The following is a 56,620-nucleotide window of genomic DNA, read 5'->3' as shown; positions in this document are numbered from 1 at the left end:
ATTTCTTGTTTTCATGGACCGTTTCGAGGGGAGTCGATAAAATGCCCGTTCGGTCAAAACCTTTGGCGAATCGGAAACAACTGACCTCCAACCGAGAAGGAACAACGCATGCATACCTACATGCCTCCCGAATGGCGGCAAGGTGACCACCTGGAAGCCCTCTATTGCGAATTCCGCGCCAAGACCACGGGCCAGCACAGCCCGGCGCTACAGCGCCTGATCAATTGGCTGCGCAGTGAGCCCATGGAGGGGAAGCTCGCGGTGCTTTGCACCGCGCCTCACAAGGAGTGGGTGCTCGTGCGAATGAATGGTCGCGGGCTGCCGATTTCCCGGTTGGGTGAAACGTTCTCCGACATCGACCAAGCCGAGCGCGCCATCTTCCGGCACCGCGTACGGACACGGCTCGGCTACACGATCCGTGCCGAATAGCTCGTGCACGTTGCGTTCCACTCCATCCCCGGCGAAAACCCCATGCTCAAAATCACTGCGTACGTCGATCAAGTCAGCGTCTGCCCAGGCGAAACGGTGCAGCTCATGGTCAATTGCGAATACCCCAGCTACACGGTGGAAACCGTCAAGGTGGTGCATGGCGACACCAGCCCTGCCGCACCGACCTTGAAGATCCTGCCAACCGACGGCATCCGGCGGGAGCTGCCAGGCCGAGCGCAGCGCATTCTTGCGGGCTCGTTCGGCCTGATCGACAGCGCGCCGGCCTGGTCCCCAGGCTGGTCGCTGACATTCCAGGCATTCATCTGCCCGACCACCCCCCTGAAGGGAAGGCAGACGGTCATTTCCAGGTTCGACCCGCAAACCGGGGAGGGCCTCTTCCTGGGAATCGACGAGGCAGGCCACACGATCTTCGAGATAGCCGCGGCAGGCGCGCGGCAAGGCGTGGCAAGCCGCGTCCCTCTCCTCCCAGGTCAGTGGTACTTCGTTGCGGGCAACTGCAATGCCTCGACCGGTCAACTGTCCGTCTTCCAGATTCCCCTGTCACCCATCCCAACGATCCTGGACCAGGACGTGAATCGACAGGAGTGGTCTCCCGCAAACTCGCCAAGACTCGAGGAGCACATCCCCCTCACGTTCGCTGCGACGTGGAACGGGTGGGACGCCGGCCGCCCCCACGCAAACGTCTGCTTCAACGGAAAGATCGATCGCCCCCGCATCGTCGACGCCGCTCTCGACCTTGCCGAGTTGAGAGCCCTGCAAAGCGACACGTGGACCGATGCACAAAAGGCCTTGCTCCTCGGTGCTTGGGACTTTTCCCTCGGCATGGAGACGGACCGTTTTCATGACACCACTGGATCCGGCCTGGGCGGCAGGTTCGTCAACATGCCGACGCGGGCTGTCACCGGGCACAACTTCACCGGCGAGGTGCATTTCTGGCGTGATCGACCGGCTCAATGGAGTGCCGTTCATTTTCACGACGACGACCTGCACGATGCGGGTTGGCAGGTCGATCTCGCGTACGTGGTACCGGCAGACCTGAAGAGCGGCATCTACGCCTTCCACCTGGTGTCCGATGCGGAAGAGCAGTTCGTCGTTTTCGTAGTCAAGCCCGCGAAAGGAGCGCGGCGCGCCAAGCTGCTCTACCTGTTTCCGCTGGCAACTTACATGGCCTATGCCAACGAGCACTTCGGCACGAACGACGGGCTCGTTGAGCTGCACCTGAATCGAGCGCTCGTCATCCATCCGCATCAGGTTTTCCTCAACGAGCACCGCGAGTACGGCCACTCGCTGTATGACCGTCATTCGGATGGCAGCGGCGTCTATTACTCCTCGCGGCTGCGCCCGATGCTGAACATCCGCCCCAAGCTGGAATCGAACCATGGCGCCCGGCCATCGAACCTCTGGCAATTCAACGCCGACACCCACATCACCGACTGGATCGAACATCTCGGCGTGGACTACGACGTGGTGACGGACGAAGATCTCCACCGGGAGGGGCACGCCCTGCTCTCACACTACGACGTCGTAATGACGGCCACCCATCCGGAGTACTACTCCGCAGCCATGTGGCAGGCGGTCTTCGATTTCACACGCGGAGGCGGTCGCCTCATGTACATGGGAGGCAACGGTTTCTACTGGCGGATCGCATTCAACAACACAGTGCCCGGAATCATCGAAACGCGGCGTGCCGAGGGTGGAAGCCGCGCATGGGAGCCGCCGACGGGCGAGTATTACCATGCCTTCACCGGCGAGTACGGCGGACTGTGGCGCAGGCAGGGCCAACGCTCACCCAACCACTTGGTGGGCGTCGGCTTCGCGGCCCAGGGTTTCGATGAATCGTCTCCCTATCGCCGGTCAGAGGCCTCGAAGACGGATTCGCGTGTCGCCTTTGCCTTCGAAGGAATCGACGACGACGTCCTTGGCGACTTCGGCCTGATCGGCGGAGGCGCCGCGGGGATGGAGGTCGATCGCCATGATGTCGCACTGGGCTCGCCACGCCATTCGGTGGTCCTGGCAAGCTCAGGACCCCACACGGAAGCGCACGTCCTGGTGGTCGAAGACATGCTGTTCAACTTCATGGGGACGACGGGCAATGTATGCCCACAGGTACGCAGCGACCTCGTCTTCTTCGAGAGCGGAAATGGTGGCGCGGTCTTCAGCGCGGGATCGATCGCCTATTCAAGCGCCCTCTCCCACAACGGCTATGCCAACAACATATCGCGCCTGACCGAGAACGTCCTTCGCCGCTTCCTGGACAAATGCCCATTTCCCGGATGAGACGCTGCCAGATCAGGGCCTGATCATTCGTGCGCATTCCGATGTGGCGCGTTCTGAAACCGCATCTCGGCAACTACCGGAGTTGCCTTCGACATGCGCGGAACCATGTCTGCATCATCACACGGCGGCGATGACACCCAGGCCTTAGATCCGATCCGCCGTCACTCCACGAGTGGCGGCGGACACCAGTTCATTGAGCTTTTTATTTCCCTCTCTACTCAAGAAAAATGCGAAAAATCTTCCTCGCCTGCCCTTATAGCCATCTCGACGTGAGTATCGTGGAAGACCGCTTCAAGAAGTGCAACGCCGTCGCCGCCAAAATCGTCGAGTCGGGCCATATCGTTTTCAGTCAAGTGTCGATGTCACACCCCATCAACTTGGCACTTTCTGGACGAACACCTGCCGGTGCACTGTGGGCACCTGTCGACGCATTCTTCATGGAGGTCCTCGAAGAACTGATTGTTCTCGACCTTCCCGGCTGGGAATCTAGCGGCGGCATCAAACGAGAGATCGAGTTCTTCAAAGCACGCGATCGTCAAGTGAAACTTTGGTCGGAGGTTGCAACCGAATTCGGTTGATTGGCTTCCGCCAACTCTGGCGCGCAAGATAGTCAAGACGCCCCCTTCGGTCCTCTGCGTGTCAGCGCCAGTGCAATCGTGATCAGCACACGCGGCACCGGCCGGATGCCGAACACGCGCAACAGCCCCTTGAGTTCGTTCTCGAATCGATGCACCTCGCCAGGATCACCTCGCGGCTGGCCAGCAGCGCCCGCACGCGGTGACTGTGAAGGTTCTTGACGTGCGCGGCTGTACTAGGCGAAGTCGTTTGGGTTCGCCGCAGCAATGGCGCCGCGCGCCAGCAGCCGCTCGCAGGCCGAGGCCGAGGCCGTGACGCCTGACGCCTGCAGCAACGCCACCGTGTGCGCGCCGAGCTCGGGTGGTGGCAGCGTATCGGTGGATGCCTGGGCCGCGCCGGCGCGCGGGAATTCGGGCACGTCGAAGTCCAGGCCCCGGTAGCGCACCGGCCGCAGCGTGCCGGGCTGGCGGGCCTGCGGCGCTTCGAGCACCCGCTCGATCGGCATCACCTCGGTACAGCCGACGCCACCGGCCTTCAGGCGCGCCGCCACGTCGTCGAAGCTGCGCACGGCCATTGCCGATTTGACGATTTCTTCGACCTGCTCTCTCGCCTTCTTGCGCTGGCGCAAGGTGGCAAGCGATGCGTCCGTGGCCTGCGGCAGGCCCATGGCCTCGCAGAACTTCTGCCAGTGTGCGTCGTTGAGGATCAGCAGGTACATCCAGCGCTCGTCGGCGGTGGCGTAGGCACCGTAGCCCGGCATGCTGAATTCGCCGTGCGGCTCGCGCTCGGGGCGGCCCAGCAGTTGCTGCTTGAGCTGCACGCCCGCCAGGTCGCGCGAGGCGACGTGCAGGCCGGTTTCGTAGAGCCTCACTTCCACCTCGCGCGCTGCGCCCTTCCTTCTTGCCCTCGAGCAGCGCGGCGAGGATGCCGATGACCGCATACGCGCCGGCGAACTGGTCGTGGTACGACGGGCCAAGGCGGCTGGGCCGGCCATTGACGCGGTTGGCTTCCATCACACCGGTGGCCGCCTCGGCCACGGGGTTGGACGCAAGGTCGTCCGCCTGCGGCCCGGCGGCGTAGCCGCGGATGTGGCGATACACCAGCGCGGGATTCACCGCCTCGCAGTCCGCCCGCGTGAGCCGAAGCTTGCGCGCGGCCTTGGGCGAGAGGTTGTGCACAAAGACATCGGCCGTGGCTGTTGGCAATGAAAGTGCCGCTCAGGCCGCCGCGCACCAGGCTGCGGGTCGGGTCACCGCGCGGTGGCTCGACCTTGATCACCTCCGCGTCGAGCTGCGAAAGGATGTGAGAGGCAAAGGGCGCGGCCAGCATCGTGCCGAGCTCGATCACCCGGCGTCCAGCGAGAACGGATGGTTTGAGTCGCAGGACAGGGCCTTCGCCTGGATGAGCCGAAGTACACGCCCAGGCACAGCCACCAACGGATCCACGGCGGCTCGCTCAAGCATTCTGCTGAGCTCGGCGGGACAGACACCGTGGCATCGGGCTGCATCGATCGCCCGCCGCCCAGCGATGACGCCTCGAATGCGGCCTCGTCACGTGATCGCCATGCGAGCAGTCAATCGCGAAGGCGACATGGCTCGCAGGGTGCCTGCATGACTCGGGGGCACGAGCGCCGCAGCCTCGATCAACAAGGCCTTGACCGCTTTGTAGAGTCCCGAGGGCGTTCGCCATCCGGCGCCTTCCTCGCGCCCCTGCGGCCCTGCTGACAACAGCGGTTTCTCTGGTGCCGCGGGCTGCTGCGGCAGCAGTCCGATCAGTGCAGAGGCCAATGGCAGCGCCTGGGCCGGTCGTCCGCGACACCGCACCAGGACCTTCCATACCTGGTCGCATCCATGCCCCGGGGCGACCGACAGGTCACCGCAGACGGCCCGCAGCAACTGGGTGGGACGCAAGACTCCATGACGCAGCCAGGCCATCACGAGTTGCAGGCGCTGCTTTCGCGGTCCTTCGGCGCGTCGAGTCAGGGCGGTCTCGATCGCGGTCCAATGCTGGGCTTGCATCGGTGGGTGCTGGGACGCGAAGCTTCGCGCGGTCTCCCCCTGCGCTGCGACCCCGTCGAAGGGGTTGGTCGCGACATGCCCGACCGCCACCCAGTGGGTGAACAACACACGGGCCACGGCACGCGCCTGGGCCAACGCCCCCGCACCCAAGCCCGCCTCGAGCGGTCGCCACAGGGGCGACCAGCGCTGGTGATGGCGTGGGCCGCACCAGTTCGGCGGCGGCGCTGCAAGAAACTCGAGATAGGCCCTCGCGTCGTCACCGTCCATCTGACTCAGTGGCTTGCGGCGCTCGAGCACGGCCCACAACAAAAGGCGCTCGGCCTCTTTTCGGTAGCCACGCACCGTGGCCGGCGCGCGGCCCCGTTCACCCGGCTTTCCGATCCAGGCATCCAGGGCCTCTCGATCGGAGTGACCAGCCCTCCCCCGCCCCTCCAGACCGGGGGGGATGTCGAACTTCTCGTAGGGCAGCAGCACACTGCCCCTCGGAACGACCAAGGCCAGGTCGGCATCACTCAGTTGTCGGCGCGGTCGCCATGCATGCTCGCCCTGGCACACGCCGATGGCCTGCTGGTGCACGCGCAGCCAGTCCTGGATGCGCGTGGCCTTGCCTTGGCCAATGCCCGCAATGCCACGCCACCACCGGGCGCCACTGGCATTGATTCGCGCGACCAGGTCTTCCAGCGCGACGATGCCCGCGGGCCGCAACCGCCGGGCCATCGCTGGCGCCAGCCACGCTTCGACCGAATCGGTCGCGCGCGGGGCCTGTGCGACGCGTTGTTCAAGCCAGCGCAACGCCTCGAGCTGGCGTGCAATGAGGCGGGCACGCCGGGACTGCGCCCGTCTCGCGGAAACAGCCGTGGCCGATGCCGAGGCCGAGGCCGTGCGCGGCGGGTAGGCCTCCTTGTAGGCCTCGATCTGCTCCTCCTCGGAGAAGTCCTCCAACCCTCGAGAAAGCGCGAACTCCTCGAGGGTCGGCGCATGTGCCCCATCCGCCCCGCCCGACTCGGCCGACGCAGGGAGCGCGGTGGAGACGGTCTCCGGGTTGATCAGGATCAGGCGCGCCGTGCCCGGCCGCTGCTCCCGATGCGCGGCCGCCGCGAAGGCATCCCGGATCCAGGCCACCGTGCGCCGAATCGTACGCAAGTCGGTGGGCTCGTCGGCCAGACGCAGGTAGCGCTCCCAGCTGGCTCGCTCGTCCATCCCCTGCACCACAGCACGCATGAACGCGAAATGCCCAGGATGCAGGCGGCGCAACGACAAGGCCGCCTCCCCTCGAGGGTCGACGGCACGGTTGATGGGTGGGCGAGAAGCCATGACGGGAGTGTACATTAATCATCCCTATCATTTAATGGCTGCAAACCACTACCTCCGCAGGGTGATGAGAAATTAATCCTTGCACGACAAGGACTTAGCGTCACTCTTCGAAGTTCGATTTCACTTCAAATACAGGCCCTAAGGAGCCATGAAAGGTGTTCTGAAGGTGCGGCAGGCACCGAATCGAACGGAGCCACGCAGCTTGTGTCATGTCGCTGCGCTATGGAGCAGTGCGCGTCTCGGTACGATCTGGGGTGCCCGTTGGAATGGCGCGACTGTGTCGACGGGCGACGCGCTGTAGTGCTACCTGCACCGGCGTGTGGGCGTCAGCGCCCAAGGATGCCTGGTGGCCGGCGCGCGCCAAAAATATATAGCGCGGCAGGCAGCAGGGCAATGCGCCGCGCATTCGGATGTGCATCTTTGATGACCCGACCTCCGAAAAATGCAACCCTGTTCCTGCGCAGCGGCGCCGATACGGAAGAGCGCTCATCGTCAGCTCCTGTATCCAACCGCTGCGGCACACGGTTGCGGCCTTTGTAGTGGCCCAGTGGCCCGGCCGCCATTCGGTTGACGGTCATCGCTTGAAGCATGGGGGTGTGGTTCCGAACCACACCCCCTGCCCACACGCAGGTGTACCTCTTCGTCTCGTGCCCGCCCGGCGCTCTCGATCACCGGAAATGAGTGAGCGAGCAGGTCTTTGCGTGCTGCCGGGCAATTCATGCCGCGCACCCCAGTTCTGTGAATCACAGACAGGCGCCGGGAGGCACTCCAAGGTGCGCCCCAACAATCGGAAATGCGGCCTTGAAGAAAAAGTAGGCGTTCGAACAGCGTGCACGATGCCGCATCGTTCAGATTGCGGCACCTGTGCCCAGCGTCAACGCGCACCGAGGCAAGGGGGACTGCAGCTTCTGCGCCCCTGTCACAGGGCGTCGAGAAGCAGCCAACGGGTGCCTCTTGGAGCCAAAGAGGCCCAACACATGAATAGGGCCCAAACGCATTCAACTGCGGGGCGGAACGCCCGTCGACCATCCCTCTTTGCACGCGATGACCTGGGTGAGGCAGTCATCTGTCCTCACAACGGAGCTCGGCGTGCAAGACGACCGCGCTCCCGCACGCCACGAACTGCGTGGGCTGGCCAAGGGCCGTGCGCCAGATTTCGGCCCCTTCATTGCGCGTCGCCATGCAGCGTCGATGTGAATTCGTTGCGCAGCTTCTTCTGCGTGTTCTCGTTCTGGTACCCACGCACTCAAGGAGTGTTCGAAAGCTTCATGCCTTCGCGCGCCTGCGTCGTGCGGCCCCGCCGTCTTGGGCCGGATCCTGGAACCCGAGCTCGCCTCTCAAGCGGCGCCTGTTTGTGCACAGGTCTAAATCAGGACGAGAGCCCTTCGTGCCGGCAACCTGAAATCCGCCGTCTCCTTGAGATATTCGCTGTGCAGTCTGGCCTTTGCAGTTGGACTTGAGGTCGAGACGGACATGAAAAAAAGGGGTGTGGTTCGGAACCACACCCCCTTTTTTACGTCGCCGGCAACTGGCGTCAACTCAAGCGTTGCACGAAATCCTCGACAAAACGCTCCAGCTCCGAACGGCGCTCGGTCGACAGCGCCACGTTGAACCGCACGGACCCGCGCCCGACTGCGTCATAGACGACGGTCGCCACGCGCCTGCCGTTGGTCTCGAAATGCCTGGGTGCGCCCAGGTCTTCAGAGGAAAGCTGATTGATGAGGTAGGCGAGCACGGCCTTGGACGAGCGATTGCCCCGACCCGCGGCCATCTCCTGCGCCCGGCTTTTCAGGCCGTCGGGGTCCACTTCGAGCGCCTGGTTCAGCAGCGGCGCCCAACGCAGCTGGATCTCCAGCGGGCTGCTGAAAGCAGTCACGACCTCTTCGGGCAGGCGGGCCAGCGCGAGCGACTTGCCGATGTTGCTGTGGTCCAGACCCAGCTGCGCCGCCAACTGCCGGTTCGAGCTGAAGAGCCCGGTATCCAGCGCGCGTGCATACATGACACCCTGCTCCCAAGGCGAGAGGTCCTGGCGTTCGCGGTTCTCGCGCTCCATTTCCACGAAGAGCGAGCGGTCATCCAGGTTGTCCACCATCGCCAGCACCGGCAAGCCCAGCTCCAGGCAAGCCTGATGACGCCGATGCCCGAACACGATCTCATAGCGCGGCGTGCCCTCCCCGGCCGGCAGCGCACGCACTTTGATCGGTTGCACGTTGCCGCCGGCTTCCTGGATCTCACGCTTGAGGCGCGTGAAGTCGTCGCTCAGGAAGCTGCTGTCGTGGCGGTTGGCATAGCGGCTGCGCAGCACCTGGCTCGCATCGAGCAGGCGGGTAGGCTTGGCCTCCTCCCAGCCCCGCAGGTCCTCGAGCGCCTCGCCGAGCTTGGATTCCAGCTCGCCCGCGCGCTCTGCGCGTTGGCGCAGGTCCTCATTTTCGCGAAGCAAGTCCGAACGCTGGTCGTTGGCGAAAGCCATCATGGCGCCCGGTGCAGTCTTGGGTTGCCGCGCGTCGGGCACCTGTGCATGGGCATTGACCATCGAGGCGAAATCGATCTTCGAGGCTTTGGACTTCAGGCTCATTTCAAACTCCTGCTTCCAGTTCGGACTGTTCGGCCAGTTGGCGGGCCCACACGGCCTCCACCTGTTGTTCCACCAGTTCGCACAGACGGTCGTAGGCGTCGCGCGCCCGGGCGAAGGTTCTGGAATTCACGGAACCGCGCGGCAGGTCATAGACCGTGCCGAACTCGGCGCTCGCCGTGGCAGCGACCGCCGTCTTGGGGATTTCGATCGGCAGCACCTTGTCGCCGTAGCCTTCCAGCACCCACTGGCGAACCACCGAGCTGGCCGCGTCCGAGGCCTCGACACGGGACAGCAGCACGTCGATGAACTCAAAGCTCTTGTTCTTGCCCCGGCTGCGGATGAGCTGATTGCACAGGTCGGAGAACAGGTCCCAGAACTGGGCGGAACTGGCGAAGTCCAGCGCCGAAGGCGGCAGCGGCATGATCACCCCGTCGGCCGCCATGAGCGCGTTGATCGTGACGTAACTCAGCGACGGCGGCGTGTCGATGACGATCACGTCGTAGCTCTCGCGCATCGCATCGAGCCCGCGATCGAGCACCCGCCAGAACTCGAAGCCGGGATCCTTGGCTTGGCGTGCCGGCAGGATGAACTCGGCCCCGTAGAGCAGCGGGGCCGCGCAGACCAGGTCGATGTTCGGCCAGTAGGTGGGACGCACCGCGTAGCTCAGGTCCTCTTCCTCGCCACCGAACAACAACATGGCCGTGTGTTCCGTCTCCACTTCCGCGTCGGGCAGGACACCGAAGAGGGTGGTGGCCGAACCCTGGGGATCCAGGTCGAGCAGCAGCACCTTGTGGCCACGCATGGACAGGCCTTGGGCCAGGGTGACGGCAGAGGTCGTCTTGGCCACGCCACCCTTGAAGTTGGCCACCGTGATGGTGATACCGGCTGCGCCTTCGGGCCGCATGTGGCTTTCGCGCAAGTCACGCGACCAGGTCTGGGCCTCGGCCATCGTCCACTCCCTGCGATTGCCGCGAATGGCGCCGCCTGGCAGATCGCCCCGCGTCAAGCGATAGGCGATCTTCGATTTGTCGACGCCGCACAGGTCGGCCAACTGTGCGCTGGTGAGCGAGGGGGCGATCTTGACGGCGGACGGCGCCAGCATGGCCTTACGGATGTGGTCCATCATGCCGGCGATGCGCTGGGCTTGAAGCTCGATATCTTCGAGCGACTGACGACGGATCGTTTGTTTGATATCCACGCGAAGAAACCTTAGAAGTTTGACTGTCGCGCGATTATGCCCATCACCCTTGAAAAATCGAAGAATCTGCGACTACTTGCTTGTCCGATTGTTCTCAGAAGGGCCCCTTGAGGGGGTGATCGACTCTACAGATCCCGAGTTCAAATAGAACTTCTAAGGATTCAGATAATTACTGGTCCCGGTTTCTTCCAAAATCCTCAATGGGGACAAGGGGTTGGATGCGTTGACCACCCTCAAGTGTCCGTGCTTTGCTCGCAAGCGTCCGTAGATTACTCGCAAGCGTCCGTGTTCTGCTCGCCTCCTGTCCGTGCGCTGCTCGGCCCGGAGGATTTATCCACAGGACGCTCATGGGAGCCTGGGTTGGAGGCCGATTGTGGGGCGTTCAGCCCCTGCGTCTGTGATTTACTCGGCCCGCTTGCCCCAAAATCCGGCCTTTACAGCACCCGTGTCCGCGTTTTACTCGGGCCCTCGCTGCCCTCCGTCGCCCATCTGTCCGTGATTTACTCGCCTGGCAACTCGCCTTGAGCACCAAACGTCCGTGATTTACTCGGATTGGGCGCTCTGAGCGTCGGTGCGGTCGATGGTGTGCAGTGGGTTTGTGTCCAAAGCGGCGCGGACATATGATCGTGCCCCATGGATATTCCCGACGTCGCCCTGCCTCCCGCCGCCCCAGGCCGCACGGGTGGCGAGCAAAGGGAGCTGCGCAAGCCGCACGAGATGATCGTGATGGTGCCGCGTTCGGCACGCGTGACCTTGACGGCACGCCGCATCTATACGGTGCTGCTGCAGGTCTCCCAGGCCCGGCTGGGGGCCATGCCCAGCATGCCATTGGCAGACTTCCTGTTCGAGGCGCCGCTGGCGGCCGTGCTGCGCACCACGGGCTCGGACGGGACCGACCGTACGGCCGCCAAGCGCTACCTGGGCGAGATGCGCAGCCTGGAGGTCGACTGGGAGTCGACGGCGCCGGGCGACGGCGTGAAATGGCGCGGCTTTTCCATGCTGTCGGAAGTCGCGCTCGAAGTGCGCCGCGGTGAGACCTGGGTCAGCTGGTCCTTTCCGCCGTCGATCATGTCGGCCTTGCGCGAGCCCGCCCGCTGGGCGCGCATCGACCTGGACGTGCTGGCGCGCCTGAGCACCTACGCGGCCATCGCCTTGTACGAGATCTGCGTGCGCTATCGCGACAACCCCGGCGGCGTGACCAGTCGCAAGCCGGTGAGCTGGTGGACCGATGCGCTGAGCAACATGCCAGGTGGCGATCGCCGCGAGTGGCGCAAGTTCAAGAACGAGCGCATCAAGGAAGCGGTCGCCGAGATCAACCAGGAGACCGACCTGGAGATCGAGCTGGTCGAGCATCGCCAGGGCAGGGTGGTCGACGAAGTGCAGTTCGCCGTGCGCCGGCGCCCGCGCAGCGGTGCGCCCACGAACGCACCGCAACCGGTGGATGCGAACCTCGTGATGCGGGCCGAGACCCTCGGCATCCGGGAGATCAAGCTGGACGGGCTGATTAAGGAATTCGGGGATGTGGCCGTGCGCGCCAAGCTCGACATGCTGGAGCGCCGCGCAGCGAACACGTCCCTGCGCGCGGTCGACAACGCCTATTCCTATCTGCGCTCCCTGCTGCGTCAGGGCGGCGCATCGGACGTGCCAGAGGCCGCCGAGGCGGAACCGGTCGCATCGCCCGCTTCTGGTGTGTCCAATGCGCCGCCACCTGCTGCGGTGATCCTGCCCTCGATCAGCAAGGGTGACGATGCGGCCGCGGGAGAACGGATTCGGGCCATCCGCCGCGAGGTCGAGGCGCTCGACAGCACCGTGCGCCAGCACTGGGTGGAACTGGCGTTGCAGTCGCTGGCCTCCCGCGGCTTGCTCACTGCCGTCATCAGTCGCCGCGCTGCGCAGGGCGATGTGATGCACGGCTTGCTGGGCTCGGTGGTGGTTCAGACCTATGCCACTGCGACCTATGGCGCCGACTGGAACGCGGCGCCGGTGCTGTCACAAGCCGCCTGAGCGCCGGCTGTCGTGCTGCTGGTGCGACACGTACCGTCACCAGCCTCGGCGCATCGACTGCCTGAAGCCATTAGTGGGTATGTGCTCACTCTTAATGGATGCACGCCGTTCTCTATGCGATGCTTCTCTCTGGGACGTGCCCATGCTGAGTAACTTGGGCGGATTCAGAGCACGCGCTTTTCATTTTGATATGTGAGTGCTCGCTTCACTCGGGGCGACCCGATGAGGTGCATCGTGCAAGGTGACAAAGAGAGCGCCATGTGAGGACTCGCCCGATCGTGCGTCCATGCGACAAAACTGACGCGAGGCCGCAGGAGGGGTTCTCAGCGCGACGTGCCTTGCGAGATTTATTGATGTAAGCGCACGCTTCTATTCGTCGACCGTCCTTCAAATCGTCAAGGCAGCAACGTCCATCTGCTCGATGGTGACGAGTTGGCATCGACGGCGACACCTGGCTGGACAAACAGCGAAGAAGGCTTCGAGCTCAGGACACACTTCGGATTCATCAGGCGCAGCGCGTCTGGCTGCGGGACAGGCTCGCGGAACCGTTCGCCAGAGCCATGATGGCTGGGACGCATCATGCGCCTCAACGCGTTCGCTGGCATAGCGCTAGACACGGGTACGCCCCAGCCCTGAACCACCTTGGGAGTGGCGGTGTCGGATTTTTCTTGCAACGCTCAAAGGGCAATGATAATCTGGTCAGTATGACTAGATTTACAGGGGCGAGTAACCCTCCATCCAAGCGCCCAGCCCCGCCACCGGGGTACTGGTTGCTGCAAGATGCCAAGGCGCGTTTTAGCGAGTTGGTACGGCGCGTCCGTAGCGACGGGCCGCAACACGTGACCGTTCATGGCCGCGATGAGGTCGTGGTCATCGCCGCAGAGGAGTTCAGACGCTTGCAGGGAGCACAGACAGGCAAAGCTTTGGTGGATGCGCTGCAAGCTTCACCGCATCGCGATATCGATTTGGTTCTTGCGCCCTCTGAAGCCTCCCTGGTCCGGGACGTTCAATTGTGAAGGGCTTCCTGCTCGACACCAATATCCTGTCCGAGCTGCGACGGGTACGGCCAGAACCGAAGGTCGTCTCGTTCATCAGTGCCCAGCCGCTGGACAACCTGTTCGTAAGCGCTGTCACCTTTGCCGAAATCCGCTTTGGTATCGAACTGATCGAAGACATTCACAAACGCGCATCCCTCAATGACTGGCTGAATCTGCGACTGCGCCCGATGTTCGAGAACCGCGTGCTCCCCGTCAGCGAAGACATCATGTTCAAGTGGCGGTTGGTAGTCGAAGAAGGACGCAAGAGCGGCCACACCTTCCCCCAACCCGACCTGATCATCGCGGCCACCGCCCTGCATCACGGGCTCACCATCGTGTCGCGGGACGCTGGGGGATACGCCAAAACGGGCGCGGTGCTCGTCAATCCGTGGCAGAGCCAGTAATGCCGAGCGCAGATCACGAAAATCGTAGATCGTTGACGCGATGAAGAAGGTTGGATGATGGCGCCACCCTTGCGGGGTGGGTGATCTCCCCCCGGGCGGCCTGCGGTTCTGCTGGCACCTCCGGTTTCGCCAGCGGGCAGGGGTGATGCGCATTGCGCTGCATCAACTCCAAACCCGACGGGGAGAGAAACCATGAAGACCCAAGTCCCGAAGACCGATATCTATGCCCGTGTTGTCGACCGCATCATTCAATCGCTGGAGGCTGGGACGCGCCCATGGTTCAAGCCGTAGAGCGTGACGAAAGATGGACGGCGACCGCTGTCGTCTTTGCGCGGCAACGGCATGCCCTATCGCGGGATCAATGTCCTCTTGCTATGGGGCGACGCCATGGACAAGGGCTTGTTGCACCACCTGGATGACCTACAAGCAGGCGCAGAGGCGTGGCGCGCATGTTCGTCCGCTGGGCGGGGGAGTTAAGCCGGTTTAGCTCGATGGTCCAGCCCGTCTACTCTTGCAGAAGCTCATCCTGCGGATTTGAGGATTCACCCCACGGGCGCGCCCGGAAGTTCTGCGACAGCTTGTCGCAGAACCCGGGGGCACCACCTGCTGATCCTCAGCAAGCTGGATGAGCCTGCGCAGCGGATTTTCTATCTGCGCGCATGCGCCGCCTTCGACTGGCGCCGCAACGTCTTGCTGAATCGGATCAAGGCAGGTGCCCATGGCCGCTCGCAGTCCGAGGGCAAGAGTCACAACTTCCCGCTGGCATTGCCCGCCAACTTGGCCGAACAGGCCGAGGAGGCACTCAAGAGCGGCTACAACCTGGAGTTCCTCGCTATCCGCCAAGCGGTCAAGGAGTGGGAGCTCGAGAACCAGTTGATCGAAAAATTGCGCGACTTCATCCTCGAGCTGGGCGACGGCTTCTGTTTCATAGGCCGCCAGCATCGCCTAACCCTGGGACGCAACGAATACTTCATCGATCTTCTGTTCTATCACCGCTTCCTAAAATCGCTGGTGACCGTCGAACTGCAAATCGGGAAGTTCGAGCCCGCGTACGCAGGCAAGATGGATTTCTACCTGAACCTGCTCAACGAGAAGGTGCGCGCGCCCGACGATGCGCCGTCGATCGGCATCATCCTGTGCGCGGAGAAGGGCAACCTGGAAGTGGAGTTCGCGCTCAAGAGCAGGTCCAACCCGATCGGCGTTGCCGAGTAGCAGCTCCAGGACAAGCTGCCGGCAGAGATGAAGGGCAAGCTGCCCACTGCGCGGCAACTGCAGGGCAGCGTGCGCCTGCAAACGCGCACCACTGCATCGCCATGAACCTCGAGATCGTCCTGAAGATGTCGTCAGGTTGTCGTTGCAACCTCGGCCGATGATCTGCAGCCGCGCTTCCTCTGGTACGGCTGTCGATCACGAACGCGGCGCAAGACACATATTCTCCGATCCCCCAATGCGTGCGAGTGCCGCCCGCCGCCCTGGTGGCGGTTATCGCGCGATGCTGATTTTCTCGGGCGCAGGCAGGCTCTTGTTTGCATGCCCGTGCCGGACTGCAGCACACGCTGCAGCAGCAAGGCACAAATCACGCACAGCAGTAGCGGCGGCGCCACACGTCCGCAGGTCACTGACGCCAACCATTGAAATTGCATCGCAGGCAACGGGGAACTGCCGCTATGTGCGTTTCGGCCCTGCAGATGCCCAGCCGCAAGGGAGGGGCGACGTGCGGGTGTTTTGCGTCTGAAGCAGCAGTTGATTCGGCGCGCTGGCGCAGAAAAACTTCGCTCTCCGATATCCAACTTCTTCTGCCATGCACTTCCTTCCTTTTCGATCGCTGGCCGCACGTCTGTTGTGGGGTGCCGGCCTGCTTGCCTGCGCCAGCATCGCCTGCGCTCAATCGTCCGGCGCGGCTCGCTCCGATGCCTCCCCGTCTGCCGCGGCGCCAGCGGCAGCGCTAGGCTGGCCGACGAAGCCGGTGCGTCTGGTCGTCGGCTTCGGCGGCGGCTCCTCGCCGGATTTCGTGGCGCGCGTGCTCGCCGCGCCCATGGCGAAGCTCCTGGGACAACCGGTGATCGTCGAGAACCATCCCGGCGCGAGCGGCAACATTGCGGCGGACATCGTGGCCAAGTCGACCGACAGGCACACGGTCGGTATCCTCATCAACGGCAACATGACGATCGCCAAGATCCTGAACCCGGCGACGTCCTACGATCCCCGGAAGGACCTGATGCCGCTGAGCATCATCTGCACCGCGCCGCTGGTGCTCGCCACGACGCCGGAGGTCTCGAAGGCGGACGGCCGCGCTTTCATCGAGGCGGCCCGGGCGGGCGGCACCCAGTGGAGCTACGGCACGCCGGGCATCGGCACCATCGGCCACCTCGGCATGGAACTCCTGAAGGCGCGCACGGGCATCGGCGCTGTGCATGTGCCCTACCAGGGCAATCCGCAGGTCATCACGGGTCTGATCGGCGCACAACTGCAACTGGCGCTCCTTCCGCCGGGCCTTGCACAGGAACAGGTCAGGGCCGGAAAGCTGCGCGCGATCGGCGTGACCTCGGCGCGCCGATCCACCCTCGTGCCGGACTATCCGAGCTTGCAGGAAGCAGGCCTCAAGGATTTCGAACTCGAGATCTGGACCGCTGCGGCGGCACCCGCCAGTCTGCCCGCACCCGTCGCCCAGCGCCTGGCCCAAGTTCTGGCGGAGGTCATCCGCTTGCCCGAGGTGCGGCAGAAGCTTTTTCAGCATGGCTACGAAGCGGCTGGCATCTCGGGCGAGCCGCTGGTGCGCCGGGTGAAGGCGGACACGGCTGCGCTCACTCAAATCATCGAGAGCCAAGGCATCAAGCTCGAATAAGGAGATCCCCTATGAATTCAGAACAGCGGCGACCAAGCAGTGGCCATGAAACCGAGGCCGTGGCGCATGACGTGCCTTCGACCCTCCCCGGTAGCAGCGAAGAGGCCCAACGGATCCTGCAATTGCTGCGTGACGAACTCGATGGCCTGGACAGAACGCTGCTCGAGACCGTGAGGCGCAGGCTCGACTGCTGCTGCCGGATCGGCCTGCACAAGCGCGAGCATGCGATTCCGATGATGCAACCCCATCGCATCGGCGTGGTGCAGGCCCGTGCGGCCGCCTTTGCCGCCGAGCACGGCGTGAGCCCGGTGTTCCTGCATGCCCTCTACGAACTGATCATCACGGAGACCTGCCGGCTGGAGGATGAGATCATCGGTGTGCCCTTGACGTCTGCATGAAGCCGAGCGTCTTGCGCATGCACAAGCGCCGGTGCCGCACTCGTGAGGTCTCGCGCATGCCGCGAGCGTCGCACGCGCGGCTGTCGCGGCCGAACCGTTGTCACCGGCCATGCGCCACCGCCAGGGCGAACACATGCTGATCTTTTCCACGCTGGGCCCTGAGGGCAGCAACCATCACTTTGTCCTCCAGCAGTACCTGGCTGCACATGGCATCGCGCAGGCCTCTCGCATCGTGCTGTTCGACGACTTCCACCGTGGTGCGCGCGCGCTGATCGCCGGCGAGGCGGACTATCTGCTCCAGTGTGCCGTGCATCCTGCGGCTGCCGAGATCACGGGCACCTACCGCACGGCCATGGTGGTGGTCGATGCCTTCATTTCTCCCAGTCAGCCCATGGCGCTGGTGCGGACCATGGGAAGCGGGGAGGGCGCCGCCAGGGTGGGCGTGCAGCCTGCCACGCAGACCTATGCCGACCTGTCCGCCTGGCCGACCGTCGTCCACGAGCCCACGGTGCTCGCGGTCCAGGCCGGCCTGACGGGAGGACGCTACAACGCGGGCATCGTCTTCACGTCCTTCGCAGCGGCGCACGCGGATCGCTTCGAGGTGGTCGAGTCCATCGGCACCGTCTGCGATGCATGGATCGTCTACGGACGCCAGTCCGTAGACGAAGGCGGCGCGGTGGTCTGGAACGACAGTCCGGCCGCACGGCAGTTCCGGGCACGGATCGAGCGATCGTCAGAGTTCGGCTGATGACGGATTCAGAGTACGTCTTCGCCACTGCCTCAAGGTAACGCCATCGGCCGTCGCGCGACGAGCCTCGCGCGAGTTGCCTGTCGCAGACGTGAAGGGATGCCTGGGAGGCAATCCCAAACCAGATCGTGTCGATCACGTGCAGGCCATCTGCTTGCTTCTTTGCGACTGCCGGGATGCGCGGGATGGCCGGGGAGACCATATGCCGAAGGTCGATGAAGGCATGTCATGCGCGTGCGCTGAATGCATCGCGCCACCGCAGGCTCCGTTGACCGGCGAGGAATCGTCGCGTCACCCAGCTCAGGAGCGGCCCCCGGGTGTTCAAAAGAAAAATGACCGCACCCTCTATGAAAGGGGGACATGTCAAAGCCCATGAGCGAGGAAGCGCACCGCCCTCCAGCTCCGGTGACACAGGAGCCCAAGAGCCCGGTCGCGGTCTACAAGCCATTTCGGCATCGCAAGGACGGCACTCGCGCAGTCCCGCCTGCAGCAAGCGCGCGACCGATGCGTCGGCCGAGCTTGCGTCATGAAGGTGGCCACCTTCGTGTCTGTGATTTATAAGTTGCAATGAAGGCCAAGCCATGATTGAAGTCCGGCGAGAGCAGCGGGCGGATGGTGTGGTGCCGCTGACCGTCTGGTTGGCTGATCTGCGCGACGCGCGAGCTCGGGCCACGCTGGAAATCCGTTCCCGACGGGTGTCTCTGGGCATGTTTGGCGACATCCAGCCGGTCGGTGACGGTGTCCTGGAACTGCGCGAGGACATCGGCCCCGGCTATCGCGTGTACATCGGCCGGCACGGTGCGGCGCTGGTCATCCTGCTGTGTGGCGGCGACAAGCGCTTGCAGGATGCGGACGTTCAACGGGCCAAGGAATACTGGCTGGACTGGAAACGGAGAAATGGATGAGCAATCGCGAACATGCCATCTCGGTCTCCCATAGCGAGGCCACCATTGCAGAACTGCCTGCCGATCGAGGCTTTGCGGTCGAGTACCTGAAATCCGCACTGGAAGAACTGGACAACCCGGAGCATCGAGCGGTCGGTCTGCTGGCGCTGCGCGACGTGGCCGAGGCCTACGGCGGACTGGCGACGGTGGCCCAGGAGGCAGGCATCACCCGTGAAGCGCTCTATCGGGCACTGTCGCCGACCGGCAATCCGACGCTCAAGACCTTGCTGGCCGTGCTGCATGCGGTCGGCATGCGCTTGTCGGTTGCGCCTGCCGAGCCCGTCGCGTCGCACGCCTGAGTCACTGGCCTGCCGGCCCAATAGCAATGGCCGCAGGCCGTTCAAACACTCCGCATCGTGCCCAGCCAGCGCTCCATCACGAAAATCACGAGGGCGTGCGATGCATGACCGCCAAGCGCACTTCTGATACCACGATGCCAGGACCCGGTTCTACAAGAGCGAAGCTGACGTCGCCCTGGGCTCTCTGATCCCCATCCTCGCTGGTGTTTGTGAAGACCTTGGTCTATCACGCCATGGGCGCTTTGATGCCGTATCCAGTCGAGGATCCAGCTTGTCTAGAAGACAAGCCACACGTGCACTGCTACATCCGAGGGCTCTCCCCATTCGATAGGAATGCCTTCGATACGTTCGCCAAGGTGTAGCGAGCAGAGAGTGAGGGCACGCACGTTGAGAGACTCGCAGTGCGTCAGCCTGCTACTCGCCACTCGCGGACTTCCGCTCCCGCAAGTCTCCGATAGGCATCGTCGTTCGATGCCGAAGGTTCGTCCGCTTACTCGGTGAAAGACAGACCGAAACCGCGAATTGAGCGAGTCCCTCCTTGGTTCGCAAGGGATGTCAATTCGGGCAGGATTGAAAGCTATTTTGTTAGTCGACTAATGATATTGACGGAACTGACATCTCTGAATATAGTTAGATGACTAACAAAATTACTCAGCTGATCGAGTCAAAAACCATGTCCAGTTCAAGATCGATACCTCTCGTCGACCAAGGGGCGTTGCCGCTGGGCTACGCACCCATGGATCGCCTCCATGACGAGTTCATCGTCCTCGTGAACGCGTTGGCCGAGGCCGGGGACCATGTGGTCGCCGATGCACTCGATGCATTGGCATCGAATGCCAAAGAGCACTTTGGCGCCGAAGACAGATGGATGCACGAGACGGACTTCCCCGCACGGGAGTGCCATGTCGATGAGCATGCGGCGGTCATGCGGTCGATCGCTGGCGTTCAACGCCGTGTGGCGTGTGGAGATTTCGAAGCCGCTCGCCGTCTTGCGAACGAACTCATCGCGTGGTTTCCCGGTCATGCGGACTATCTCGATTCGGCGCTGGCGCACTGGATGTGCAAGCGTCGCCTGGGCGGTGTACCGATCGTCGTGCACCGCCACATCAAGCCGTTCATTGCGGCCGCCGCCCACTGACCTCATTTCCCTTTCCCGATAGAGATTCCAATGCTGACAAAAGAAGAGAACGAACTGCTGTGCCGCGTGGAAGGCGACGCACCGATGGGGCGATTGATGCGCAGCCACTGGACGCCCGTCTGCCTCATCGAGGAGGTTGGCGAGCCCGACGGTGCCCCCGTGAAGGCGCGTGTGCTGGGTGAAGATCTCGTCGTGTTCCGTGACAGCGATGGCCGTGTCGGCGTGTTGGCCGAGGCCTGCCCGCACCGCGGTCCATCGCTGGTGCTGGGCCGCAACGAGGAGGGCGGTCTGCGCTGCCTGTACCACGGCTGGAAGATGGATGTGGACGGCAATGTGCTGGAGATGGCCTCCGAGCCGGCTGCCAGCGGCATGGCGGAAAAGACCCGGCACAAGGCCTACCCCGCAAAGGAATGGGGTGGCATGGTGTGGAGTTGGTTCGGTGCGCAGGACGACGTGCCCGAGTTTCGCGCTCCCTCGTGGGCCCCGTCGGCAGACGTTCGTGTGAGCATCGCCAAGGCATTGCTGCCTTGCAACTGGGCCCAGGTTCTCGAAGGTGCGATCGATTCCGCGCACAGCTCGAGCCTGCATTCGTCGGACATGGTTCCGGCGCGTGTGGACAGCGCCAAGGCCACGCAGAAGACCTGGCTGCGACCATCGACCGACAAGGCGCCGCGCATGCAGGTGGAGCGCGGGAGCTACGGCTTTCGCTACGCCGCGCTGCGTCGCCCCATTCAGAACGCCAACGTCAACGACTACGTGCGCTCCACGGTGTTCGTCGCGCCGGGCACGGCGTTGATTCCGCCGAACAATCTCTACAACGTCGCGAACGTGAACGTCCCGATCGACGACACGAACACCGCGTTCTATTTCATCGCCTGGGGCCATCCCGCGCAGACGCCCGAGACCGACACATGGCGCAAGTTCCTGCGCCAGACAGTGGGCGTCGACCTGGACGACCGCTACCGGCCGCTACGAAATGAAGACAACCAATTCTGGCAAGACCGCCAGGCAATGAAAGCCGGCAACTTCACGGGCATCACCGGCTTTCCCAATCAGGACGTGGCCATGTGGGTGACGATGGGGCCGATCGCCGATCGGAGCAAGGAGCGCCTGGGAGCCAGCGACCTGGCAATCGTCGAATTTCGCCGGCAGATGATCGACGCGGTGCGAGCGTTTGAGAACGGGGCGCCCGCCATCGGCACTGGTGAGGACGCAGTTCCGCCCAGTGTGTGCGCTTTCCAGGCCGTGGTTCCCAAGACCACGGACTGGCGCGACTACGAAGCGCGCTTCACCTGGATCGACGGCCAGGAACATCCCGAGTTCGAACCTTCCTATCTTGTGAGCCGCTGACACCATGACCAAGCTTCAACTGTCCATCGCCATGGGCGACTACGACCGAACCCGCGCGCTGTTCGACGGCCGTGTGCAGATCGACGGCGTCACGCCGGTCTGCTCCCTGCTGAACCCCGAGGAAATGTTCTTCAGGGCGATGCGCAGCCAGGACTTCGACATCACCGAGTTGTCGTTCTCCAGCTACCTGGTCAAGCACTCAAGAGGGGAGTGCCCGTACATCGCCGTGCCGGTGTTTCTGTCGCGCGCGTTCCGCCATACATCGATCTATGTGCGCAAGGACCGCATCAAGCGCCCGGAGGATCTGAAAGGCAAGCGCATCGGACTGCCCGAGTACCAGCTGACGGCCAACGTATGGGCGCGCGCGATCCTGCACGACGACCATGGTGTGCGCCCGCAAGACGTGACCTGGGTGCGCGGCGGCATCGACACACCCGGGCGTCCGGAAAAGGTCAGGCTGCAACTGCCTGCAGACGTGCGTGTCGAAGAGGCTCCCGCGGGGACGACCATCTCCGAGCTGCTCGACCGAGGGGAGATCGACGGCTTCATCGCCCCGCGCCCGCCGGGCAGGCAGGCGCTGGACAACCCGAACGTCGGATGGCTCTTCGACGATCCGACGGCTGTCGCCAAGGACTACTACCAGCGCACCGGCGTGTTCCCGATCATGCATGTCGTGGGCATTCGCAAGGAGCTGGCCGAGCAGCATCGCTGGTTGCCGGCAACGGTGCAGAAGGCCTTCACGCAGGCCAAGGCCGCGGCCCTGGGGTTGCTGGCTGACACCTCGGCGACCAAGGTCACCCTGCCGTTCGTGGAAGAGCAACTGAAGGCCGCGCGAGAAACCATGGGCGAGGACTACTGGTCCTACGGTGTCGCGCCTGCCCGCAAGACGCTCGAAACTTTCGTGCGTCATCACCATTCGCAAGGCCTGTCCTCGCGCCTGGTCCCAGTCGAAGAGCTCTTTCATCCCGCCACGTACGAGACCTACAGCATCTAGGAGACACGTCTTGAACTGCGTACCCTTGCTCAGAGTGGCCGTGGCGAGCCTCGTTCTCGGAACGGCCATGTACGTGCACGCCGAGCCCTATCCGTCGAAGCCGATCAGGCTCGTCGTCCCCTACTCGCCGGGCGGCCTGCCCGATACGGTGGCGCGCGTGCTCGCGCACCGCTTGCAGACGGCCTTTGGCCAGCCGGTGGTCGTGGAGAACAAGCCTGGTGCCGGTGGCGCCGTTGCGGCCGTCACGATCGCGCAGTCGCCGGCCGACGGCTACACCTTGCTGGTCAGCGACGGCGCCATGCTGGCGATCACGCCGCTGATGACGCAAAAGCCTGCCTACAACGCTGAGAGAGATTTCGCGCCGGTGTCCCTCGTGGGCATCGCTCCGCTCTTCCTGGCAGCGAACCCGCGGGTCAAGGCCAACACGCTCGACGAACTGGTAGCACAGGCCAAGGCCAATCCCGCGGCCTTCAACTATGGATCGTCGGGCATCGGCAGCATCCACCACCTCACGGCCGAAGCAATGAAGGCGGGCCTGGGAATCCAGGCGATGCACGTGCCGTTTCGCGGAAGCGGCAACTCCGTGCCCGCCATGATTGGTGGCGATGTCGACCTGGTCTTCGCATCTCCACCGTCGCTTATGGGGTTTGTGAAGGCCGGCCAGGCGAAGTTGCTGGCGATCAACTCGTCCAAACGTTCGCCGTTGGCGCCCGACGTACCCGCCCTGGCCGAGCAGATCCCCGGCTTCGATTTCGCATTCACGGTCGCCGTGCTTGCCAAGACCGGAACGCCGCACGAACCCATCGACAGGATCAGCGCCGAGATCGCCAGGATCGTCAAGCAGCCCGACGTCGTGGACAAGCTGCAGAAGGCCGGTGTCGACCCCATCGGCGAAGGCCCGGGCCAGCTCGCCAAGGCCTTGCGCGCGGAGGCCGAGCGCATCGCCGCCGCGGCGAAGCTCGCGAACCTCAAGCCTGAATGAGGCACAGACGATGACCATCGAAACCAGCGCCGAAACGCCGATGCCGCTTCGCATCGTTCGCATCTGCGACGTTGCACAGGGCATCCGGAGTTTCGAACTCGCGCATCCCGAAGGGGCCCTGCTGCCGGCGTTCACGCCCGGATCGCACATCAAGGTGCAAACGCCCAGCGGCGCCGTGCGCAAGTATTCGCTGTGCAACGACCCCGCGGACCGGACGCACTATGTCATCACGGTCAAGCGCGACGCCAATGGCCAGGGTGGCTCGGCCAGCATGCACGACGGCACACGAGATGGCGACATGCTGCCGGCCTCCTCGCCTGACAACGCCTTTCCGCTGACGGGCAACGCCAAGGCCTATCTCTTCATCGCAGGCGGCATCGGCATCACGCCCATTCTGTCGATGATTCGGTCCTTCGGTGAGCTTGCTCCGGTGCCCTGGAAGCTCCACTACCTGACACGTTCGCCCGAGACGACTGCCTTTGCGCAAGAGTTGACCTGCTCGCAGTGGCGTCGCAACGTGAGCATCCATCATGACCACGGGGATCCGTCGAGGTCTTTCGATCTCTGGCCGGCGCTCGAGAAACCCAACAGCGCACACGTCTACTGCTGCGGCCCGCGCCCGCTCATGGAGTCGGTGCGCGACATGACCGGGCATTGGTCGCCCCAGAATGTGCACTTCGAGAGCTTCAGCGAAGGCGGCGGGGTCAAGCCCGACGACCGACCGTTCAAGGTCGTGCTCGCTCGCTCGCAGGTCGAACTCGAGGTCCCGGTGGGCCAGTCGATCCTGGCCGCGCTGCGGGCGCATGGCCACCGCGCACCATCGTCCTGCGAAAGCGGGACCTGCGGCACCTGCCGCACGAGCCTTCTTGCGGGAGAGGCGGATCACCGCGACATGGTGCTGATGCCCGAAGAGATGTCCGGCCAGATCATGATCTGCGTTTCGCGCGCGAAGTCGCCCTCGCTGGTGCTCGACCTGTGAGCGCGCACCGTCCGATCCGCCTGGGCGTTGCCGGCCTGGGCCGTGCGTTCACGCTGATGCTGCCGACCTTCCTTCAGGACCGGCGCGTGCAGCTCGTGGCTGCCTGCGATCCGCGCGAGTCGGCACGGGCGCAGTTCGCCAGCGACTTCGGCGCGTCGGTCTACCCGGACATGGAAGGCCTCGCCGCCGATCCGTCTGTCGAGGTCGTCTACATCGCGAGTCCCCATCAGTTTCATGTGTTGCATGCGTGCATCGCTGCCTCGCACGGTAAGCACGTGCTGGTCGAGAAACCCATGGCGCTCGCGCTGGACGAGTGCGACCAGATGATCGAGGCCTGTCGCGCAGCCGGCGTGCGGCTGATCGTCGGGCATTGCCATAGCTTCGACGCCCCCTACGCCAAGGCGCGCGACCTCATTGCCGAAGGCGATGTCGGCCGCGTCCGAATGATCCAGGCGTTGAACTACACCGACTTTCTCTACCGCCCCCGCCGTCCTGAGGAACTCCAGACCGATGCCGGCGGTGGCGTTGTCTTCAGCCAGGCTGCGCACCAGGTCGACATCGTCCGGTTGCTGGCGGGCAGTCCCGTGGTCAAGGTGCGTGCGATCACCGGGGCCTGGGATCCGAAGCGGCCGACCGAAGGCGCCTACACCGCCTTGCTGTGGTTCGAGGGCGGTGCCTTCGCCAGCCTGGCCTACAGCGGCTACGGTCACTTCGACTCGGACGAGTGGTGCGATTGGACGGGCGAGATGGGCTCCAGCAAGGACCCCCAGGACTACGGCCTTGCACGCAGGCGGCTGGCCGACATCCACGATGCGGCGCAGGAGGCGAGCGCGAAGGCGGCAAGCACCTACGGTGGACCTGCCTACCGGCCGGCGCCGATGGCGGCCCCGGCACGCTACCAGCACTTCGGGTCGGTCGTGGTGTCTTGCGACCAGGCCGATTTGCGGCCGATGCCTGACGGTGTCTGGGTCTACGCCAACGCGCGCCGCGAATTCGTTCGGCTTCCCGCACCTGCCGTGCCTCGCCACGAGGTCATCGATGAGCTCTGCGCCGCAGTTCAGCACGGTGTGTCGGCCTTGCATGACGGGCCGTGGGCGAGGTCCACGCTCGAGGTGTGCCTGGCCCTCCTGGCGTCCGCGCGCGAAGGCCGCGATATCGACCTGCCTGCGTCGCCGATCTGAGGGCGGTGAAGCCGTCTACAGCGCGCTGTTGTCGGTCTCTGACCCTGACAGCATCTCGTCGCTGGCCAGGTTGTCCAGCATGACCAGCAGGCTGCGGCGGGTGCTGGCGACGGCCGCCTCGTCGAGGCCGCGCATCGCAAGGCCGTTGACTTCCTCGGCCAGCGGTACGAGCTTTTTCTTCAAGGCCTTGCCGGCCGGGGTGAGGAAGACATACAGGTTCTTCCGGTTGCCTTCCATCCGCTCCCGCGTGATGTAGCCCTGCGACTCCATCGCGCGCAGCGCGATGAGCGTCGTCGGTTCCATGACGCCGGCTTCCTGGCTGAGCTCGCGCTGCGTCAGGCCGTCATGCTCCCAGAGGATTCGAAGGAAGGTCCAGTGCCCCAGCGACACCCCGTGTGTGGCCAGCCGTGCCTGCAGCGAGCGCAGGAAGCTGCGAGCGCTGTCCTTGACCAGATGTGCCATCCGGTCGTTCGGCACCGCTTCGTGCCAGTGCTTGAGCAACCGGGCGGAAATTTCGGCTTCGCGCGCCGCTGTGAGTTTCGACATGTCCTCCATTTTCTCAGAGCCGCCCCGTGCACGACCCGGTCCGGTCATGCGACGTGCGGTCCGAGAGGGCGTACCCTGTGCCAGGAGCGCGCGCCGGCGCGACTCACAGCGGGCAGCGCGCCTGCAGCCAGGGCAGCAGCGTGGCCATCTGCTCGAGCGCGCCGGCGTTCTGCGGCTCGTCGCCTTCCGGTTCGAAATAGTGCAGCCGGTGGGGAAACTCGAACAGGGTCTTGTCGCTGCTGCCCAGCGAATCCATGATGGTCTTCGTGTGGGTCAACGGGTACACGTCGAGGTCGCGGCCGGTGTGCACGACGACCACGGGTTCGGTCACCGCGGCGGCCGTTTTCGGGATGTTGGCGTTGCTGCTCAGGCCCGACCAGGTCGACAGCCAGGCATCGGGCGTCTGCAGTCGCCCGAAGCCCAGAAGCTGGAAGTTCATGATGTCCGGCCGGTCGCTCAGGAGGCTGCCGTAGCCGCGCTCGCTCGGGTCGATGCTGTTGTCCACGTAGTGCGGATTGGCCATGGTCCGGTAGGTGGTGATCACCGGCGTGAAAGTGGCTTGCTGGATGGCCGCGCGCTGCAGGTACGGCGGGGCGTTCTCGAAGCCCGGCCAGTTGCACAGGGCCTCGCCGTGGCCACGCTCGGCAATCAGCGAATGTGCCAGCGCGTCGATGCGTGCGACGCGCTCCAGTTGCTTGCGGCGATAGCGAGCCAGGAAGTCGGGGTCGTAGCGGGTCCACCGCGGGGCCGGCTGGAATCCATTGGCCGGGTCGTACATGTCCAGCGATGCATCGGTGAGCATCGGGTTGTGCTCGTCGATCACCGACGGGTCGATGGTCTCGTTGAGCACCAGCCCCTGGCCGATGTGGGCGGCCGTGATGATCATGGCGTCGAACGGCGGCATCGAGACATCGGCCAGGGGGATCGGCCGTCCGGCTGGCGTCTGGCGCAGCCGCTCGGAGGGCTTGGCCTTGGCTTGCTGCTGGTAGAAGCAGCCCAGCGTGCCCCCGCCCGAATTGCCGAGCCACACCACCTTCTCGACACCGCATTCGTCGCGCAGCCAGTTGACGTAGGCCGCCAGGTCCAACAGCAGCTGCTCGTGGACGCAGTTCAGATCGTTGTTGATGGACCGCAGGTTGGCGCCGACGCAAGCGTAGCCGGCGCGCAGCAAGGCAGGAAAGGCGTAGTGCTGAGAAAAGTCCACGCGGGGGTGGGCCGCGATCACGGCCACCTTGGGCCTGGGATTGGAGCGGGGCGTCCAGTGCAGCCCCCTGACCTGCACGCCGTCGTGCGTGTTCAGAAGCAGGGGCATGCACTCGGCGAATTCGTTCACGGGTTCGCGAAAGCGAATCCAGCTGGCGCGCCAGTAGGTCGCGGAAAGCAATCGGGAAGCGGTCATTCGGTTCTCGTCCAAGTGTGTGTTCGGTGGCGTCTATGCCGCGGTCAATCCGGAGTCCATCGTCAGCGCGGCGCCGAGGGTGGAGGCCGCGCCCTTCGAGCAGAGCCACAAGGCGCCGGAGGCAATTTCTTCGGGCGTGCTGTAGCGGCCCAGCGGATAGTTGCTGCCGCCGCCGGATGCGATCTCCTGTCCGATCGAGGAAACGATGCGCCCCGCCATCTCGGTGCTCACGCCGGCTGGACAGATCGCGTTGACGCGAATCTGCTGGCGGCCGTATTGGAGCGCCGCGCTGCGTGTCAGGCCCAGGACACCGTGCTTGGACGCCGAGTAGGCGGCACAACGCTTAGAGCCGACCAGCCCCGCGGCCGAGGCGATGTTCACGATGGCCCCGCCTGTTCCCTGCGCCAGCATTTGCCGGATCTGGGAGCGCATGCAATGCCACACGCCGCGCAGGTTGACGTCCATCACCTGGTCGAACAGGTCGTCGTCTTCGTCCAGCAGTGCCTTCGCCGCACCCTCGACACCCGCTGCGTTCACGGCGAAGTCGAGAGTGCCGCGTTGTGCGGCTGCGTGCGCGACGGCGGCGTCGACCATCTCGCCGCGGCGCACGTCGCAGACCATCGATGCCCCTTCGCCTCCGGCTTGCCGCAGCGCCGCCAGGGTGTCGGCAAGCGCGCGCTCGTCGCGGTCGGCCAGCAGCACCCAGGCGCCGGCCTGGGCGAAGGCAAGCGCCGTGGCCCGGCCGATGCCGGCGCCAGCGCCCGTGACGAAGGCCGTCCGGCCCTGCAGTTCGGCGCTCATCGCTCGATCACCACGCCCGAGCTCTGGACCAGCGTCCGCCAGATCTCCATATCGCGCTTCATGGCCGGTAGAAACGCCGGGCCGTCCAGCCAGTTCATCGTGATGTTCAGGTCGTCCAGCGTCTTGCGCATGGAGGCATCCTCGCTGATGGCACGAAGCTCCTTCACCAGCCGGGCCGCGATCTCGGGCGGCAACTTGGCAGGCGCCATGAAGGCGTACCAGCCGCCTGTCCAGTTGATCTCCTTGAAGCCCTGCTCGAGGAATGTGGAAACGTCGGGCAGCGAAGGCGCGCGTCCGGGGGCGATCACCGCCAGGCCCTTGAGCGTGCCGCGCTGGATGTGCGCGCGCGCCGTGGCCACCGTCAGCAGCGCCAGGTCGATCTGGCCACCCAGCAAGTCGGTCAGTGCCTGCGATTCGCCCTTGTAGGGCACGTTGAGCATCCCCAGCTTCTGCGACTTGTTGAATACCTCGAGGATGACCTGAGGACCGAGTCCCGTGGTGCCGAACGTCAGTCCCTTGCCTGGCGCGAAGTGCACCAGTTCCTTCGCCGTGTTGGCCCCCAGACTGGCGCGCGTGGCCAGCACCGTCGCCGCCGCACCGATGCGAGACAGCGGCGTGAAGTCGGCGATGGGGTCGTATCCGACATCCTTGAATTGCACCGGGTTCTGGATGTGCTGCGTGAAAGTCAGCAGCAGGGTGTAGCCATCGGCCGGCGCGCGCGCCACGGACACGGTGCCCGGAATGCCATTGGCCCCGGGGCGGTTCTCCACCACGATCGGTTGTCCGACACGTTCGCCCAGGCGGCGGCCGAACTCGCGGGCCATGACATCGGCGGTGCCCCCGGGTGTCACGGGGACGATGATCTTGATCGGCCGGGCGGGCCAGGGTTCCTGGCCGTAGGTGAGCGACGTCAACGAGGGCAAGGCGGCGGCCCCCAACCATTTGACGAAAGCGCGTTTCTTCACGTTGTCTCCTTCTGCAAGCGGGTTGCTCAATCGAGTGTAGGGAGGGGCTGTGTGCAGCCCCATCGTCTGATCAGACGTATTCGAACGTCCTCAAAAGCGTTGTCATATCCGTCGCATCCGACGGTGCGCAGGCGCCGGTGCCTGACGAAGATCCGCTCTGGCAATGCGGATGTGCGGGGCACACCAGACGTAGCGAACCCATGCGAGGAATGAATGGCCGGACCATTGAACGGATTGCGGATGATCGAGATGGCCGGCGCGCAGAGCGGGTCCTTCTGCGCGATGCTCTTTGCCGATCTTGGTGCCGACGTCATTGCCATCGAGCCGCCGGGGAGTGCGCATGGCGCGTGCGATGTCACCGAGCGCGGCAAGCGCCGGTTGTCGCTCGACGTGTCGTTGCCCGAGTCCCGCGACGCGGCACTGCAACTGATGGCGCGGGCAGACCTGCTCGTCGAGGGGTTTCGACCCGGCACGATGGAGCGGCTCGGATTGGGGCCCGCCGAATGCCACGCCCGCAACCCGCGCCTGGTCTATGGCCGCATCACCGGCTGGGGACAGACCGGGCCGCTGGCCGGCACTGCCGGCCACGACATCAACCACATCGCCCTGACGGGCGCGTTGCACGCCATGGGCCGGCCGGGGGAAGCGCCGCCGCCCCCGCTGACCTACCTGGGTGACTACGCCGGAGGGGCGATGCTGCTCGCCGTGGGGCTGCTCGCTGCGTTGCACGAGGCGCGTGCCTCGGGCCGTGGCCAGGTCGTCGATGCAGCGAAGACGGACGGCGTCGCGCTGCTGTCCTCGCTGTTCTACGGCATGAACGCGGCGGGGGGCTTGTCCGGCGAGCGCGGCGGCAACCTGCTGGACAGCGGCGCGCACTTCTACGACACCTACGCGTGCGCCGACGGCAGGTTCGTGGCCATCGGTGCCATCGAGTCGGCGTCTTTTTGCCGCTTGTGCGAGTTGTGCGGGCTCGACGAATCGTTCGCGGCGCAGCAGATGGACCGCGTGCAGTGGCCGCTCATGAAGCTGCGGCTGATCGATGTCTTTCGAACGCGCACCCGCGACGAGTGGCGCGTGCTTCTGGAGGGTACCGATGCGTGCTTTGCGCCGGTGCTCGACTGGGACGAGGCGCCGGCTCATCCGCACAACCGCGCGCGCAGCACTTTCGTCACGCTCGACGGCGTGGTACAGCCGGCGCCGGCACCCCGCTTCTCGCGCTCTGCGGCGGCGCGGCCGCGCGCCGGAAGCCGCTTGGATCTGGCCGGGGCGCTGGACGGCTGGGCTGTGCAACAGCTCGCGCCGGCCACCGCCTGAGCACGTTGTCGTTTCAGCAAACCAGGCCGAATCGACGAGCGATCGACACCGCCTGCGTGCGGTTGTGGGCGGACAACTTCGTGTTGATGCTGCGAAGGTGTGTGCGCACCGTGCTTTCGGCCACGAACAACTTGTCGGCCATGGCGCCGTTCGAGTAGCCCTCGGCCAGCAGCTTGAGAACCCGCACCTCCTTGTTGGTGAGCGCGTCTCCCTTCCAGGGTGTTTCGACCGACGGTGTCGGGTCCGGCCCGTCGGCCTGTTCGTCCCCTCCCAGCGCAGCGAGCAGGCGTTGCAAGTACTCCAGCAGGATCGGATCTTCGTTCAGCTTCGGTGCCCGGCTTCGGGCCTGGAACACGGCGTTCAATGGGCCCGCGACAGCCTGGCCCTCGTCGAGGATCAGGCGCATGAAGCCCTCGCGGCTGCCTTCCAGGAGTACGTCGCCCAACACCTCGACCGCCGCGGCCTGCGTGCCGTCCTGGCGCCACAGCGCCATGGCCAGGAGCACCCGCAGCTTGTGTGCCCGACGGATGCGCGACTCGGCCTGCGCTTGCGGCAACATGGTCTCGATGCACCGCGCTGCTTCGGCCGGATCGCCGAAGTTGACTTCCCAGCTCAAGCGGCTGATCTCGATGTCCAGCAGCTCATGGGCGGGCAGCCGCTGGCACGCCACGCGGTCCCATACCGCGCGGTCGTTGCTGCGGTCCAATTCGAGGCGCGCGCCGAACGCGTTGCCCTGCCGGATCAGCAGGCAGGCACGTTCCAGCCTGGCTGAAGCCACCACCCGTGGCAGCCTGCGAAGGTGCCCGAGCGTCTCCAGTTCGGTGAGCATGCGCAGCGCGCCGTCGACGTCACCGCGCCCGAACAGCAGCCGTGACTGGATCGCGTGGCATTCGATCATGTGGTCCGGCAACCCGGCATCGCGGGCCAGCGGCAGGTAGACGTTCAACAGGCGCTCGACCGCCTTCAGTTCATTGGCCTCGTACATCGCGCTCGCGTACAGCACGCCGGCCCAGGCATTGCCGCCGGTATAGCGGTTGGCGCCGGAGCGCGTGCAGCCGAGCGCGATCCGAAAACGCGCCACGGCCTGCCTGAACAGCCCCCGATCGAAGTCCAGCATGCCCTCGGTCGACTCCGTGTACATGCGGTTGAAAACGCTGCCGTATTGCGCATTGCGGGCCGAGTCGAGCAGCCGCTGTGCTTCGTGCGTCTTCCCCAGGACGGCGGTGACATGCGCCATGCAGTTCGTCAACACGGTATCGGCGAAGGTCACGCCGGTGGGGAGTCGTGCCATGCCCTCGCACCCGATCTGGTGGGCCTCGCAATAGCGGTCCTGCATGGCCAGCAGCAGGGGCCGCAAGGCGTTCACATGGGCGCCGATGACGGTGTCGTCGCTGGTCGCGATCCCGCAGTCGGCCAGCAAGGCCTGTCCCTCGTTCGCTCCTTGCGTGAACAGCACGGCCCAGACCTCGATGGCCTGCGTCAACGGGTGCTCGCGCAACCTGTGGCGCGGGATGACGGAGAACCAGCGCGCGAGCAGCCGCATGCGGCCGTCCTCCAGAAAGCGCTGCGCGTGTTGCGTGAGCAGGGTCAGCGCGTGCGGGAAGTCCCCGCCTTCGATCGCATGGTCGATGGCCGGCACGGGGCGTTCCACCGATTCGTACCATGAAGAAGCGGCCAGGTGCAGCCGCAGCACTTCACCCGGATGGTCACGCTCCAGTTGTGCCCGCAAGAATGCTGCAAACAGGCTGTGGAACCGGTAGTGCGGCTCCAGCCCCGCGGTCTCGACGGGCAGAAGGAACAGGCTGGACGCGTGCAGATGCGCGAGCATGGCGGCGCAGTCGGCATGCGGATACAGCGCCTGGCACAGCGATGGGCTCAGCTCGCGCAGGATGCTGGTGCGCAGCAGGAACTCGCGCACGACCGGTGTCTGTCGATCGAGCACATCCACGGCCAGGTACTCGGCGATGGCTCCACCGGAGCCTGTCAGCCGCTGCACCAGCACGGCCGGCTCTTCATTCCGTTCGAGCGCCATTGCCGCGAGCATGAGCGCCGCGATCCAGCCTTCGGTGCGCGCGTGCAGCATGGCGAGCACGTCGGTTGGCAGCGCTGGCAGGCCGCGCGTCTTCAGGAAGTCGCGCGTTTCCTCCACACTGAAGCGCAGTGCTTCGACGTCGATTTCCAGGAGCAGGCCGCGCACGCGCAGACGGCCCAGGTCCAGGTCGGGTAGGTTGCGCGAGCCGATCACGAGCCGGCCGTTGTTCGGCAGGCGACCCACGATCTCGCGCAACAGCGCCAGCGCGGCGGGGGACTGCAAGACTTCGAATTCGTCCAGGAAGAGTGCAAACGGCGGGCCTTCCCGCGCGAGCAGCGCGACGGCATCGGTGTCGCACGCGTGGTGGTGCCCTTCCTCGGCGATCTGCAGCCGGGCAACGGCCTCGGCGATGACGTGGACGAAGCGCGGCGTGTCGTTGTCGGCCGCATCCAGCGTGATCCACGCCGTCGAGACGCCGCGCGCCTGCAGATGGTCATGGATCTGGCGCAGGGACGTGGTCTTGCCGAAGCCGGCAGGTGCGCGCGCCAACACCAGCTTGGCGTTGGGGGCGCGGTCGACGCGCTCGATGACCACGCGGCGCTGGATCCGTGACGCGCTGTCGCCCGGGAGATCGAACTTGCTGGCATGCATCAACGCCCGGGGAGGTGCCCGGACGGAAGAGGCAGGCGAAGGAAGCGATGGCGACGGCATGGACAGCTCGTGATGCGAAGGTCTGATAAATTATAAGTCGACTAAGTATATTTGCGAACCCTCGAATGACCAATGGCAGATGAAACGAAAGAACCGGGGAGGACGGGCGGCTCGAATTCATCGATGCCGGGCGCTTTGTCGCCCATGGAATCCCTGTCGTCGGATGCGACGGTTTTGGGCCCTTGCGTTCGAGCCGGGTGATACGTCTGATCAGACGATGGTTCGTTTCAGGGGGGCGGCCTAGAGTCCCGTTGACTCGAACACCCCTCGGGTCATGCAAAGAAAGAGCGATTGCGCACGCAGCCTCACGCACTTTGCTTTGCCCACGTGAATCAACGCCGGCGCCACGGTGAAAACTTCCAAAAGAAGGTGGGCCCGGGCTCCCATGAAAGCACACCAGTGCCCCTCATGGCGAACCCTTCGCATCGGCGCTTCTTGCCCAACCCTGGAAACCTCACAATGAAAAAAACTCTCGTTGCCCTGGCTGTTCTGACTGTCGCCGGTGTGGCCTCGGCCCAGTCGTCCGTCTCCGTGTTCGGTGTGGTCGATGCGTCGGTCAGCAGTTACTCGAACAAGTCACGTGACCTGAACGGCGCCACGGTCCTCAAGCCGTTCTACGTGAACAAGGGCAGTGTCACGACAAGCCGAAGTGAACTCGCCCACTCCGCCTACAACACCAGTCGCATGGGCTTCCGAGGCACGGAAGACCTGGGCGGCGGCCTGGCGGCGAGCTTCTGGCTCGAGGCGCCGATTTCGAACGATGACGGGCAGCAGGGCGTTGCGACGTTCGCACGCCGCTCGACCGTCAGCCTGTCGGGCAGCTTCGGTGAAATCCGTCTCGGTCGCGATCTCACCCCGACCGTCTGGAATGAAGTCGTGTTCGATCCGTTCACCACCAACGGCGTGGGGATGAACCTGATCTTGTCGGCGAATGCCAGCTTCGGAAACTTCGGGACGCCCGCGCCCTCTACCGCACCGTTCACCAACGTCGGCACCAACAACTACATTCGCGCCAGCAACACCGTCGGCTACTTCCTGCCGCCGAACCTGGGTGGTTTCTATGGCCAGGTGATGTACGGCTTCGCCGAGAAGACCAAGTACAGCCCTGGCCTGGCAACGCCCGACGTGGCCAACACCCAGCGGCAGGGGCGCTACGTTGGTGGACGCTTCGGCTACGCCAACGGTCCTCTGGACGTTGCGCTGTCCTATGGCAGCAGCACCATCGGGGACCAGTTCTACGCCGGCACGACGACCAAGGTCGACACGGTGAACCTGGGCGGTTCCTACGACTTCGGTCCCGTGAAGTTGTTCGGTGAGTTGTCTCGCGCCACGAACAAGATCGACTACGCAGTCACGCCGGTCGCGGGCGGTCGCCCCGACATCGACCTCACCGGGTACCTGCTGGGCGTGACCGTGCCGGTGGGTGTCGGCCTGATCCGCGCGTCCTATGCCGGCGTCAGGTTTGATGCGAATCAGCCCCACACCCCGTTCACACCGCGCGTCGCGGACCCCAAGGCCAACAAGCTGACCATCGGCTACGTGCACAACCTGTCGAAACGAACCGCGCTGTACGCCACGATCGCTCGGTTGAACAACAAGAATGGCGCAGCCCTGACGGTGGGTGGGCCCGCATTTGTCACTGCGGGAGGCTTCACGCCGAAGACCTCGACGGGCTACGACCTCGGTATCCGCCACGCGTTCTGAGCAAGAGACCACGTCTGCAGTGATTGGCTGCGACTTTGGGATTTGCCGGGCAGACGGAGTCCGGGTGGTGAGTGCAACAGCTGCTCCGATGGCTCGGGCTGTCGGATATCAGTCTCAATCTAGACATTTGCGGCTCCGAGCTCAGCGACGGCACCCATCGCGGAACATGGCAGCAGCAACCGAGAAACGAGTGCTGTGAAAGTGCCAGGCGTCGGCACCACGACGGTCAGGGCGACTTGCGGAAGTGCGCATCCGCAGCCGCTCCGGGGCGATGGTGCTCGACGCAGCGAAGGTGATCAGGCAGAGACTGCAACTGGGGGCTTGCTGTCCTCCAGTTCGAACGTGGCCAGCGGCTGCGCTGCCGACGTATCAATGGCCAGACGCACGGCGAGGTCCGGCGCAAGCGCATCGTTGGACGCGAGGATATTGGTCAGCAACCGCGGACCCTCTTCCAGCTGCACGAGGGCAACGTTGTAAGGCAGGCGCTCTTTGAACGCAGGGTGGTAGGCATGGTGATAGATCACCCAACTCAGGATGCGGCCATTGCCTGCTGCGGCCTGCCACTGCCACTCCTTCGACAAGCAAGTGGGGCAGAGCGCGCGCGCGGGCAACCAGGCGTGGCCGCCGGAACAACGTTGAAACAGTAGACGCCCCTCCATCAGGCCTTTCCAGTAAGGGGCGTTGATCGCGTCGATGTCGGCTTTGAGCAGATCGGAGGACATGTCAGCTCCCTAGAATAAGGGTGGCGTGCGTGTGCATGGTGCCGCCCTGGTTGCTTACCACGCAGGCGTTTGCGCCTCGGACCTGGAGCCGGGCAATGCCTCGGATCTGTCGCACGCCCTCGATAATGAGTTGCATGCCCGGCATGCCAGTTTCGGAAAGCAAGCCACCGCTGGTGTTGATGGGGAGGTCGCCGCCATACTCGATGCGACCCCCAGCCACGAAATCGGCCACCTCACCCTTGCGGCAAAAGCCATAGTCCTCCAGCGTCATCAGTGGGGTGATGGTGAAGCAGTCGTACAACTGGGCCACGTCGATGTCGCTCGGCTGCATGCCGGCCATTTCGAAGGCAATGGCACCGGATCGGACCGCTTCGGTGGACGTGAGCGTCTCCCGCGCCGCAAGCTCCCAGGAAGTCTGGCCGCTGCCCAACCCCAAGATGGGTACGGCGTGGTCCACGCGAAGGCTGCGCGCCCTCTCGGCGCTCATCACCACCACGGCAGCGCCACCGTCCGAGACCAGACAACAGTCGTCCCGTCGCAGCGGATCGACGACGAAAGGCGACTGCATGTACGCCTCCTGACTCAGCGGCGACCGCAGTTGGGCATGCGGGTTGCCTGCTCCATGGCGACGGGCGGCCATGGCGATTGCAGCAAAAGCCTCGGGCGGCGTTGCGTGCTCGATGACGTGTCGGCGGTGGATCATTCCGTATCCCGCGGCGGTCGAAAACCATCCGTAAAGCGAGTCGTTGCCACGTGGCCGACCGTAGACGGCGGCGCTCCCGCTGCGCGGGTTGTCCGCGTAGCTCACCAAGGCGATCTCGCACTGCCCGGTATCGATGGCCATCATCGCCATCGCGATCAACGTGATGTTGGCAGCGCCGCCCTGATCCCAAGCGCCACCCCAGCGCGGCTGGATGCCCAGGCCTTCGGCCACTTTTTGGCCGTACAGAATCTCGCGGTTGGAGGTAGGCACTTTGAGGAACAGTGCGTCCACCGCGCCTTTCTCCACGCCGGCGTCGGCCAGAGCAGCGGCGCAGGCCTGCACGTTGAGCGTTACCGTATCTAGACCCAGCTTTCCGAAGGCCGTGTGACCCACTCCCGCGATCACATATTTGCCTCGCATGGTTCTGTCGAGTTGCATCTTGGTCACCAAGCTCTCAGTCGCCTTTGAAGATCGGCGTGCGCTTCTCGGAGAACGCCTGGGCACCCTCGCGGGCGTCGGCAGAGGCCATGAGGATTTTCTGCATGGTCTGCTCCATGCGCAGACCGCTGGAGAGTCCCATCTCCGGCGCCCGCAGCGCAAGCTCCTTCGCTGCTTGTACGGCCAGAGGCGCGTTGGCCGCAATCGTGCGGGCATAGCTAAGAGCGGTTTCCATCAACTGCTCTGGAGGCACGACGCGATTGACCAAACCCCAGCGAAGGGCCGCGTCGGCATCCATGGCCGCACCTGTCAGGAGCATCTCCATGGCAATGGCCCGCGGTAGCTGGGCAATGGTGCGCTGCGTGCCACCGTTGCCGGCGATGATCCCGCGTCGCACCTCGGCCAGGCTGAAGGTCGCATGTGGCACGGCGACACGGATATCGGTTGCCAGCAGCAACGTCATACCTCCGGCCAAGCAGTAACCGTTCACTGCTGCGATCACCGGTTTCCATATCTCTAGGCCGCGATTGAGAAGCTGGTCCTTCTGTGTCTGCCAGAACTCGTCGAGCGAGACCTTGCGGCCTATGTAGCTCTTCAAGTCGGCCCCTGCGCTAAAGGACTTGTCGCCGGCACCGGTGACGACGGCCACCCGGATCGCAGCGTCATCGCGCACACGCTCCCAAGCCTGCGAAAGGCCCTTGTAATGCTCCGCATCCATGGCGTTGCGCTTGTCCGGCCTGTTGATGGTGATGACGGCGATGCCTTCTTCAGGCATGTGAAAGTCAATGCTCATGGCTCGCTCGCCTCCGTATGCTCGGTGCTCAAGTAATGCGCACTGTCGGCCCCGAGCCGGGGCGCGACATGCTCGACGGCGGGACGCACGCCGTCGAAGGACAGCGGCAGGCCTGTCAGAACGAAGTCCGCATCACCGACCGGACGGATGATGTCCAGTGCCGTCACCTGCGGCTCGCGTAGCAGTTCGGGAATGGTATTGACCGACGCCACCGGAACGCCGGCGGCTTCCAGTTGCGTGATCCAGTGGTCTCTGCATTGGCCTCGGACGATTTGCTGGATCTCGTCCACCATGGACGCGCGATTTTTCAGCCGTTGCCGGTTGCTGGCAAAGCGCAGATCATCCAACCAGTCGGGACGGCCCAACGCCTTGGCCAGTTTGGTGAACAGTCGATCATTGCCGGCGCAGATCATCAACTGACCGTCTCGCGCGTCGAATGCTTGGTAGGGCACGAGGTTGGGATGCCCTGTGCCGTAGCGTTCCGACGTGCGGCCCTGGTTGACGAATTCGTGGATGCGCGACCCCGTCCAGCCCATCGCGGTCTCCAGCAGCGAGGTGTTGACCACGCAACCTCCACCTTCTTTCCCTCGTCGTTGCAACGCGGCCAGGATTCCGATCACGGCCCACATGGCAGTCCCCTGGTCGATCAGCGAAGCACCCATGCGCGACGGCGGGCTTTCGGCATGGCCATTGATGCTGACAAGCCCGCCAAAGGCCTGCAGCAGCGGTTCGTAACCGGGCTGCAAGCGGCGCGGCCCCTTGTGGCCGAAGGCGCTCATCTCGCAGTAGACAAGCCGCGGAAGGCGCGCCGTGATGGTGGCTGCGTCGATGCGCAGTTTTTCCGATTCGCCCGGTCGCAGGTTGTGCACGAACACGTCTGCACTCTCCAGCAACGTGAGAAGCTGCTGTCGGCCCTCGTCAGTCTTCAGGTCGATCACCACCGAGCGTTTGCCTCGGTTCACATCGTGGAAGGTCATGGAAGAGCCGTCACGAAACGCCGGGCCCATGTTGCGGGCATCGTCGCCGGTACCCGGTTTTTCCACCTTCACGACTTCGGCGCCGAGGTCGGAAAAGATCATTCCGGCGTAGGGCGCCGACAGCACCTGGCCCACCTCGACCACACGCAAATTGTTCAGTAGCACTGTCGCACCTTTTGAATTTCGTTTCTTTTGATGAGCGTCCGTTCGCTCATTCGGGCTGGATGTTTGCGCGTTTGACGATCGTTCCCCACTTGTCCATTTCACTGCTCATGAAGTGCTCAAGGTCTTGGCGCGAGCCTGCGAAACCGATGCCGTTGTTGTTGGCGAAGTAGCGCTGGACCGTAGGCGCTTTCACCGCCTGGTTGACCCAGTCGTTGAGCTTCTGGACCACGGCGTCGGGAGTTCGCACCGGCGCCAGGAACATGCCCCAAGAACCAATTTCGAGTTTCGGCAGGCCGGCCTCAGGTGCCGCCGGCACGCTGGGCAGCGAGGGCATGCGCTCGCCGCCAGTGACCACCAGGGCGCGCAGCTTGCCGCCCATGACCAGCGGCATGCATGCCGTGACGTCGGAGAACATCATGTCCACCCGTCCCGCGATCACCTCGTTCAGGCCTTCCGGGTTCCCTTTGAACGGCACGTACAACATGTCCACATTCGCCAGCTGCTTGTAGAGCTCGGCACCGACTCGGGATGATGAATTGCCACTGGCATAGCTCAGCTTGCCAGGTGAACGCCGGGCCTCGGCCGTGACGTCGGCCAGACTCTTGAACGGCGAATCGACCCCAACGACGAGCACAAGCGGGGTTGGTTTCTTGTAAAGCGAGATCGCTTTGAAATCTCCAATTGGGTCGTAGGGCAGTTTCTTGAAAAGAAACTTATTGGCAATATGCGTGTTGCTTGTCAGCAGCAGGGTGTAGCCATCCGGCGCGGCCTTGGCAACCTGCTCGGTACCGATAAAACCATTGGCGCCGCCCTTGTTCTCGACGATGACGCCTTGGTGCGCCAGCTTCGCGATCTCGGCGCCGATGACACGCGCCGTCGCATCGGCGCCGCTGCCCGCCGGAAAGGGCACCACCACGCGGATGGGCTTGTTCGGATAACTTTCCGCGGCATGCGCGGCAAGCGTCAGGCCAGCCGTCAGCGCGATCACGCCGGCCGCGCTCAACCAAGCCTGCTTCCTCTTTTCAATCACGTTTGTCTCCTGGGGTTGTATCGCGGCACACGACCGTCTCCGCTGACAAGGGCCTGAGTATGGGAAAAGGGGATTGAACAAGGAAGTGCAAAAATGGTATTTGTTTGATGCCAATAGTGGAATGATCAAGGAGAGCCCTTCATGCGCGTGCCGTTGACGCTGCACCAACTCGAGGCCTTTTCGCGAGTGGCCGAATTGCGCAGTTTCCGCAAGGCTGCCGAGGTTTTGCACATCTCCCAGCCAGCCCTCAGCCGCACCATCTCTGGCGCCGAGGCGGCGCTGGGCACCCGTTTGTTCGACCGCAATACCCGCAATGTCCGTCCGACGGCCGCGGGCGATGAGCTGGCCCCGATCGCCCGACGGATCCTGGCGGAGTTCGAATCCTCCCTGGGAGAGCTAAGCCAGTTCCTCGAAGGGCGCCGCGGGCGCGTAGTCATGGCGACGCTGCCGTCGGTTGGCGCCTCGTTTCTCCCACCCGTCATGACCAAGTTCGCCGCGCTGTACCCAGGCGTCGATTTCGTGATCCGAGTCATGACGACCAAGCCAGTGCTGGCGGCAGTGGACTCCGGAGATGCCGACTTCGGTATCTGTATGGAGCCCAGCTTGGACAACAACTTCCGCTATACCCATCTTGTGGAAGACGCATTCGTGCTCGTTTGTCATCCGAGCCATGAGCTTGTGCAGCAACCTTCGTGGGGCTGGGACGTCTTCACCCGCTACCCCTATATCGCGCAGGCAGCCGGGACCAGCATCCGCATGTTGACCGAAGCCGTGTTCGATGCGCAGGGGCTGGTCGTTCACATGGCCTATGACTGCGACAGTCTTTCTCTGAGTGGCAAGCTCGTGGCCGCGAACTTGGGCATCACCGCGCTGCCTCGCTTGGCGCTCAGCCATACCGATACCTCAGGGCTCGCAATCCTGAAGCTGGACGGCCCCAGCCTTCAGCGAAGACTAGGAGTGGTCACCAGAGCGGGCCGCAGTCCGTCGACCGCCGCCGCAAATTTCCTGAAACTGCTGAAATTGCATGTTGCAGAGACTGAAGGCCACACTGAAAAGATTTACGACCCTCCCTGGTGATCTGTTGATCGGAGCATGAAGCAACAGACCTTGGCCATGGCTCGCGCACAGCTCCAGGTGCGCCACTTTCTACGTTGTAGAACACGCCACCGACGACCATGGCTTCATCGCTCCAATCGAACTGGAAGGCTGTGCCCAGCTCGAAACTCATCGGAACGAAAGCCTTGGCTGACCTACGTAGTACTCCAGCTCTTGGAGTTCAGACTTTGATCTTCTTGCAATCGGCGCCGGCCTTCGGTTTGAGCCGCTCCGACAACCGCTCCTGCCGAAACACCGTGCAGAGCTGCTTGCGTGATGCATCGCTCCTGCGATGTCGAAGCTAGAGAACACGATGCGTTTACCGTCCTCGATGGCATCGGCCTTCACGTTCTTGCAAAGGCGAATCGCCTTTTATGAGGCCACCACTGGTCACTCGATCCTGATACGCCAGCTTGGCGATGTGGCGAAACGGCATGTTTTCGATGGCAAGCCGAGCATTCCGCTCAGTGCCAACAAAAACGTGCTGGTCGTCGAGCTTTTCACGCAAGGGCCCGATCAGCGCCGCCGCGGCGGCCGCGCATGCCGGGCAACCCAATCAACTCAATGGCGAGGTCATGCGGTTCTCAGCCGCGCACGGCCTTGCTCTCCTCCAGGCGTTGAATCAAGCGACCGAGTTCAGCCAAATCCGTCCCATTCAACACCGGCCCCGGCCGCCGCACATACGCAGAGCGGATCGCACCGCGACGCTTCAACGTTTCCTTGCGCAGCGCCAGGCCAATACCGTACTGGAACTCGTGGCGCAGCAGCGGCAGGTAGACGTTGAAGAGATCCTCTGCCTCATCGTTGCGGCCTTCGTCGAACAGCTTGCACACCTGCACCAGCATCTCGGGGTAGGCAAAGCCCGTCATCGCACCGTCCGCGCCGCGCAGCATTTCCTGCGGCAAGAAGAGCCCGCCGTTGCCCACCAGTACGCTGATGCGGCGGCGGCCCGCGGTCGCGCTCTGCTCGCGCACTTCGCTGAGTTTGCGCATGCCCGGAAAGTCCTCGTGCTTGAGCATCACGACCTGGGAGAAGTCGTCGATCAGCTTGTGAATCACCGAAACCGACATGTGCACGCCGGTCGCCTGCGGAAAGTCCTGCAGGCAGATCGGGATGTCGGGGCCGAGCAGCTTCGCCACAGTGGCGTAGTAGTTGTAGACCTGTTCGTCTGTCTTCAGGTTGGCCACGGGCGCCAGCATGACGCCGGCGGCGCCCTGGTCCATGGCGGTTTTCGACAAGCGCTCCACGTGCCGGTTCGACGCGTGGCTCACACCCACCACCACCGGCGCGCGCGTGCCGACGCGCCTCAACACGCGGTCCATCACGGTCAGCGTTTCCGCTTCGGTGAGCTTGGGCGCCTCGCCCATCATGCCGAGGATGGTGAAGCCCGTGACGCCCTTCTCCAGGTAGAAGTCGGTCAGGCTGTCGGTGCTTTCCAGGTCCAGTTCGCCACTGTCGGTGAAGGGCGTCGCGGCAATGATGTAGACGCCTTTCGACGTCTCGCTGATCTTGGTTGGGGTCACGAGGATTCCTTAGGATGAAGAATGTTTTCTTTGTTGTCTGCGGTCGAAGCCGCCGGCTCAGCGGCGCGCACGGCGGTGCTCGAGGCGGCCGAGCCAGCGCGTGAGCGGCCACAGCAACGCCAGGTACATGAACGCGGCCAGCATCACCGGTGACGGGTTGAACACCAGCGACTGCGCATCGCGCGCAGCACGCAGCAGCTCGGGCATGGCTACCACGCTTGCGATGCTGGTGAGCTTCACGATCTCGATGCTGTTTCCCACGAGGTCGGGCAGCACGTTCTTCACGGCTTGCGGCACCACCACATGGCGCAGCGCCTGGGCGCGGGTGAGTCCGGTGGAGCGTGCGGCCTCCATCTGGCCCTTGACCACGCCTTCTAGCCCTGCGCGGAACACCTCGGCGTAGTAGCTCGCATTGTTCAGCACGAAGGCGAGCGCCACGGCAGTGACCTTGCCGAGTTCGATGCCCAGGAATGGACCGCCGAAATAGATCAGGATGAGCAACACCAGCGGCGGAAACGCACGGAAGAAGTCGATGTAGCCGACGATGCTCCAGCGCACCGCACGGCTGCCCGACTGCGTGAAGCCGAGCGCCAGCGCCAGCCCCACGGCTGCGCCGAGCGGGATGACCAGCGCGGAGAGCCACACGGTCGTCCACAGGCCGCGCAGCAGGTGCGGGAATACTGTGGCGTAGATCTCGAGGTTGAAGAAGTTCTGGATCAGACTTTCCATGGCGTTCCTACCTGCGCTGCCAGCGCTGTTCGATCCACCGCGAGAACACGACCAGCGGCAGAAACACCACCAGGTACGCGAACGCAGCCATCATCAAGGGCGTGGGGTTGCCGGCGTAGCTGCTCGCGCCCTGCGCGTTGTTCAAGATTTCGTTGAGTGCCACGACCGACCCCAGCGCGGTGTTCTTGGTGATGGAGATCACGCGGTTGGTCAGTGGCGGCACCGCGCGCCGCAGCGCCTGCGGCAGCACTACCCAGCGCATCGCCTGCCACCAGCGCATGCCGGTGGAGCGCGCCGCCTCGAGCTGCCCTGACGGGACGGCACAGATGCCGGCCCAGATGCTTTCTTCCGCATAGGCGGCAAGCACCAGCGACAGCGACAGCCAGGTCACCGCAAAGGCCGACAGCGGCATGCCGAGCGCGGGCAGCCCAAAGTACAGGACGATGAGCACCACGAGCGGAGGCAGCGATCGCATGATGTCTGCGAACGCCACGATGGGCAGCGCCAGGGCGCGGCGTCCGAGCGCACGAACCACCGCCAGCCACAGCCCGAGCACCGTGCCTGTGACGACCACAGCAATACCCACCCCGACCGTCACCAGCATGCCGGCCGCAATGTTGGGCCAGTACTGCTTCGCAACCGCGAGGTTGAAGAAGGTGAAGAAGAATCCGCTGTCGCCGCCCGTCATGACCGCCGGCTTCCATAACGAGCCAGGAAGCTTTGCGTGCGCGTCTCGCGCGGGCGCTCGAACACATCGGCCGCGCTGCCTTGCTCGACAACCACGCCGCCATCCATGAATACCACCCGGTCGGCGGCCGCATGGGCGAAGGACATCTCGTGCGTGACCACCAGCATCGTCATGCCGCGATGGCGCAAGTCCCGCATGACGTTGAGCACGTCCTCCACCAACTCGGGATCGAGCGCGCTCGTGGGTTCATCGAAAAGAATCACGTGCGGCTTGAGTGCCACTGCGCGCGCTATGCCCACGCGCTGCTGCTGGCCGCCCGAGAGCTCGGCGGGAAACGACCCGGCCTTGGCACCCAGGCCGACCTGTTCAAGTGCTGTCTGCGCCATCGCCTCGGCCTCTGCCTTCGAGCGCCGCTGCACCTTGCGCAGCGCGAGCGACACGTTGTCCAGCGCCGTGAGGTGCGGGTACAGGTTGAACTGCTGGAACACCATGCCGATGTCCTGGCGCAGGCGGTTGATGTCGACCGTGGCCGACGTCACCTCATGCCCGTTGGCGAGGATGCGCCCGCCAGTGGGCGTCTCCAGCAGGTTGCAGCAACGCAGCATGGTGCTCTTGCCCGAGCCCGAAGGCCCGATCACGCACACCAGCTCGCCCGCATCCACATGCAGGTCAACGCCGCGCAGCACCTCGGTGCTGCCGTAGGACTTGCGCAGTCCGGAAACTTCCAGGATGGGCATCAGGCGCACTTGGGGGTGACGGGGGTCGGGTCGTAGCCGTCGGTGCCGGGCACGCCGGTGCCGGGGGCGATCTTCACGGCGGCGTCGTCGGCTGCGGGTTGGAAGCCGAACCACTTCACCGCCAGCTTGGCGACGGTGCCGTCCTTCTTCATGCACTTGAGCGCGTTCGACATGGCGTCGCGACCGGCCTTGTCGTCCACGCGAAACGGCAGCGCCCACACCAGCCCGGTCTTGATGGTGTAGCTGGTCTTCAGGCTCGCGTTCTGCTTGGCGACCCAGGCCACCACCGTGGTGCCCGCCAGGTTGTAGTCGGCGCGTCCAGACTGCACGGCCTGCACCGCGTCGGCGTTGGCGCCGTACACGTCGAACTTGAATCCGTATTTCGCGGCGTTGTCGCGGGCCCAGCCTTCGTAGTTGGAGCCCTTGTTGACCGCCACGGTCTTGCCCTTGAGGTCTTCGAGCTTCTCGATAGCCGGCGCCGCCTTGGTGCCGAGGAATGTGTAGTCGGTGTCCAAGTAGCCCTCGGTGAAAAGAAGCGACTTCGCGCGCTCGGGCGTCACCGTGACGGGCGCGATCAGGAAGTCGTACCGACGGCTGTTCAGGCCCGGCACGAGGCCCGAGAACTCCGCGCCCTCGATCTCGATCTTGCGGCCCAGCCGTTTAGCCAGTTCCTCACCTAGGTCGACGTTGAAACCCTGCACTCCGCCGCCGAGCTTGGCCATCGCATGCGGCGCGAAGGTGGCGTCGACCGCGGTGCGCAGCGGCGCCTGAGCCAGGGCGGTGGTCGCGCCGAAGCAGCACAGCAGCGCAAAGGGAACGGCGCGAAGGCACGAAGAAAGGGACGGGGACTTCATGGTTCAACTCCTGGGGGGTTATCTAAAGACGGCCGGAGGATGCCCGGCCAGAGGACGGAAATCAGTTCGTTTCGCTCGTGCGCATCAGGCCCAAGAGTTCGCTGAAGCGCCCACGCTCCAGCGATGCGGCGGTCCGGCTGGCCAGCGGGTCGGGGCGCCCGCGCGCGATGTACTCACCCGTTCCGCGTTCAACCTGCAGCGCGTTGTCGCGCACCACGCAGCGCCCGCGGCTGAACACCTGCTCGGGCCAGCCCTGCAACACGCGGCCCTCGTAGGGCGTGTAGCCCACGTTGTCGTGCAGCATCGCGGCGCTGACCTCGACGATGCGCTCGGGGTTCCACAGCACGACGTCGGCATCGGCGCCCACGCAGATGGCGCCCTTGCGCGGCGCAAGGCCGTACATGCGGGCATGGTTGGTGGACGTGAGCGCGACAAATTCCTCGATGCTCAGCCGCCCCTTCATCACGCCTTCGGAGAACAGCAGCGGCAGGCGAAGCTCTATGCCCGGCACGCCGTTGGCCATTTCCTTGAAGGTGGTGGCGTCACCCTTGGGTAGCTTGCCCGAGGCGTCGAAACGGTACGGCGCATGGTCGGACGAGTACACGCCGAGCGTGCCGTCCTTCAGGCCCGCCCATACCGCCTCCTGAGAGTCGGCATCGCGCGGCGGCGGGCTGCAGCAGAACTTGGCACCTTCCATGCCGGGCTTGTCGCTGTCGTCGGCTTCCAGAAACAGATACTGCGGGCAGCTTTCTGCGTACACGGCTGCGCCCAAGCGACGCGCATTGCGGATCACGTCCACTGTCTCACGGCCCGCCACATGCACAATGAGCACGGGCACGTCGGCCAGCCGTGCGAGCGCGATGGCGCGATTCGTCGCCTCCGACTCGGCCAGCGCGTCGTGTGCCACCGCATGGAACTTCGGCGCCACGTGGCCACGCTCAAGCAGCCGATGCGCAATCCAGCGGATCATGTCGTGGTTCTCGGCGTGCATCATCACGAGCGCGCCTTCTTCGCTCGCTACCGACATCACTTCCAGCAGTTGATAGTCGTCAAGCTTGAGCTTGTCGTAGGTCATGTAGACCTTCAGCGAGGTGATGCCGTCGCGGATCACCTTGGGCAAATGCTCGCGCAGCGCGGTCTCGTCGGGATTGGTCAGGATCAGGTGGAATCCGTAGTCGATCACCGCCTTATCGCGTGCCAGCCTGCCGTAGGCGGCCACCACCTCGGGAATACTGTCGGCGCGGTGCTGAGCCGCGAACGACAGGATGGTGGTGGTGCCGCCGAACGCGGCCGACACGGTGCCCGAATAGAAGTCGTCCGCGCACATCACGCCCATGCCTGAGAGCTGCTCGATGTGGCAGTGGCTGTCGATGCCGCCGGGCAGTACCCAGTGGCCTGCGGCGTCGACGTCGCGCAGGCCGGGCCGCAAGTTCGGCGCAATCTGCACGATCACGCCGCCGGTGATGCCGATGTCGGCGTGGAAGCTGCCGTCCGCATTGGAGATGCGGCCGTTGCGGATCGTGAGGTCGAAGGGTTTGTCTGGGGTCGCGTTCATGACGGTCATGGCTAGAAGGTGCCCGGGTACGAACCGCCGTCGAGCAGCAGGTTCTGTCCCGTGATGAAACCGGCCTGTGCGCTGCATAGGAAGGTGCAGGCGTCGCCGAATTCGTGCGGCAGGCCGAAGCGCCCGGCCGGGTTGGCCGCGCGGCGGCGGGCGAGCACTTCGTCTTCGTCCAGGCCGTGGTCCTGCGCCCACTGGCGCGCGGTTTCCAACAGCCGGTCGGTTTCGAAGGGGCCAGGCAAAAGGTTGTTGAGGGTGACGTTGTGCGCCACGTTCTGGCGGGCCAGGCCGGCCACGAAACCGGTCAGGCCGGAGCGTGCGCCGTTGGACAGGCCAAGGATGTCGATCGGCGCCTTCACGGCGGCCGAGGTGATGTTCACGATGCGGCCGAAACGGCGCGCCACCATGCCGTCGAGCGTGGCGCGGATCATCTCGATGGGCGTGAGCATGTTGGCGTCGAGCGCGGCAATCCAGGTATCGCGGTCCCAGTCCCTGAAGTGGCCGGGCTTGGGGCCACCTGCGTTGTTCACGAGGATGTCGGGTGCCGGGTGCGCGGCCAGCGCAGCTTCGCGCCCAGCTGGCGTGGTGATGTCGGCCGCCACGGCATGCACCGTCACGCCACTCGTGCGGCGGATGTGTGCAGCCGTCTCTTCGAGGGCTTCGCGGCCCCGTGCCACCAGTGTCAGGCTCACGCCTTCGCCAGCCAGCGACACGGCGCAGGCGCGTCCGAGGCCGCGGCTCGATGCACAGACCAGCGCATGCCGCCCCTTGAGCCCGAGCTTCACCGACGGGCTCCCCGCACTGCTTTCGGGCCCCGGACAGGCTGGCACGCGTCAGTCAGAAATAGGCATTCATTTCGGACGGCACAGAGGGCGGTGGCAGGCATGGAAAGCACTCCAGATCGGCGTTTTGTTGCGGCAATTATTCCGACGCGGACCTGCGCTGTCGCGTGACAGTTTGAGTGCCATGCTTAACATGTTGTTAAGTATCTTTGGTAGAAACCCGGAAGCCCTCCCGCGCCATCACGCCCTGCAGCACCTCGACGAAGGCCTGCGCGAGCTGCGACATCGGCTCGGTGCGCAGCCGCACCAGCGTGGCTTTCAGCACCGGCGCGTTCACCACGGGTCGCACCACGAACTTGCTGGCCGCCCAGCTGCGCGCCGAGAACTCGTCGACCAGCGCAATGCCCGCGCCGGCCTGCACCAGGGCGCAGGCGTTCTGCGGCGAGCCGGCTTCGATGGCGGCGCGCACGGCCTCGCCGCTGGCTTCGAACAGCGCGCCCACCATGGCGCCGAAGGGCGAGGCCCGGTCGTACGAGATGAGCGGAAACGGGAGGAGGTCGGTCACCGCCAGCGTGGCGCGCCGGGCCAACGGATGGTTGTAGGGGCAGATGCACACCAGCCGGCCGCTGCCGATCTCCTCCATCTCCAGGTTCGGATGGTTCACCGGGAGGATCGATACCGCCAGGTCGGCCTGTCGGTTGAGCAGCCGCTCCATCAGCGGGGTGTGGCCCAGGTAATGGAAGGTGAGCTTCACCTGCGGGTTGTTGTGCCGGTATTCGGCCATGGCCATGGGGATGACCATCTGCCCCACGCTCGGGCTGGCCACCAAGTTCAGGATGCCTTCCTGATGCTCGCTGAGTTCGCGCGCCAGTTCGTTCACCCGCTTGACGCCCGCATAGACCTGTTCGACCTCGTGGAACAGCTTCTTGGCCTCGGGCGTGGCGTGAAGTCGCCCCCTGATGCGCTCGAACAGCGGAAATCCAACACGGGCCTCGGTGTGCGACAGCAGCCGACTCACCGCCGGCTGCGACACAAAGAGCAACTGCGAGGCCCCGCGGATGGAGCCCGTGATCATGACGGCCCGAAAGACCTCGATCTGCCTCAGATTGAATGACATGGCGGGGAGGTGAGATAACAAGGTGTTAATGATGACGCATGAATTGGCAAGTGTCGACGCGCCCATGCACTTCTAAACTGCGAGCCCTCGGCGTCTCCCTTGCCGAGCAATACCAACGTGTTCAAGGGTTACGAGGCTGCCATGCAGAAAACTCTCTACGTCATCAACCCCAACAGCAGCCAGGCCGTCACCGCTGGCATCGACGCCGCCATGGCGCCGCTGCGCCGGCCGAATGGCCCGCGCATCGAATGCGTGACGCTGGCCGACGGTCCGAGCGGCGTGCAGACGCAGCACGACGTCGACCGTGCCGCGCTGTCGGTGCACCGCTTCGCACAGGAGCATCTGGGCGACGCCGCCGGCTTCGTCACCGCCTGCTTCAGCGACCCCGGGCTGCACATGCTGCGCGAGATGAAGGGGGTGCTCTCTTTTGGCATCAGCGAGTGCGCCGCACTCACTGCGCTCACGCTGGGCCAGCGCTTCGGCGTCATCGCCATCCTGCAGGGCTCCATCGGCCGCCACTGGCGCACCTGGGGCGCCATGGGCATCGCGCAGCGCGTGGCGGGCGAGGCGGCCATCGGCCGCACCGTGTCTGAACTGTCGGACCAGCAGGCCACGCTGGCCGCCATGGTCGACGCGGGCAAGCGCCTGCGCGACGAAAACGGCGCCAACGTGCTGGTCATGGGCTGCGCCGGCATGGCCCCCTTTCGCGCGCCGCTGCAGGAAGCCACCGGCCTGCCGGTGGTCGAGCCCACGCAGGCGGCAGTCTCCATGGCCCTCGGCCGCATTCAACTGGGCTGGTAACACCACATGAGCAACATGCACCCCGAACTCCTCATACGCCTGCACGCCGCTGTCGGCGACGCCGGACTGGTCAGCGACGAAGACGCCAAGGCCCCCTACGAGACCGACTGGCTCAAGAAGTGGACCGGCCGCAGTAGCATCGTCGTGCGCCCGGTTGACACCGCTCAGACGGCCGAGGTCATGCGCATATGCCACGAGACTCACACCCCTGTGGTCACTCAAGGCGGCAACACCGGCATGAGCGGCGGCGCCACGCCCGACGGCAGCGGGGCGCAGGTGGTGCTGAGCACGGTGCGCATGAACACGATCCGCGCGGTCGATCCACTCAACAACACGCTGACGGTCGAGGCCGGCGTGCTTCTCGCGAACATTCAGGCGGCCGCGCAGGAGGTGGACCGCTTCTTTCCGCTGAGCCTGGGCGCCGAGGGCAGCTGCACCATCGGCGGCAACCTGGCCACCAACGCCGGCGGCATCGCGGTGCTGCGCTACGGCAATGCACGCGAACTGGCGCTGGGGTTGGAGGTGGTGCTGCCCGACGGGCGCGTCTGGAATGGCCTGCGCGCGCTGCGCAAGGACAATACCGGCTACGACCTGCGCGACCTGTTCATCGGCTCCGAAGGCACCCTGGGCGTGATCACTGCGGCAGTGCTCAAGCTGCACCCGCGCCCCGTGGCGCGCGCAACCGCCTGGGTCGGCGCGAAAGACATCGACGCGCTGGTGCAGCTGCTCGCGCAATTGCGCGCGGCCTGCGGCGAGCGGCTGGTGGCCTTCGAGATACTCTCGGCCGAGGCGCTTTCACTCATCCTCGCGCACGTGGCGGACGTGCGCGCGCCGTTGGGCTCCGCCCACGCATTCCATGCGCTCATCGAACTGGCCGACACACAGGACAAAGGCCTGGCCGAGCTGCTCGAAAACGGCCTCGGCGAAGCGCTGGAGCAGGAACTGATCGACGATGTTGCGGTGAGCGTGAGCGGTGTCCAGACCCAGGCCTTCTGGAAGATCCGCGAAGGCATCTCGCAGGCGCAGATGCGCGCGGGCAAGGCCGTGAAGCACGACATCGCATTGCCCATCTCGGCCATCGCCACGTTTGCGCAGGAGGCCGACGCCGCACTGCAAGCCGAATTTCCGGGCGTGCGCATCATCAACTTCGGGCACTTGGGTGACGGCAACCTGCACTACAACGTGCTCCTTCCGCTCGGTACCTCGCCTGAGGAACTGTCTTCTACGACGGCGCGCATGAACCGCATCGTGCACGACATCGTTTCGGCCGCCAACGGCAGCATCAGTGCCGAACACGGCGTTGGCCAGTTGCGGCGTGACGAGTTGCGGCACTACAAGTCGGAGGTCGAGTTCGACCTGATGATGCGGATCAAGCAGACGCTCGACCCGAACCAGATCATGAATCCAGGTAAGTTGATCTGAGCGCGCCAAGCGCGCGCGCACTCTCTCTCTCTTTCTCTCTCTGCACAACGACAAGGACACATCCATGGACCTCGGACTCTCAGGAAAAACAGCGCTAGTGCTCGGCGCCGGCGGCGGCCTGGGCGGCGCGATCGCGCGCACGCTGGCTCGCGAGGGCGTGCGCGTCGCGTTGGCCGACATCGACCTCGCGGCAGCGAGCGCCGTGGCCGAGCAGATTTCGAAAGCCGGCGGCCAGGCCATCGCTCTGGCCTGGGACCTCGGCGACCTGTCGGTGATTGACGCGAACATCGCCCGCGTCGAAAGCCAACTGGGTCCGGTGGACGTGCTCGTCAACAACACCGGCGGCCCGCCGCCCACGCCCGTGTCGGGTCAGACCACCGAGCTGTGGAGTCAACACTTCCAGAGCATGGTGATGTCAGTCATCGCCATCACCGATCGCGTGCTGCCCGGCATGCGCGAGCGCAAGTTCGGCCGCATCGTCACGAGCACCTCGTCGGGCGTGGTCGCGCCCATCGCCAACCTGGGCCTGTCGAACGCGCTGCGCATGACGCTGCTGGGCTGGTCGAAGACACTTGCGCGCGAAGTCGGTAAGGATGGCATCACCTGCAATATCGTGCTACCGGGCCGGGTGGCCACGGGCCGCATCAAGTTCCTCGACGAGCAGAAGGCCAAGCGCGAGAACCGCCCGGTGGGAGACGTGACAAACGAAAGCACCGCCAGCATTCCGGTCGGGCGCTATGGCGATCCGCAGGAGTACGCTGACGTCGTGGCCTTCCTGGCCAGCCGCAACGCGTCGTATGTGACCGGCTCGGTCCTTCGTGTGGACGGCGGCCTGCTGGCAAACGTGTGAACGGCATGCGCGTGCTTCGCACTTCGCCCGCCTCGCCTTTCGGGCGCAAGGTGCGCATGGCGATCGACGTGGTGGGCCTCACGGCGGACGTGCGCGTCGTCAATGCAGACACCAGCGACCCGACGGACAGCCTGCGGCAGCAGAATCCGCTGGGGAAGATTCCGACACTGCTGCTCGAGGATGGCCAGGCGCTGTTCGATTCGCGCGTGATTGTCGAGTACCTGGATGCGATCGATGGCCGCGGCATTCTCGTTCCTGCGGGCACGCTCGAACGCATGGGCGTGCTGCGCCAGCAGGCACTGGCCGACGGCCTGCTCGACGCTGCGCTGCTACAGGTGTACGAGCGACGCTTTCGCCCGGAGACCCAACAGACGGAGTCGTGGGTCGCAAATCAGCACAGCAAGGTCGAGCGGGCGTTGGATGCTTTTTCGGTGCAGTTGCCTGCGCGTCGCGACGTGGGTCCACATATTGGCGAGATCGCACTGGCGGCGGCGCTCGGTTATCTGGATTTTAGGTTCGAGGGCAGGTGGCGCTTCACGCACCTGCCGCTCGCACAATGGTTGAACGACTTCGCGCAGCGCGTGCCTGCGTTCGAACACACCAAGCCATAGAGGATCAAAAGCCGTCGTTGAATTTAAGGCAATAGTCCGTTCGAGGCTGTTGTTGACGGCTGGGTGGTTGAGGGCGTGACGTCGGAGAATTGTTGAAGCAGGGCGAACGCCACGCGCGATGCACGGCCCTCGCAGTGAACGGTGGCGGTGCGCTGGTTGATCCGAGCGATTTCTCCGACGTGCCGCTTCAGGCCTTGGTCGCAGAAGCTCACACGCTGGCCGACGCGGAAGTCCTGTTTGTGATGAATCTCCGTCGCCGCACCGTCAGCACGAGATCAATGCCGAGCGCCGCGAGCTCACGCGCGATGGCCGCGCCCATGGCGCTGGATGCGCCGTCACCAGTGCGCGCATTGCCAATGCTGGGGGTTGTGTATGAACTCAAGGTCGATCTCCTGGTCATGCAGAGCGGGTACAGAACGCCAAGGCCACCGGAGGCTTGCGCGTCGGCCATGCGATGGCCTGAGCAGGCGGGGGCAAGGGCCTGATCGAAGACGCTGGTGCAGGCATGCGGCAGTTACACCATTTGCACCACGACCTTGCACTTGGGGAGCAATGCGAGGCGGTCATCCCGGATACGGCTTCCTGAGCGAGAACGCCGAATTCGCGGCCGCGGCCGAGGCGGCCGGCAGAAGCAATCAATACCGAAATGGAATTCACTCATGGGTGCGGATGTTCGCATGGACCGCGCGCCGGAGCTACCCAGGCCACGGACGACTTCCCTGCGGGTCGTCTCTGAACAGCCTCTTCGGAGGCGCCGGTATACCCGCTTCGGACCCGCTCGAGCTCGGAGGTCACTCCCACAGGGTTATGCACCAACGCCCGCCCACATAAGACGTTCCCTAGTTCTGCTGCAGGATCTTCGACAAGAACTCCCTCGCACGAGGTGATCGTGCATCGGGATCTCCAAAAAAATGCTCTTTGTCGCAGTCTTCAACAATTTTTCCGTGGTCCATGAAGATGACCCGGTTGCTTACCTTCCTCGCAAATCCCATCTCGTGCGTCACACACATCATGGTCATACCTTCCTCGGCGAGCTGAACCATCACGTCCAGGACCTCTCCCACCATCTCCGGGTCCAGCGCTGAGGTTGGTTCGTCGAAAAGCATCACGATCGGGTCCATGGCCAGAGCCCGCGCGATAGCCACGCGTTGCTGCTGGCCACCTGACAACTGTCCCGGAAACTTGTTCTTGTGGGCGAGCAGGCCGACGCGTTCGAGCACTTTCAGCCCTCGGGTCGTTGCGTCTTCGCAGCTGCGTCCCAACACCTTGATCTGAGCCAACGTGAGGTTCTCGGTCACCGAGAGGTGAGGGAACAACTCGAAGTGCTGGAACACCATGCCTACGCGTGAGCGCAGCTTGGGCAGCCGCGTCTTTGGATCTGTGATCGACACGCCGTCCACAATCACCTCGCCTTGCTGAAAGGGCTCGAGCGCATTAATTGTTTTGATCAACGTGCTTTTGCCCGAGCCAGATGGCCCGCAGACCACGACCACTTCGCCCGTGCGAATGCTTGCGCTGCAGTCAGTCAGGACCTGGAAGCTGCCGTACCATTTGGAGACGTTACGGATTTCGATCACTTGTCGAAGTAGCCGGCCTTGATGGTCGACCCGATGAGATTGACGATCAAGCGGCCAGCGGTCACGCAGGTCAGCTTGCTGGCGTTGTCTTTAGACGGCTGGATTTCCACGATGTCCATGCCTACAACCCGCCCCTTCTTGACCAAGCCGTGAATCAGCTTGCGTGCCTGTATGAAGCTCATTCCACCGGGGGCCGGGCCATCGACTGCGGGCATGATCGTGGGGTCCATCCCATCGGCGTCGATCGACAAATAGTAGTTTCCACCATCGGGAATTCGCGCCAGTACGGCGTCCATTCCAATGTCGTGCAGCTCATATGCACTGATCAGCTCAGCCCCGTAGCGGCGCGCCGTCTCGTAGTCTTCCTGTCTGGCACTGCCCTGCGCACGCAAGCCGATCTGCACAATGCGCACGACGTGTTTCATCTCCGAAGCGCGGCGAATTGGGCTGGACAGACCCTCCTTCACGCCGTTGACCTCTTCGCGCCAATCCAGGTGTGCATCCACGTGCACCAACGTAATCGGTCCGACTTTGTCGAATGCGCGAAGCACAGGTGTGGTGATGCCATGATCGCCGCCGAGCACGATAGGCAAGCCGCCGCCGTTCAAGATCTGACGGATAGCCAGCTCGACGCGTCGATAGTGGTCTCCGGGTTTGTTGAGATCAGGAATGACGTCGCCGCAGTCCACAAACCGGATATCAGAGCGTCCTTGCAGCAAGGGGCCATCGATATCGAAATCAAAATGATCCGGCGCGCGGACGATGCGGTCGGTCACATCGCGTATGGCTTGCGGCGCGTTGGTTTGATCATTCGTGAATGACCGGGCACTATAGGCCGAACCAAAGGGCATGCCGATGATCGCGATGTCGGCCGTCAAGTTGTCCAGGTCGGTCACCAGCTCGGAGTAAAGCAGCGTCGCATGTCCAGTGCGTGGGGCGATTGTGAGTTTTTCCATGGGTATTTCCATTTTTCAGGGTGTGAGTGAAGGCTAGGTGTGCCGTCAGTGATGGCTCCGGCGGCGCACGCGCATCTCCATGGCGTGTCCGAGCGCCTCCATAAGGACACTGCTGCCCCAATAGATCAGGGCGGTGATTCCGAGTACTTCAAAATAAGCGAAGGTATCCGCCGTTTTGAGGTTGCTTTGGTAGGTCAGCTCGGGCAGGCTCATCACCGAGAACACGGCCGAGTCTTTGAACATCATGATCGTGAGGCTTACGGTTGGGGGAATCAGAAAGCCAAAGATCTGAGGCACGACGACGAAGCGCTGTACATGCCAGGTGCTCATGCCAAGTGCCTTCGCCGCTCGCAGTTGCCCTGCCGGGACGCTGCGAAATGCGGCACGAAGGATTTCGCAGAAGTAGCCCCCGGTGTAGAAGGCTGTAGTGCCGATCGCAATGTAAAAGGCGGAGGCTAGGAGGCCTAGTTTGGGCAACCCGAAGAAGGACAGATACACCAAGATTAGGAACGGGAGATTGCGTACCAACTCGACGTACGCCAGCGCTACCGTACGCAGAGCTCGGCTGCCCGAATCTGCCGAATAGGCAGCGATGACGCCGAGCGCAATGCCCAGCGGGATGCCCAAGCCACTGACTTGCGTGGTGACCTTGAGCCCTTGCCATAGCGCGGGCAAAGCCTCGCGAACGATTTCGAGATCAATGAGCATTGGGAAGCATCCTGGCAAAGCGCCGCTCAATGACGCGCGAGAGCGATGAGGCACCCAGCAACATGATGAAATAAACCGCGGCGGTTGCCGTAAATACCTGCAGGGGCAGATCGCTCTGTAAAGTGGCATTGCGAGCAACGGTCGCCAAGTCGTTGACGGCAATGATCGAGAGCAACGAGGAAGCTTTAAGCAGCACCGTGAACTCATTGGTCAAGGGCGGAATGGCACGCTGCAGCATCTGAGGCATCAGAACCTGAAACCAGACATGCCGAGATCGCATGCCCAGCGCTTTCGCCGCGGCAGCCTGCCCTGGCGCAATGGTCGACAGCGCCGCACGCATGATCTCGCTGCCGTACGCCGCAGTATTGAGTGCCAGCGCCAAGATCCCGGCTGTGATCGGCGAGACGGTGACGTCAAGCAGCGACGGAATCACGTAGTAGGCGATGAGCAACTGAATCAGCAGTGGAGTGCCGCGAAGAGCCTGTCCTGAATTTTGTGTTCGAGGCATAGCATGACGAGAAGGAGCATGTATGCCAGTGAGCAAGACGAAGATGAAGAACGCGGCGATCGCCGCCAGGATGGCGGCCTTGCCATCGAT

54 protein-coding genes and 2 pseudogenes are annotated in these 56,620 nt (G+C 64.2%); 26 read left to right on the top strand and 30 right to left on the bottom strand.

What is annotated here, in order from left to right; genetic code table 11:
* Nucleotides 1–108: 108 nt before the first annotated feature.
* The 3 genes from AC57B8_RS00290 (at nt 109) to AC57B8_RS00280 (ending at nt 3,305) form a co-directional block, all read left to right on the top strand.
* Complete coding sequence (locus AC57B8_RS00290; RefSeq protein ID WP_496478276.1) at nt 109–429, top strand: N,N-dimethylformamidase alpha subunit family protein; 321 nt, start codon at nt 109–111, stop codon at nt 427–429.
* Nucleotides 430–471: 42 nt separating this feature from the next.
* Complete coding sequence (locus AC57B8_RS00285) at nt 472–2,727, top strand: N,N-dimethylformamidase beta subunit family domain-containing protein (protein WP_496478275.1); 2,256 nt, start codon at nt 472–474, stop codon at nt 2,725–2,727.
* 227 nt (nt 2,728–2,954) lie between these two features.
* Nucleotides 2,955–3,305, top strand: coding sequence for a DUF1937 family protein (locus tag AC57B8_RS00280; protein ID WP_496478274.1), 351 nt, complete (start codon nt 2,955–2,957; stop codon nt 3,303–3,305).
* Nucleotides 3,306–3,538: 233 nt separating this feature from the next.
* On the opposite strand, the gene AC57B8_RS00275 is transcribed toward AC57B8_RS00280, so the two are convergent.
* The 6 genes and pseudogenes from AC57B8_RS00275 to AC57B8_RS00250 all read right to left on the bottom strand — a co-directional run bounded on the left by AC57B8_RS00275 (nt 3,539) and on the right by AC57B8_RS00250 (nt 10,408).
* Entirely contained in the window at nt 3,539–4,174 is a 636-nt protein-coding gene (locus AC57B8_RS00275; protein ID WP_496478273.1) for a CoA transferase, read from the bottom strand.
* 97 nt (nt 4,175–4,271) lie between these two features.
* A pseudogene (locus AC57B8_RS00270) lies at nt 4,272–4,632 on the bottom strand (CoA transferase); the annotation flags it as partial.
* A gap of 221 nt (nt 4,633–4,853) precedes the next feature.
* Nucleotides 4,854–6,581 carry a phage integrase family protein gene (locus tag AC57B8_RS00265; protein WP_496478272.1) on the bottom strand — a complete coding sequence of 576 codons (1,728 nt, stop codon included), beginning with the start codon at nt 6,579–6,581 and terminating at the stop codon, nt 4,854–4,856.
* 380 nt (nt 6,582–6,961) lie between these two features.
* Nucleotides 6,962–7,225: a hypothetical protein gene (locus tag AC57B8_RS00260; RefSeq protein WP_496478271.1), complete on the bottom strand. Its 264-nt coding sequence runs from the start codon at nt 7,223–7,225 to the stop codon at nt 6,962–6,964.
* Nucleotides 7,226–8,169: 944 nt separating this feature from the next.
* Nucleotides 8,170–9,210 carry a ParB/RepB/Spo0J family partition protein gene (locus AC57B8_RS00255; RefSeq protein ID WP_496478270.1) on the bottom strand — a complete coding sequence of 347 codons (1,041 nt, stop codon included), beginning with the start codon at nt 9,208–9,210 and terminating at the stop codon, nt 8,170–8,172.
* A 1-nt stretch (nt 9,211) separates the two neighbouring features.
* On the bottom strand, nt 9,212–10,408 hold the full coding sequence (locus tag AC57B8_RS00250; protein ID WP_496478269.1) for a ParA family protein: 1,197 nt from the start codon (nt 10,406–10,408) through the stop codon (nt 9,212–9,214).
* 633 nt (nt 10,409–11,041) lie between these two features.
* On the opposite strand from AC57B8_RS00250, the gene AC57B8_RS00245 reads away from it, so the two are divergent.
* The 16 genes from AC57B8_RS00245 (at nt 11,042) to AC57B8_RS00170 (ending at nt 25,711) form a co-directional block, all read left to right on the top strand.
* Nucleotides 11,042–12,412 carry a replication initiation protein gene (locus AC57B8_RS00245; RefSeq protein ID WP_496478268.1) on the top strand — a complete coding sequence of 457 codons (1,371 nt, stop codon included), beginning with the start codon at nt 11,042–11,044 and terminating at the stop codon, nt 12,410–12,412.
* 770 nt (nt 12,413–13,182) lie between these two features.
* Nucleotides 13,183–13,428, top strand: a complete 246-nt coding sequence (locus AC57B8_RS00240; RefSeq protein WP_496478267.1) for a type II toxin-antitoxin system Phd/YefM family antitoxin — start codon at nt 13,183–13,185, stop codon at nt 13,426–13,428.
* Nucleotides 13,425–13,853: a type II toxin-antitoxin system VapC family toxin gene (locus tag AC57B8_RS00235; RefSeq protein WP_496478266.1), complete on the top strand. Its 429-nt coding sequence runs from the start codon at nt 13,425–13,427 to the stop codon at nt 13,851–13,853. Before AC57B8_RS00240 ends, AC57B8_RS00235 begins: the two co-directional genes overlap by 4 nt.
* Before the next feature lie 192 nt (nt 13,854–14,045).
* Nucleotides 14,046–14,144 carry an ArdC-like ssDNA-binding domain-containing protein gene (locus AC57B8_RS00230; RefSeq protein WP_496478265.1) on the top strand — a complete coding sequence of 33 codons (99 nt, stop codon included), beginning with the start codon at nt 14,046–14,048 and terminating at the stop codon, nt 14,142–14,144.
* Nucleotides 14,145–14,387: 243 nt separating this feature from the next.
* A complete protein-coding gene (locus tag AC57B8_RS00225) occupies nt 14,388–15,065 on the top strand; it encodes a PDDEXK nuclease domain-containing protein (RefSeq protein ID WP_496478264.1) in 678 nt (225 codons plus the stop codon).
* A 589-nt stretch (nt 15,066–15,654) separates the two neighbouring features.
* Nucleotides 15,655–16,698 (top strand): Bug family tripartite tricarboxylate transporter substrate binding protein, encoded by a 1,044-nt coding sequence (locus tag AC57B8_RS00220; RefSeq protein ID WP_496478263.1) that lies wholly within the window; start codon nt 15,655–15,657, stop codon nt 16,696–16,698.
* 11 nt (nt 16,699–16,709) lie between these two features.
* Nucleotides 16,710–17,096 carry a chorismate mutase family protein gene (locus AC57B8_RS00215; RefSeq protein ID WP_496478262.1) on the top strand — a complete coding sequence of 129 codons (387 nt, stop codon included), beginning with the start codon at nt 16,710–16,712 and terminating at the stop codon, nt 17,094–17,096.
* Nucleotides 17,097–17,229: 133 nt separating this feature from the next.
* Nucleotides 17,230–17,844, top strand: a complete 615-nt coding sequence (locus tag AC57B8_RS00210) for a hypothetical protein (RefSeq protein WP_496478261.1) — start codon at nt 17,230–17,232, stop codon at nt 17,842–17,844.
* A gap of 581 nt (nt 17,845–18,425) precedes the next feature.
* Nucleotides 18,426–18,749, top strand: coding sequence for a type II toxin-antitoxin system RelE/ParE family toxin (locus tag AC57B8_RS00205; RefSeq protein ID WP_496478260.1), 324 nt, complete (start codon nt 18,426–18,428; stop codon nt 18,747–18,749).
* Nucleotides 18,746–19,087, top strand: coding sequence for an addiction module antidote protein (locus tag AC57B8_RS00200; protein WP_496478259.1), 342 nt, complete (start codon nt 18,746–18,748; stop codon nt 19,085–19,087). Before AC57B8_RS00205 ends, AC57B8_RS00200 begins: the two co-directional genes overlap by 4 nt.
* A 634-nt stretch (nt 19,088–19,721) precedes the next feature.
* Nucleotides 19,722–20,225 (top strand): bacteriohemerythrin, encoded by a 504-nt coding sequence (locus AC57B8_RS00195; RefSeq protein WP_496478258.1) that lies wholly within the window; start codon nt 19,722–19,724, stop codon nt 20,223–20,225.
* A 30-nt stretch (nt 20,226–20,255) separates the two neighbouring features.
* Complete coding sequence (locus tag AC57B8_RS00190) at nt 20,256–21,575, top strand: Rieske 2Fe-2S domain-containing protein (protein ID WP_496478257.1); 1,320 nt, start codon at nt 20,256–20,258, stop codon at nt 21,573–21,575.
* 4 nt (nt 21,576–21,579) lie between these two features.
* Nucleotides 21,580–22,569 (top strand): PhnD/SsuA/transferrin family substrate-binding protein, encoded by a 990-nt coding sequence (locus tag AC57B8_RS00185; protein ID WP_496478256.1) that lies wholly within the window; start codon nt 21,580–21,582, stop codon nt 22,567–22,569.
* A 67-nt stretch (nt 22,570–22,636) separates the two neighbouring features.
* Nucleotides 22,637–23,551, top strand: a complete 915-nt coding sequence (locus AC57B8_RS00180; protein ID WP_496478255.1) for a Bug family tripartite tricarboxylate transporter substrate binding protein — start codon at nt 22,637–22,639, stop codon at nt 23,549–23,551.
* Between the two features lie 10 nt (nt 23,552–23,561).
* Complete coding sequence (locus AC57B8_RS00175; protein WP_496478254.1) at nt 23,562–24,530, top strand: PDR/VanB family oxidoreductase; 969 nt, start codon at nt 23,562–23,564, stop codon at nt 24,528–24,530.
* The gene (locus AC57B8_RS00170) at nt 24,527–25,711 is read left to right on the top strand and encodes a Gfo/Idh/MocA family protein (RefSeq protein WP_496478253.1); all 1,185 of its coding nucleotides are present in this window, start codon (nt 24,527–24,529) and stop codon (nt 25,709–25,711) included. The genes AC57B8_RS00175 and AC57B8_RS00170 overlap by 4 nt, the downstream gene beginning before the upstream one ends.
* 15 nt (nt 25,712–25,726) lie before the next feature.
* Here AC57B8_RS00170 and AC57B8_RS00165 read toward each other — a convergent pair whose 3' ends face one another.
* The 4 genes from AC57B8_RS00165 to AC57B8_RS00150 form a co-directional block, all read right to left on the bottom strand.
* The gene (locus AC57B8_RS00165) at nt 25,727–26,257 is read right to left on the bottom strand and encodes a MarR family winged helix-turn-helix transcriptional regulator (RefSeq protein ID WP_496478326.1); all 531 of its coding nucleotides are present in this window, start codon (nt 26,255–26,257) and stop codon (nt 25,727–25,729) included.
* Between the two features lie 103 nt (nt 26,258–26,360).
* A complete protein-coding gene (locus AC57B8_RS00160; RefSeq protein ID WP_496478252.1) occupies nt 26,361–27,656 on the bottom strand; it encodes an alpha/beta hydrolase in 1,296 nt (431 codons plus the stop codon).
* 33 nt (nt 27,657–27,689) lie between these two features.
* The gene (locus AC57B8_RS00155; RefSeq protein WP_496478251.1) at nt 27,690–28,457 is read right to left on the bottom strand and encodes an SDR family oxidoreductase; all 768 of its coding nucleotides are present in this window, start codon (nt 28,455–28,457) and stop codon (nt 27,690–27,692) included.
* On the bottom strand, nt 28,454–29,422 hold the full coding sequence (locus AC57B8_RS00150) for a Bug family tripartite tricarboxylate transporter substrate binding protein (protein ID WP_496478250.1): 969 nt from the start codon (nt 29,420–29,422) through the stop codon (nt 28,454–28,456). Before AC57B8_RS00150 ends, AC57B8_RS00155 begins: the two co-directional genes overlap by 4 nt.
* 213 nt (nt 29,423–29,635) lie before the next feature.
* On the opposite strand from AC57B8_RS00150, the gene AC57B8_RS00145 reads away from it, so the two are divergent.
* On the top strand, nt 29,636–30,736 hold the full coding sequence (locus AC57B8_RS00145) for a CaiB/BaiF CoA transferase family protein (RefSeq protein ID WP_496478249.1): 1,101 nt from the start codon (nt 29,636–29,638) through the stop codon (nt 30,734–30,736).
* Nucleotides 30,737–30,749: 13 nt separating this feature from the next.
* Here the strand turns inward: AC57B8_RS00145 and AC57B8_RS00140 are convergent, their stop codons facing one another.
* Complete coding sequence (locus AC57B8_RS00140; protein WP_496478248.1) at nt 30,750–33,419, bottom strand: winged helix-turn-helix domain-containing protein; 2,670 nt, start codon at nt 33,417–33,419, stop codon at nt 30,750–30,752.
* A 519-nt stretch (nt 33,420–33,938) separates the two neighbouring features.
* Between AC57B8_RS00140 and AC57B8_RS00135 the strand changes: the two genes are divergently transcribed.
* A complete protein-coding gene (locus tag AC57B8_RS00135) occupies nt 33,939–35,183 on the top strand; it encodes a porin (protein WP_496478247.1) in 1,245 nt (414 codons plus the stop codon).
* Nucleotides 35,184–35,479: 296 nt separating this feature from the next.
* On the opposite strand, the gene AC57B8_RS00130 is transcribed toward AC57B8_RS00135, so the two are convergent.
* From AC57B8_RS00130 to AC57B8_RS00110, 5 genes are read right to left on the bottom strand one after another with little or no spacing between them, the layout of a single operon-like run.
* On the bottom strand, nt 35,480–35,905 hold the full coding sequence (locus tag AC57B8_RS00130; protein ID WP_496478246.1) for a Zn-ribbon domain-containing OB-fold protein: 426 nt from the start codon (nt 35,903–35,905) through the stop codon (nt 35,480–35,482).
* A gap of 1 nt (nt 35,906) precedes the next feature.
* Complete coding sequence (locus AC57B8_RS00125) at nt 35,907–37,046, bottom strand: thiolase C-terminal domain-containing protein (RefSeq protein ID WP_496478325.1); 1,140 nt, start codon at nt 37,044–37,046, stop codon at nt 35,907–35,909.
* A gap of 16 nt (nt 37,047–37,062) precedes the next feature.
* A complete protein-coding gene (locus tag AC57B8_RS00120; protein WP_496478245.1) occupies nt 37,063–37,839 on the bottom strand; it encodes an enoyl-CoA hydratase/isomerase family protein in 777 nt (258 codons plus the stop codon).
* Nucleotides 37,836–38,981 (bottom strand): CaiB/BaiF CoA transferase family protein, encoded by a 1,146-nt coding sequence (locus AC57B8_RS00115; RefSeq protein ID WP_496478244.1) that lies wholly within the window; start codon nt 38,979–38,981, stop codon nt 37,836–37,838. Before AC57B8_RS00115 ends, AC57B8_RS00120 begins: the two co-directional genes overlap by 4 nt.
* Nucleotides 38,982–39,027: 46 nt before the next feature.
* Entirely contained in the window at nt 39,028–40,011 is a 984-nt protein-coding gene (locus tag AC57B8_RS00110; protein ID WP_496478243.1) for a Bug family tripartite tricarboxylate transporter substrate binding protein, read from the bottom strand.
* 141 nt (nt 40,012–40,152) lie between these two features.
* Between AC57B8_RS00110 and AC57B8_RS00105 the strand changes: the two genes are divergently transcribed.
* On the top strand, nt 40,153–41,088 hold the full coding sequence (locus AC57B8_RS00105) for a LysR family transcriptional regulator (protein ID WP_496478242.1): 936 nt from the start codon (nt 40,153–40,155) through the stop codon (nt 41,086–41,088).
* A 15-nt stretch (nt 41,089–41,103) separates the two neighbouring features.
* Here the strand turns inward: AC57B8_RS00105 and AC57B8_RS00100 are convergent.
* From AC57B8_RS00100 to AC57B8_RS00060, 9 genes and pseudogenes are all read right to left on the bottom strand, one after another.
* Nucleotides 41,104–41,257: pseudogene (locus tag AC57B8_RS00100) on the bottom strand (IS21 family transposase); the annotation flags it as partial.
* A 433-nt stretch (nt 41,258–41,690) separates the two neighbouring features.
* The gene (locus AC57B8_RS00095; protein WP_496478241.1) at nt 41,691–42,629 is read right to left on the bottom strand and encodes a dihydrodipicolinate synthase family protein; all 939 of its coding nucleotides are present in this window, start codon (nt 42,627–42,629) and stop codon (nt 41,691–41,693) included.
* A gap of 57 nt (nt 42,630–42,686) precedes the next feature.
* A complete protein-coding gene (locus AC57B8_RS00090) occupies nt 42,687–43,358 on the bottom strand; it encodes an amino acid ABC transporter permease (RefSeq protein ID WP_496478240.1) in 672 nt (223 codons plus the stop codon).
* A gap of 7 nt (nt 43,359–43,365) precedes the next feature.
* A complete protein-coding gene (locus AC57B8_RS00085) occupies nt 43,366–44,046 on the bottom strand; it encodes an amino acid ABC transporter permease (protein ID WP_496478239.1) in 681 nt (226 codons plus the stop codon).
* On the bottom strand, nt 44,043–44,783 hold the full coding sequence (locus AC57B8_RS00080) for an amino acid ABC transporter ATP-binding protein (RefSeq protein WP_496478238.1): 741 nt from the start codon (nt 44,781–44,783) through the stop codon (nt 44,043–44,045). Before AC57B8_RS00080 ends, AC57B8_RS00085 begins: the two co-directional genes overlap by 4 nt.
* Nucleotides 44,783–45,637 carry a transporter substrate-binding domain-containing protein gene (locus AC57B8_RS00075; RefSeq protein WP_496478237.1) on the bottom strand — a complete coding sequence of 285 codons (855 nt, stop codon included), beginning with the start codon at nt 45,635–45,637 and terminating at the stop codon, nt 44,783–44,785. The genes AC57B8_RS00080 and AC57B8_RS00075 overlap by 1 nt, the downstream gene beginning before the upstream one ends.
* 61 nt (nt 45,638–45,698) lie before the next feature.
* Entirely contained in the window at nt 45,699–47,192 is a 1,494-nt protein-coding gene (gene hydA, locus AC57B8_RS00070) for a dihydropyrimidinase (RefSeq protein WP_496478236.1), read from the bottom strand.
* An 11-nt stretch (nt 47,193–47,203) separates the two neighbouring features.
* Nucleotides 47,204–47,983: an SDR family oxidoreductase gene (locus AC57B8_RS00065; protein ID WP_496478235.1), complete on the bottom strand. Its 780-nt coding sequence runs from the start codon at nt 47,981–47,983 to the stop codon at nt 47,204–47,206.
* Between the two features lie 196 nt (nt 47,984–48,179).
* Complete coding sequence (locus AC57B8_RS00060) at nt 48,180–49,097, bottom strand: LysR family transcriptional regulator (RefSeq protein ID WP_496478234.1); 918 nt, start codon at nt 49,095–49,097, stop codon at nt 48,180–48,182.
* Nucleotides 49,098–49,238: 141 nt separating this feature from the next.
* Between AC57B8_RS00060 and AC57B8_RS00055 the strand changes: the two genes are divergently transcribed.
* The 4 genes from AC57B8_RS00055 (at nt 49,239) to AC57B8_RS00040 (ending at nt 52,781) form a co-directional block, all read left to right on the top strand.
* Nucleotides 49,239–49,898: an aspartate/glutamate racemase family protein gene (locus tag AC57B8_RS00055; protein ID WP_496478233.1), complete on the top strand. Its 660-nt coding sequence runs from the start codon at nt 49,239–49,241 to the stop codon at nt 49,896–49,898.
* A gap of 6 nt (nt 49,899–49,904) precedes the next feature.
* The gene (locus AC57B8_RS00050; protein ID WP_496478232.1) at nt 49,905–51,320 is read left to right on the top strand and encodes an FAD-binding oxidoreductase; all 1,416 of its coding nucleotides are present in this window, start codon (nt 49,905–49,907) and stop codon (nt 51,318–51,320) included.
* 64 nt (nt 51,321–51,384) lie between these two features.
* Nucleotides 51,385–52,170: an SDR family oxidoreductase gene (locus AC57B8_RS00045; RefSeq protein ID WP_496478231.1), complete on the top strand. Its 786-nt coding sequence runs from the start codon at nt 51,385–51,387 to the stop codon at nt 52,168–52,170.
* Between the two features lie 5 nt (nt 52,171–52,175).
* Nucleotides 52,176–52,781 (top strand): glutathione S-transferase, encoded by a 606-nt coding sequence (locus AC57B8_RS00040; protein ID WP_496478324.1) that lies wholly within the window; start codon nt 52,176–52,178, stop codon nt 52,779–52,781.
* A gap of 208 nt (nt 52,782–52,989) precedes the next feature.
* Here the strand turns inward: AC57B8_RS00040 and AC57B8_RS00035 are convergent, their stop codons facing one another.
* The 5 genes from AC57B8_RS00035 to AC57B8_RS00015 form a co-directional block, all read right to left on the bottom strand.
* Nucleotides 52,990–53,232 (bottom strand): hypothetical protein, encoded by a 243-nt coding sequence (locus AC57B8_RS00035; RefSeq protein WP_496478230.1) that lies wholly within the window; start codon nt 53,230–53,232, stop codon nt 52,990–52,992.
* A 388-nt stretch (nt 53,233–53,620) separates the two neighbouring features.
* Nucleotides 53,621–54,358 (bottom strand): amino acid ABC transporter ATP-binding protein, encoded by a 738-nt coding sequence (locus AC57B8_RS00030; protein WP_496478229.1) that lies wholly within the window; start codon nt 54,356–54,358, stop codon nt 53,621–53,623.
* Nucleotides 54,355–55,314 carry an agmatinase gene (locus AC57B8_RS00025; protein WP_496478228.1) on the bottom strand — a complete coding sequence of 320 codons (960 nt, stop codon included), beginning with the start codon at nt 55,312–55,314 and terminating at the stop codon, nt 54,355–54,357. The genes AC57B8_RS00030 and AC57B8_RS00025 overlap by 4 nt, the downstream gene beginning before the upstream one ends.
* 45 nt (nt 55,315–55,359) lie before the next feature.
* Nucleotides 55,360–56,022, bottom strand: a complete 663-nt coding sequence (locus tag AC57B8_RS00020; protein ID WP_496478227.1) for an amino acid ABC transporter permease — start codon at nt 56,020–56,022, stop codon at nt 55,360–55,362.
* On the bottom strand, nt 56,012–56,620 hold the full coding sequence (locus AC57B8_RS00015; RefSeq protein WP_496478226.1) for an amino acid ABC transporter permease: 609 nt from the start codon (nt 56,618–56,620) through the stop codon (nt 56,012–56,014). Before AC57B8_RS00015 ends, AC57B8_RS00020 begins: the two co-directional genes overlap by 11 nt.

It is taken from the genome of Variovorax sp. BGA-UO-ETr-C22 (assembly GCF_059567965.1).
This window is presented reverse-complemented; position numbering and strand designations above follow the sequence as displayed.

Bases quoted from the DNA above. Each gene is read 5' to 3' on its own strand.
- AC57B8_RS00290 (WP_496478276.1), top strand. From the start codon at position 109: ATGCATACCTACATGCCTCCCGAATGGCGGCAAGGTGACCACCTGGAA.
- AC57B8_RS00285 (WP_496478275.1), top strand. From the start codon at position 472: ATGCTCAAAATCACTGCGTACGTCGATCAAGTCAGCGTCTGCCCAGGC.
- AC57B8_RS00280 (WP_496478274.1), top strand. From the start codon at position 2,955: ATGCGAAAAATCTTCCTCGCCTGCCCTTATAGCCATCTCGACGTGAGT.
- AC57B8_RS00260 (WP_496478271.1), bottom strand. From the start codon at position 7,225: ATGCTTCAAGCGATGACCGTCAACCGAATGGCGGCCGGGCCACTGGGC.
- AC57B8_RS00255 (WP_496478270.1), bottom strand. From the start codon at position 9,210: ATGAGCCTGAAGTCCAAAGCCTCGAAGATCGATTTCGCCTCGATGGTC.
- AC57B8_RS00245 (WP_496478268.1), top strand. From the start codon at position 11,042: ATGGATATTCCCGACGTCGCCCTGCCTCCCGCCGCCCCAGGCCGCACG.
- AC57B8_RS00230 (WP_496478265.1), top strand. From the start codon at position 14,046: ATGAAGACCCAAGTCCCGAAGACCGATATCTATGCCCGTGTTGTCGAC.
- AC57B8_RS00220 (WP_496478263.1), top strand. From the start codon at position 15,655: ATGCACTTCCTTCCTTTTCGATCGCTGGCCGCACGTCTGTTGTGGGGT.
- AC57B8_RS00215 (WP_496478262.1), top strand. From the start codon at position 16,710: ATGAATTCAGAACAGCGGCGACCAAGCAGTGGCCATGAAACCGAGGCC.
- AC57B8_RS00210 (WP_496478261.1), top strand. From the start codon at position 17,230: ATGCTGATCTTTTCCACGCTGGGCCCTGAGGGCAGCAACCATCACTTT.
- AC57B8_RS00205 (WP_496478260.1), top strand. From the start codon at position 18,426: ATGATTGAAGTCCGGCGAGAGCAGCGGGCGGATGGTGTGGTGCCGCTG.
- AC57B8_RS00200 (WP_496478259.1), top strand. From the start codon at position 18,746: ATGAGCAATCGCGAACATGCCATCTCGGTCTCCCATAGCGAGGCCACC.
- AC57B8_RS00195 (WP_496478258.1), top strand. From the start codon at position 19,722: ATGACTAACAAAATTACTCAGCTGATCGAGTCAAAAACCATGTCCAGT.
- AC57B8_RS00190 (WP_496478257.1), top strand. From the start codon at position 20,256: ATGCTGACAAAAGAAGAGAACGAACTGCTGTGCCGCGTGGAAGGCGAC.
- AC57B8_RS00185 (WP_496478256.1), top strand. From the start codon at position 21,580: ATGACCAAGCTTCAACTGTCCATCGCCATGGGCGACTACGACCGAACC.
- AC57B8_RS00180 (WP_496478255.1), top strand. From the start codon at position 22,637: ATGTACGTGCACGCCGAGCCCTATCCGTCGAAGCCGATCAGGCTCGTC.
- AC57B8_RS00175 (WP_496478254.1), top strand. From the start codon at position 23,562: ATGACCATCGAAACCAGCGCCGAAACGCCGATGCCGCTTCGCATCGTT.
- AC57B8_RS00165 (WP_496478326.1), bottom strand. From the start codon at position 26,257: ATGTCGAAACTCACAGCGGCGCGCGAAGCCGAAATTTCCGCCCGGTTG.
- AC57B8_RS00160 (WP_496478252.1), bottom strand. From the start codon at position 27,656: ATGACCGCTTCCCGATTGCTTTCCGCGACCTACTGGCGCGCCAGCTGG.
- AC57B8_RS00155 (WP_496478251.1), bottom strand. From the start codon at position 28,457: ATGAGCGCCGAACTGCAGGGCCGGACGGCCTTCGTCACGGGCGCTGGC.
- AC57B8_RS00145 (WP_496478249.1), top strand. From the start codon at position 29,636: ATGGCCGGACCATTGAACGGATTGCGGATGATCGAGATGGCCGGCGCG.
- AC57B8_RS00140 (WP_496478248.1), bottom strand. From the start codon at position 33,419: ATGCATGCCAGCAAGTTCGATCTCCCGGGCGACAGCGCGTCACGGATC.
- AC57B8_RS00135 (WP_496478247.1), top strand. From the start codon at position 33,939: ATGAAAAAAACTCTCGTTGCCCTGGCTGTTCTGACTGTCGCCGGTGTG.
- AC57B8_RS00130 (WP_496478246.1), bottom strand. From the start codon at position 35,905: ATGTCCTCCGATCTGCTCAAAGCCGACATCGACGCGATCAACGCCCCT.
- AC57B8_RS00125 (WP_496478325.1), bottom strand. From the start codon at position 37,046: ATGCAACTCGACAGAACCATGCGAGGCAAATATGTGATCGCGGGAGTG.
- AC57B8_RS00120 (WP_496478245.1), bottom strand. From the start codon at position 37,839: ATGAGCATTGACTTTCACATGCCTGAAGAAGGCATCGCCGTCATCACC.
- AC57B8_RS00105 (WP_496478242.1), top strand. From the start codon at position 40,153: ATGCGCGTGCCGTTGACGCTGCACCAACTCGAGGCCTTTTCGCGAGTG.
- AC57B8_RS00090 (WP_496478240.1), bottom strand. From the start codon at position 43,358: ATGGAAAGTCTGATCCAGAACTTCTTCAACCTCGAGATCTACGCCACA.
- AC57B8_RS00085 (WP_496478239.1), bottom strand. From the start codon at position 44,046: ATGACGGGCGGCGACAGCGGATTCTTCTTCACCTTCTTCAACCTCGCG.
- AC57B8_RS00080 (WP_496478238.1), bottom strand. From the start codon at position 44,783: ATGCCCATCCTGGAAGTTTCCGGACTGCGCAAGTCCTACGGCAGCACC.
- AC57B8_RS00075 (WP_496478237.1), bottom strand. From the start codon at position 45,637: ATGAAGTCCCCGTCCCTTTCTTCGTGCCTTCGCGCCGTTCCCTTTGCG.
- hydA (WP_496478236.1), bottom strand. From the start codon at position 47,192: ATGAACGCGACCCCAGACAAACCCTTCGACCTCACGATCCGCAACGGC.
- AC57B8_RS00060 (WP_496478234.1), bottom strand. From the start codon at position 49,097: ATGTCATTCAATCTGAGGCAGATCGAGGTCTTTCGGGCCGTCATGATC.
- AC57B8_RS00055 (WP_496478233.1), top strand. From the start codon at position 49,239: ATGCAGAAAACTCTCTACGTCATCAACCCCAACAGCAGCCAGGCCGTC.
- AC57B8_RS00050 (WP_496478232.1), top strand. From the start codon at position 49,905: ATGAGCAACATGCACCCCGAACTCCTCATACGCCTGCACGCCGCTGTC.
- AC57B8_RS00045 (WP_496478231.1), top strand. From the start codon at position 51,385: ATGGACCTCGGACTCTCAGGAAAAACAGCGCTAGTGCTCGGCGCCGGC.
- AC57B8_RS00040 (WP_496478324.1), top strand. From the start codon at position 52,176: ATGCGCGTGCTTCGCACTTCGCCCGCCTCGCCTTTCGGGCGCAAGGTG.
- AC57B8_RS00035 (WP_496478230.1), bottom strand. From the start codon at position 53,232: ATGGCCGACGCGCAAGCCTCCGGTGGCCTTGGCGTTCTGTACCCGCTC.
- AC57B8_RS00025 (WP_496478228.1), bottom strand. From the start codon at position 55,314: ATGGAAAAACTCACAATCGCCCCACGCACTGGACATGCGACGCTGCTT.
- AC57B8_RS00020 (WP_496478227.1), bottom strand. From the start codon at position 56,022: ATGCTCATTGATCTCGAAATCGTTCGCGAGGCTTTGCCCGCGCTATGG.